We start from the raw sequence: 57404 nt of genomic DNA on the forward strand, positions 1-57404 counted from the left end.
GGTCAAGCGGACGCCGTACGACACCACCGTCCTGGTAAGTCCCCTCGGCGCTGTAGGAGGACGTAGTTGAGCGCTGACCGTTGACCAGCCAACCCATCTCATCGGGCACCGGAGCCAGGAGAATGGCCGCATGACCGTCTTTCGCTGTGCGAACTGTCAGCAGTCTCTAACCAGCGAAGTGCTGCCAGGGGAACCACTGAGAGGTCCCGAGCGGCCGCCGAGCCACGAGGTTGTTCCGCGTCGGGTGGCGCCGGGAACCTTCAAGCTCAAGTGCGGGCACGCTGGCCAAGACGGCCCGAACCTCGTCTGCGTCGGATGCGGCGTCGAAGTCGCGACGAGGGAGTCCGACTGCTGGACCGACAACCTCGTAGCGTTGATCGCCGCCGCAGTAACTGATGGGTCCACGGCCCTGTACGGCTGCGGCCTGGCCGAGCGGGTGTTGTCGGCGGAGACGGGACCGGCTGGTCAGTCGGGTGACTCCTTCTTGGGCTTCGAGCGCCTCCCGGAGTCGGACGTTCTCAAGGGTGATGTACTGAATCTGTGCTGCAGCAAGGGAAAGTGCGGCAGTGAGTTCGCGGTTGCGGCGCCGCAGCCTGGCATTGCGAGCGGTCAGGGTTTCCTGGGCTGATGGCTCATGTACCAGATCGGGGTAGCGCCGGCGGAACGTCGTGTTGCTCATGTGCAGGCTGCGGACGAACGCAAGAACACTCGGTCGGCGGTTGGTATCCCGGCAGGCGGAGAATCTCCTCCGGGATTCCGTTGCTGAGCAGGAACTGCGTGACCTCAGCTCGGTCCACCCGATGGAAGTACGAGTTCAACTCGATGTCGTGGACGAAGCTCGGCGGAGGAGGTACGGAGTGCCGTCGGGAATGCCCAGGTCATCCAGCCATCGCTCCCACTCGGTCGGGCGAAGGCGCAGGTAGCCTGGGGGTTCCACCGACTCGGGCAAATCCCTAGTGGTGAAGAGGGTTGACCAGGTTCCAAGCACTTGCGGGCCGTAGGCCATCGCGGCCAATGACACGGCGCGCAAATGTCAGAACCGTCGGACAGAGTCGATGCCCGGCGGGCGGACAGCAGCTCACGCCAGGGTGACGTGCATGCCGCCCTGGGCCAGGACATCGAGGACCACGCCGAACAGGTCGTAGGGCTGGCCGTCCGGTGTCAGGGCGTGGGACAGGTGCTCGCGTGCTGCCGCGGCTTCGCGCCAGAGCAGGGCTGCGGGGGCGGTGTAGCCGAAGGTGCCGCGCAGGCAGTCGTCGAGGGCGGCCAGACAGCCGCCGAAGTAGCCGCCCGGACCGTTCACCGCCTCGCCGAGGGCCAGGTAGAGGCCCGGTTCGTCGGTGACGTGTCGGCCGTCGAGTTCGTAGGCGTGACCCGCCGGCCGGTCACGGTGGGTGCGTCGGCAGGCCCGCTCTCGGGCGAGGTCGAGCCAGGCTCCGCGGCGCCGGGTGTCGAGGTGGGCCCAGGCACCCTGGGTGTCCGGCGGCCCGGCGAACCACCGATCCCAGATGGGCCGGGCGTATTCGGGAACGGGCGTGAAGAACTCTCCGTCGAGCTCCAGGTCGATCCGATCCGTCCCGTAGGAGGATGGGTGCCAGGCGCTGACTCTGGCCCAGAGCAGGCGTTCGGTGAGCGGCTCGCCCTGATCGTCCTGTATCTCCAGAGCGGCCTGCTCCAGGTCCAGCGCCCGCCGGGTGCCCTTCATGAGTGCCGCCCGCAGCTGATCACCCTGGGCGAGCCCCCGCAGGACGAGCGGGGGCGCAGACTGTTTGGAGGGCAGAACGCGGGCGAATTCTCGGCAGGAGCCCAGCCAGCGGTGCCCGTCGTGCACGCGAACTCGGCCCCTGTGCCCCTCGGGTGGGCCTTCGTAGTCGTCCAGGCCGGCGAGTACGAGACCGTCTGTCCCCAGGGGCTGGCCTACGCTCTCCGCGTCCTCCAGCAGCCAGGGATCGAGCGTCTCGTCGGCCGGCACCAGCCACACTCGGCCGCCGACCCACCCGCGCACTTCTGCCTGTGGAACCCAGCCGAACAGCTCGTAGGTCCCCCGCTGGGGCTCCCCGAACAGCCCTTCCACCTCGGCGCAGAAGCCCCAGGCATGCCCGTGCTCCTCCTCAGCCAGCGTGTACCGCGCGCGCCCGCCATGGCCCTCGTCGTCATGCACGGTGGGAATCATGCCGGGACCAGCTCTCCACGGCGAAGGCATTTCCCGCGTGGTCGGTCGCGATGCCTCAAGTCAGCCGGTCATTGACCACCCGTACACAAGACAGGTAGCCGTAGACCGCCTCCAGCCGCACCCGGCACCACGGTCCCACCCCTCCAGACGCGCATGGCCGCCGTCAGCCTGGCCGAGGTGCCTCCGGAGGAATCGCAGCCTGGACTGGTGCAGGGTCGTGCGGTGGGGGACGGTTCCCCAACCGTGGTCAGCGCTCTCGACGACCTGGAGTTCCGCGTTGCCGTCATAGTGCTCCAGATGGCGGCGCGCGTGCTCCAGGGGCGCGATGTCGTCCTTGTCGCCGTGCAGGATGTGGACCGGGCCGCCGTAGCGGCCGGACCGCCCGGAGACGTCGAGTGTGGCGATGTCCTCGACATGGGCGGCGCTCATCCGGTGACCGTCGGCGTCGAAGTAACCCTTCTCCTCGATCTCGGCCGCGAGGCTGCGTCCCTTGAGGTAGCCCTTGCCGATCTCGGCGGGGGCGACCGCCGTGGGCGACCAGAGGCAGAGGGCGCCGATGCCCGGCTCCTCGGCGGCGACGATGCCGGCGACCACACCTCCCATGCTCATACCGACCAGGCCGATCCGCTCGCCGTCGACGAAGTCGAAGGTACGGACCGTCTGGATCACCGCTCGTGTCTCGGCTGTCTCGCCGGTGATGGTCACGTCGAAGAGGTCGCCGTCGCTCTCGCCGTGGCCCGAGAGGTCGAAGCGGACCGACGCGATGCCGATCTCTTCCAGGAGCCGGGACATGCGCACGAAGTCGGGCAGGTCGAGTCGGTTGGAGGTGAAGCCGTGCACGAACACCGCCGTCGGCCAGCGGGTCCCCGCCGGTCCGTCGGGATGTGCACCGTGGAGCGCAGAGTCAGGCCTGCGTGGGGAAAGTCGTGATGGCGGATCACGCGGCTGCCTTTCGGATCGTGTCGGGTGTGCGAAGGAGCGGGTTCACCCCGGTGCCGGAGCCACGTCGGCACGCCTCCATGTGATCCTCCGCCGTACGGCGCGCACGCTGGGGAGCCGGCTGTGGTGCAGGTACTGGTGCTGGTCCTCGCTTGCGGATGCTCCCACTGCCGTGCGGCGAACGGCTGTTGCCCAACTGACGGCACAGGCTCGACCGTGGACTACTGTCTGCCTTCCGACTGGCTACCGGAAGTGTCGGTCCGGCGGCGGATCCGACCATCATGGACGTGACATCAAGTGACTTACCCCGCTGTGGAGGTGGCGCTTGCGGGGCCTGTCGAGAGTGCCCGGTCGGTGCAGCCTGCGCCCGTGTCCGATGAGCAGAGTGCCACGCGCCACAGCGATGAGTTCTGTGACGGCCTCCGGTCTAAGTGTCGGACCGTTCCATCGCCTGCGCGTAGGAGTCATCTTGAAGCTTCTTCTCACGTCGGCCGGTATTTCCAACGCGACCATCCGGGACGCGCTTGTGCAGATGCTGGGCAGGCCGATCGCCGAGGCCGATGCCCTGTGCATCCCCACCGCGGGGTACGGGCACCCGATGGGTGGCCCGGCCGGGGCCTGGCGTTTCATCAGCGGACAGTCCCGCCTGTCCATGTGTGACCTGGGGTGGAAGTCCTTGGGAGTGCTGGAGCTGACCGCGCTGCCCAGCATCGGTGAAGAGCGTTGGAAGCCGTGGGTCCAGGAGGCGGACGTCCTGCTGGTCAACGGCGGCGATGCGCTGTACCTGGCCCACTGGATGCGGCAGTCCGGGCTGGCGGACTTCCTGCCCTCGCTGCCCGGGAAGGTCTGGGTGGGGCTCAGCGCCGGGAGCATGGTGATGACACCGCGCATCGGGGAGTACTTCGTCGAGTGGAAGGCGCCCACCGGCGACGACAGCGCGCTGGGTGTCGTCGACTTCTCGATCTTCCCGCACGTGGATCACGTCGACCTGCCGGAGAACACCATGGCCGCGGCGGAGAAGTGGGCGAGTGGTCTCCCGAATCCGGCGTACGCGATCGACGACGACACCGCCCTCACGGTGGTCGACGGCGTGCTGGAGGTCGTCTCCGAGGGCACATGGAGACACTTCCCCGCCTGAGCGGGCGACGCCCGGTGTCCGGCCGGCTCCTCACCGCCGGCGCTGCGTTCGGGCCCAAGCGGCTCCGGCGACCGATCACCCGCCGGCGTGCCTCGCCGAGCGACGCGACGAGGGAGACCCAGCCTCTCCGATGTGAAGATCGTCGGTCACCCGCTGATCTCGCGCTGGTTGAGGGCCGGCAGTGCCCGGACGAGTCGGATGACTCAACTTCGTCGAGGCGGACCTTGGTCAGCACGCGCCACGCCCCAGGAACCGTGCAGGGTGTCGGGGGGACCATCGTCGTGGGCGTCGGCAATGAGGCCCGCGGTGACGACTACACCTTCGACGAGTTGATCGATTTCCCTGGCGCGTCCTTGGAGGAACTCTCCGATGAGGGACGACCCCGGGCCGAATTGGTGTCAGTTCCGTTCCATCGGCGTGAGGTCTTGGCAACTCCCCTTTATTCCGGATGACTTCGTTCGGTAATTCCCGAGGGCTGGAGTTGGTCTTCACGGACAGCGGCGAGGTGTCAAGACCTCGGCGCCCGGCATGGAGGATGTCATGCCCGAGATGTACTTTCATGTGCGCTGGCCCGATGGCATGACCCAGCGCTGCTATTCCCCCTCCACGGTAGTCGAGGACTATTTCGTTCCCGGCAGCCACTACGCACTTGTGGAGTTCGTCGAGCGCAGCCGCACCGCACTCGGTATCGCCGGGGAGCGCGTGAAGGAGAAGTTCGGCTTCCTCTGCACCGGCGCCTCCGACCAGCTCGCACAGATCGAACGGACCGCCACCACGTACGCCACCGTCAGCGATGCCAAGGTCACGGTAGAAGCCCTGACCGGCACCGACGGGAGCACGCGGTGAGCTCGGCTCCGGCGATACGGCCGGCCGGCGCCCTCCCCTCCAACCTGACGGGCAGGGGCAGTTCCCCGATCCCGGTGGTCGTGGTCGGCGGCGGTCAGGCGGGGCTGTCGATTAGCTACTGCCTCGGCCGGCGCGGTGTCGAGCACGTCGTCATCGAGGCGAACCGGGTCGGGCACGAGTGGCGCGAGCGCCGGTGGGACTCCTTCTGCCTGGTGACCCCCAACTGGCAGTGCAGGCTGCCCGGTTACCCGTACCAGGGTGACGATCCGGACGGGTTCATGGTCCGTGACGAGATCGTCCGGTACCTGGAGGACTACGTCTCCTTCTTCCGGCCGCCCCTGGCGGAGGGCGTGACGGTCACCCGGCTGCGGCGCTCGCCCCACGGAGTGTTCGAACTCTCCACCACCGCCGGGGACTTCACCGCCGAGCAGGTGGTGGTCGCCACCGGCCCCTACCACACGCCGTCCGTCCCGCCGATGGCCCAACGGCTGCCCGACGGCATCACCCAGGTCCACTCCTCCCGCTACCGCAGCCCCGACCAACTCCCCGAGGGCGCCGTCCTCGTGGTCGGCACCGGCCAGTCCGGCTGCCAGATCGCCGAGGACCTCCACCTCGCCGGGCGCCAGGTGCACCTGGCAGTCGGCAGCGCCCCTCGTGTGGCCCGCTTCTACCGCGGCCGCGACTGCGTGGCCTGGCTCGACGACATGGGCCACTACGACAAGTCCATCGACGAGTTCGACGACGCCGGCGCCGTGCGCATGCGGGTCAACCACTACGTCACCGGACGCGACGGCGGCCGCGATATCGACCTGCGCGCCTTCGCCCGCGACGGCATGCGGCTGTACGGGCGGCTCACCGCGATCACCGGTACGGGCCTGGAGTTCGCCGACGACCTGAAGGTGAACCTCGACCGCGCCGACGCCGTCGCCGAGGGCATCAAGGACGCCATCGACGCCTACATCACCGCGCACGGCATCGACGCCCCGACCGAGCCCCGGTACGTCCCGGTGTGGGAGCCGAACGAGCAGCCGCGCGCACTGGACCTGGAGGCCGCCGGCATCACCTCGGTGATCTGGTCGACCGGCTTCAGGCGCGACCACCGGTGGATCGAGGCCCCCGTCTTCGACGGCCGCGGCTACCCGATGCACTGGCGCGGCGCCACCAGCTCACCCGGCCTGCACTTCCTCGGCCTGCCCTGGCAGTACTCATGGGGCTCGGGCCGCTTCGAGGCGGTCGGCCGGGACGCCGAGTTCCTCGCGGACCACATCGACGCCTCGCGCCGCCTGGCCGACGTGTGCGGCACGCTCACCGGAGCCCCCAGCGAACTCGCCTCCGCCCTCCCGATCGGCTGAGGCGCCACACCATGCGGCTCAGGAACCACACCCCGCGGCTGAGGAACCACACCATGGTCCACGACGCACACCGCCACATCGGCGTCCTGCCCGCCTACCCCTTCTACGGCGGCCCGCCCGTCAACCCGGACACCACCGCCCGCGCCACCGTCAAGCAACTCATCTCCGACCTGGACGCGGAAGGCACCGAACGGGCCCTGGTCATCCCCAACTACGGCGTCCCGGACCCCGCGATCGCCTTCTCCTTCAACGAACTGGCGCTGGAGGCCGCACAGAGCGACGACCGCATCCGTGCCGGACTGTGGGTGTCCCCGCGCCCCGAGGATGCCCAACGCACCGCAGAAGCCCTCCAGTTGGCGGGCGAGCCCGGAGTCAAGGCTCTCAAGCTGAGCTTCCTGCTGGGCGGCCGCCCCACGGACCCCGCCTGCCGCCCCCAACTGGACCGCATCTTCGCCGAGGCCGCCCGGTACAGCCTCGTCGTCCACGTCCACACCTCTCCCGGCGCCGCCTCCGACATCGACGAGGTCGGCCACCTCGTCGACTGGTACGCCGGTCAAGTGCCCGTCCATCTCGTGCACTTCGGCGGCGGGATGAGCGGCCACATCAAGCTCGTCGGCTCCCGGTTCTTCGACTGGATCAGCGCCGGCAAGCGCGTCTACACCGATCTCTCCTGGGCCATCGGCTTCACTCCCCGCTGGCTGGCTCAGGAGATCGAGCGCCGCGGCATCGGCCACGACCGGGTGCTCTTCGCCAGCGACCAGCCGTGGGGCGACTTCACCGGCGAGTACGCCCGCCTCGCCGAAGCCACCGGCGGCGGCGAACTCGGCGACCTGGTCTTCCGGGACACGTTCGCCGCGCTCTACGACTGACCGACACCCCGCTCCCTTCCCGTCCGCACAAGGAGACAGCCATGTCCGAATCCGTCGTCACCGCCGAACTCTCCGACGTCGAGCAGAAGTCCCTCGACGAGATCCCGCACCCCTCGCTCCCCGAGGGCACCAGCATCTACGGCTCCACCAAGGTCTTCCCCGACTACCAGGCCGAGAACGGCGAGACCTACTTCACCCTCGTCCACGGCATCGCCCACGAGTCCTCGGTCTCCTTCGTCGCCGTCCTCCAGGCCACCCGCGCCCTGCGCAAGGGCTTCGAGACCGCCATCTACTTCTACGGCCCCGGCTCGCTCAACTGCCTCGCCACCCGCGGCTTCCCGACCACCGGCAACTCCGCGTTCCCCGGCGAGCACAACATCAACAACCAGCTCAAGACGTTCATCGCCGAGGGCGGCAAGGTCTTCTGCTGCCGCTTCGGCCTCTCCCTGCACGGCGCCCGCGAGGAGGACCTCATCGAAGGCGTCATCCCCACCCACCCCCTGGACGTCCAGGACGCGCTGATCCACTACGCGCGCAAGGGCGCCATCATCAACTCCACCTACCAGCTGTAGGGAGCACGACGTGAGCGTTGGCACCGGTGACAGCGGTACGGCGGTGGATGTGCGGATCATGACCCGCGCCGAACTCGCCCTGCGCGGCGTCGCGTCGGACACGCCCTTGCGGCGTCCGGACGGCGCGGGCCCCAGCGACGACGGACACGTCCTCGTCGACGGTGCCAACGCCGCGCTCCCACGCAACCCCCACAGCCCCTACTCCGTGCGCGACGGCAAGGTGTGGCTCGGCGACGAGAACACCGGAATCTCCCTCACCCCCATCCGGCGACCGCGGTTCTACGACCTGACCACGGCCGACGGCATCCGCTACGAGCAGATCGCCCGCCTGCACGGCTCGGACGTCCTGGCGACCACCGTCGTACAGACCTGCATCCGCTACTCCGAGTCCGACCGCTGCCGCTTCTGCACCATCGAGGAGTCCCTGCGGTCCGGCGCCACCGTGGCCGCCAAGACCCCGGCACAGCTCGCCGAGGTCGCCGAGGCCGCCGTACGGCTCGACGGCGTACGGCAGATGGTGATGACCACCGGCACCACCACCGGACCCGACCGCGGCGCCCGCACCCTCGTCCGGTCCGTGAGGGAAGTCCTCAAGGCTGTGCCCGCCCTGCCGATCCAGGTGCAGTGCGAACCACCCGGCGACCTGGCCTGGATCCGGGCCCTGCACGACGCCGGGGCCACCGCCATCGGCATCCACGTCGAATCGCTCGACGACCAGGTGCGCCGACGTTGGATGCCCGGCAAGTCGACGGTCCCGATGGCCGAGTACGAGGCCGCGTGGGACGAGGCGGTACGCGTCTTCGGACCGAACCGCGTCTCGACCTACCTCCTTGTCGGCCTCGGTGAGGATCCCGACGAACTCGTCGCCGGAGCAGGCAGGTTGATCGAAAGGGGGGTGTACCCGTTCGTCGTCCCATTCCGCCCGATGAGCGGTACCCTCGCCGCCCGCGACGGCGTCGGGGCACCCCGCGCGGAACTCCTGACGTACGTCACCGAGGGCGTCGCCGCGAAACTGCGCGCCGCCGGAATGAGCGGCGCCGACCAGAAGGCCGGCTGTGCGGCCTGCGGGGCGTGCAGTGTGCTCCAGGCAGCGGGTGGCTGAGATGTACCTCGACGGATCTGCACCGGCCCCGGTGGCCGACGAGGTGCCCGACATCCTGGCCCTGCTGGGCGACCGCAACACGCTCGCCCGCCGCCCAGCCTTCCACATCGAGGAGGCGGGCGGCCCGGCGGACATGGCCGCCTACCGGGAGCTGCGCCGCGCCGCCTTCGTCCAGGAGCAAGGACTGTTCGCCCATCACGACCTGGACGACCACGACACAGACCCCCGGACCGTCGTACTGATTGCAAAAGACCAGGAGAACGCCGTGGTCGGCGGGGTGCGCCTCTGCCCCGTCGACGACGGCCCCGACCTCGGCTGGTGGCAGGGCGGCCGCCTGGTCGTCACCCGCCGGGCCCGCGGACCCCACGGCATCGGCGCCGCGCTCGTCCGGGCCGCCTGCGCCCGCGCCGAAGCGGAAGGCGCACTGCGATTCGACGCGACCGTCCAGGCACGCAACGAGGTGCTGTTCCGGCGCCTGGGCTGGCAGCGGGTGCGGGACACGACGGTCGCGGGCGCACCGCACGTCCTGATGCGCTGGCCGATCAGCCGCATCGCCACCCTCGCGGCAGCCACCAAATCCCCCCTCGGACCACTCCTCACCGCGCTGGCCCCACCTCCGGGCTTCGTCGGTGACGACGGCGCCCCCATCCCCGGCACCGACGTCATCGCGGCGTGCGACGCGATCGTGCCGTCCATGGTCGAACGGGACCCCGACTGGGCGGGCTGGTGCGCCGTCCTCGTGAACGCCAACGACCTCGCCGCGATGGGCGCCGCACCGCTCGGCCTGCTGGACGCGGTCGGCGCCCGCGACGCCGCGCACGCCGCCCGGATCCTGGCCGGACTGACCCGCGCAGCACAGGCGTACGACATCCCGGTGCTCGGCGGCCACACCCAACTCGGCGTCCCGGCCGCCCTGTCGGTGACCGCGCTCGGCCGCACGGACCGGCCGGTACCGGGCGGTGGCGGACGCCCCGGACACGCCGTGCGACTCACCGCCGACCTCGGCGGGAGCTGGCGCCCGGGCTACCGGGGCCGCCAGTGGGACTCGACCAGCCACCGTCGTACGGACGAACTGCGCACCATGACCGGCGCGGTGGCCGCCGCGCGGCCCGCCGCAGCCAAGGACGTGTCGATGGCGGGCATCGCCGGAACTCTCGGCATGCTGGCCGAGGCGAGCGGCTGCCGTGCGGTGCTCGACGTGGCCGCCGTGCCCCGGCCGGAGGCCGCGAGCGTGGGGGACTGGTTCACCTGTTTCCCGGGCTTCGCGATGCTCACGGCCGACGAACCCGGCGCACCGCCCCTGCCCGCCGGACCCGCCACGGGTGCGGTGTGCGGGGAGCTCACCGAGGGAGAAGGCGTCGGGCTGCGCTGGCCCGACGGAGAGATCACCGAAGCGGTCATGTCCACCGTGACCGGGATGGGGACCGCATGACCACCCTGCGCATGGCCGCCGTCGCCGCCGAGTTCGGCCGCGACCTGGAGGAGGACTTCCAGATCGCCGAACGGCTGATCAAGGAGGCCCGGGAGGAGGGCGTACGCCTGCTGGCGTTGCCCGAGGCGTGCCTCGGCGGATATCTGCTCAGCCTCGACGACCAGGCCGAACTCGACGAGGGCCCGCCCGCGCTCACCCTCGACGGCCCCGAGATCCGCCGACTGGCTTCCCTGGCCGGGGAGATGACGGTCGTCGCCGGGTACTGCGAAGCGGCCGGGGAAGCCCGCTACAACAGCGTCGTCTGTGTCACCGGTGACGGCGTCCTCGGCAACCACCGCAAGGTCCACCAGCCCCTCAGCGAGGACGCCAGCTACTCCTCCGGGGACCGCTTCCACGCCTTCGACACCCCGGTCGGCCGGATCGGCATGATGATCTGCTACGACAAGGTGTTCCCGGAGTCCGCCCGCGCGCTCGCGCTCGACGGCGCCGAGATCGGGGTGTGTGTCTCCGCCTGGCCCGGATCCCGTACGAACGCGGCCGTCAGCCTCGAACAGGACCGCTGGAAACGCCGCTTCGACCTCTTCGACCGGGCCCGCGCGCTGGAGAACCAGATCGTGTGGCTGTCGGCCAACCAGGCGGGCACATTCGGGTCGCTACGCTTCGTCGGCAGCGCCAAGGTCGTCGACCCCGGCGGCGAGATCCTCGCCGACACGGGCGTCGCCGCCGGCGTCGCCGTCGCCGAACTGGACGTCGCACAGGCACTGGAGACCGCCCGCCGGTCGATGGGACACCTGCGCGACCGGCGGCCCGAGACCTACGACGTACCCACAGGAGCAGTAAGCGCATGAGCACGATCCGGATCGCGGCCGCGGCCGCCCACTTCGGCCGCGACCTGGAGTTCGACCTCGCCCGCACCGGGAAACTCATCGACGACGCACGGCGCGAGGGCGCCGGTCTGCTGGTCCTGCCCGACGCCGCGCTCGGTGGCTACCTCGCCGACCTGCGCCACCCCGACCCCGACGCCCTGCCGCCGGCCCTGAAGCCGGACGACCCGCTGATCCTCCAAGTCGCCCGCTTGGCCGCCGAGATGGTCGTGTGCCTCGGCTACTGCGAGGACGGCGGCGACGAGCGCTACAACGCCGCGGTCTGCGTCAGCGGCGACGGTGTCCTCGGCCGCCACCGCAAGGTCCACCTGCCGGCAGGCGAGGTCGCCGCCTACGCGCCCGGTGACCGCTTCGACGCCTTCGACACCCCCGTCGGCCGCATCGGCATGCTCATCGACTACGACAAGACCTTCCCCGAGTCGGCCCGTTCGCTGGCCCTGGACGGCGCCGAGATCCTCGCCTGCCTCTCCGCCTGGCCCACGTCCCTCACCAACCGCGCCCCGCGCATGGCCCAGGACCGCCAGGCCAAGCTCTTCGACCTGTACGACCAGGCTCGCGCCGCCGAGAACCAGGTCGTTCTCGCCTCCTCAAACCAGACCGGTGCCATGGGCGGCATGCGGTTCCTCGGCCAGTCCAAGGTGGTCGGCCCGGGCGGTGACATCCTCGCCCGCACCTGGTCCAAGGCCGGCCTCGCGGTCGCCGAGATCGACGTCGCCGAGGAGATCGACCGCGCCCGCCGCATCCTGCGCCACCTCGACGAACGCCGGCCCGACGCCTACCGGGAGAACCCGTCGTGAAGATCGCTCTGCTGAGCTACTCCACCAAGCCGCGCGGCGGCGTCGTCCACACCCTCGCCCTCGCCGAGGCGCTCGCCGCGGCCGGGCAGGACGTCACGGTGTGGACGCTGGGCCGCGGCGGCGACGCGGGCTTTTTCCGGCCGGTCGATCCCGCCGTACGGCTGCGGATCGTGCCGTTCCCGGACGGCCCGCCGGAGGAGACGGTCGGCGAACGCATCCTCCGCTCCATCGACGTCCTGGGGACGGCTTTCGCACTCTCCGCGGCGGCTTACGACATCGTCCACGCCCAGGACTGCATCAGCGCCAACGCGGTCGGCGGCCGCTGCATCCGCACGGTCCACCACATCGACCATTTCACCACCCCCGAACTGGCCGCCTGCCACGAGCGGGCCATCGTCGAGCCGTACTCGCACATCTGCGTATCGGCGGCCGTCGCCACGGAACTGGCCGACGGCTGGGGCATCAAGGCAGCGGTCATCCCCAACGGAGTGGCCTACGACCGTTTCGCCACCACCGACCCGGCCGCGCGCTCGAACTGGCGTGCCCGTCTGGGCCGTTACGTCCTCACCGTCGGCGGCATCGAACCCCGCAAGGGCTCCCTGGACCTGCTGGAGGCGTACGCCCTGCTGCGCTCCACACACCCCGACGTACGGCTGGTGATCGCGGGCGGCGAGACCCTCTTCGACTACCGCGACTACCGAGCCCGCTGGGAGGCACGCGCAGCCGAACTCCGCGTCGAACCGGTCGTGTTGGGCCAGGTCGCAGAGGACGAGCTGCCGCCCCTGGTGGCCGCCGCCTCCGCTTTCGCCTTCCCCTCCGTCAAGGAGGGCTTCGGATTGGCCGCGATGGAGGCACTCGCCGCGGGAGTTCCGCTGGTCGTCCGCGATCTGCCCGTACTGCGCGAGGTGTTCGACAGCGCCGCCCGTTTCGCGACCACCCACCAGGACCTGGCCGCTGAGCTCGGCGCCGCGCTCACGGACGACACCCCCGCGCGCCGCGCGAGGGGCCGCCGACTCGCCGCCCGCCACACCTGGGCCACCGCTGCGGAACGCCACTTGGCGTTCTACCACTCTCGGCCGAAGGACCCGAGTATCCCCGGCAGAACCTGACCGGAGGCTTGCGTACGTGGCCGCAACGTCACCGCCCTGAAGGCCGGGGAATGCGACCTGGGTCGGCTGCGCCATCCGGACTTCCTGCTTCACCGCCTTGCGCCGGAACCATTGTCGAAGACAAACGGACTCCTGCGGAGCAGGACAAGAGCCGGGGTTTCGTCCCCGGGGCGGATGTGGGCCTGGGCTGCCTGCCGTCCCTCTCGACCGGGGAGAAGTCCGCGCCCGGATCGCCGGCCGGCGCCCAGACGTACACGTAGTCGCCGGCCGACAGATCGCGCTCGAGCGCGGGCACGAAGTCGCCGTAGGACAGGCCGTGGAGGTGGAGCAGTGGCCGGACGTCGCTGACCTTCGGGGACTTCCGTGTCCAGGGCGGCAGGATCGTCGAGGAGAACCGCTTGCGCTCGCCCGTGGCTGTGTCGATGCGCCTGTCGTTGACGCGCGGGGCTCCGACCTCGACCGCCCGGCGGCCGTGGTGACCCTGTCGGCATCCGCCGGGCACCCTCGCGGACGATCTCGTCGATCACTCGGGAAGGTACGCCCTTCGCATGCCGGCCCGAGGCCGAGCCACAGGCGAGAAGCCTCACTCGAAGAGGTTCGAGTCCTACCTGCGCTTCAAGGACGTTCCCTGACCGCTCCGACCAGTGCGGCCTCGGTACGCCGACTATGAGATCCAGGGCAGGGCGTCACTGAGGATCCGCTGTGACGAGGAGTGGCGGTCGTCATCGCCGTTCGTGGCATCGGCGAACGCCCCCTCCTGGACAAGGCCGGCACTGTCGCGAACAGGGACCGACATGTCAGATCCCGTGGGCTGAGAAGGCGATGAACTGGGTCACCTGGCGTGCGGCGAAGTTGTCGTCGGAGACCAGGACGACGGTGCGGCGGCCACCGGGGAGGCGGGGGCCGAGGGTGATGCCCTCGACGTTGTCGACTCGGGTCGGCCCGGGCACGTCGGACAGGTCGGTCATGAGTGTCTTGCGGACCGGCCGGATCGGCCGCGCGGCCGGGTCGGTGAGGGAGTCACGGTCCAGGACATCGGTGGCGCCGTGGAGGTCGACCAGGTAGACGCGGGCCTTCCAGTTGTTGTCGGCGTAGATCGAGGCGCGCTCCAGGACCAGGAAGCGGTCGTGGCCGAGGGCCACGATGTCGCTGACTCCGTTGGTGTCGGTGCCGCCCGCGGGCGGTGTGGCGAACAGCGGTTCCAGGGGGTACGCGTACTGGGCCAGCGGCTGTCCGGTGCGTGTGTCGTGGACGGTGATGCGGGTGAGCGCGCCATGCTCGGGCGTGGGATCGTCGCCGTCCTGGTAGAGGGGGTCCTCCATGGCGGTGACGATCCGCCGGCCGTCCGGGGTGAAGGTGACTCCTTCCAGGGTCTGGTTCTTGCGGGGGCCGAACTCCTGTGAGTTCATGTGCAGTTGAGGTGGCAGCGGGAGCTGTCCGCGGTAGGCGCCGGTCGCGGTGGCGCGGCGGATCCAGGGGTCGCCGAGGAGAGCGGGGCCGTCGGACGTGACGATGCGCTCGCCTTCGCTCGTCCAGGCGAGGCTGCCGTCGTGCGGGTCGACGGCGATGCCCTCCGGGTCGGGTGCCACGGTGGAGGTGGCGGTCGAGGTGGGCGGGAAGGCGGAGCCGTCCGGGCGGAGCCACGGGTGGGTGCCGGTGAGTTCCACGTCCCCCGGGCCGCCGTCGGCGAAGTCGATGCGAGCGGTGTAGAAGCGGGCCGGGCCGGTCTGCGACCGGTCGTCGCTGATCAGGTAGTACGTGCCCGTCTTCGCGTCGTAGCTGATGGCGGAGAGCCCCCCGACCGTGGTGCCCTGGAAGGCCATGGCACTGGGCAGTTCCCGCTCGCCGAGGAAGTCCAGTCGTACGCCGCTGTCGTGGGCGGCGGCAGCCGGGGTGCCGACGAGGGCGGGGAGGGAAGCGAGGGCGAGGGCGGTGGCGATGATCCGGGCACGGGTGGCGCGGATGCTCATGTGGTCTCCAAGGTGGGCAGGCCGGAGCCAGAGGTGGCAGCAGCCGCGGAACGGGACGCGCGTCGGCGCCGCCAGGCGAAGAACGCCAGCGCGAGCAGAGTGACGACGTACGGGATCGCGGAGACGAGCTGGGAGGGGATGTCGAGGTTGCCGAGCTGGACGGCGAGCGCCTCGGCCGTACCGAAGCCGACGGCGGCGAGGAACACGCCCCAGGGGCGCAGGGCGCCGAGGAAGACGGCGGCCAGGGCGATGTAGCCGCGGCCGGCGGTCATCCCGGTGACGAAGAAGGACACGGCGCCCATGCTCAGGAAGACCCCGGCCGCTCCCGCCAGCGCGCCGCTGAGCGCGAGGGCGCGGAACTGGACCCGGTGGACGTGGATGCCGACCGAGCGTGCCGCCTCGGGGTGCTCGCCGACCGCCCGCAGGTGGAAGCCGAACCGGGCCCGGTACAGCAGCCAGGCGACCGCCGGGGTGGCGGCGAGGGCGGCCCAGGTCAGCACGTTCTGTCCGCTGAGTACCGCGCCCAGGCCGGGAACGTCCTCGATCAGGGGCAGGCGGACGGAGGGCAGGGCGCCGCTGTGCAGTCGGCTGGTGCCGCCCTTGTCGCCGAGGAGCGCGTACACGGTGTACGCGGTCGCGCCCGCCGCCAGCAGGTTGAGGCCGATGCCCGCGATGATGGCGTCCGCGCCGAGGTAGAGGTGCAGCACCCCGAGCAGCAGCGCGAGGAGTGCGCCCGCGGCGATCCCGCACGCGGCTCCGGCCCACACCGAGCCGCTGTACCCGGCGACCAGCGCACCGGTGCAGGCGGCGGTCAGCATGGAGCCTTCCAGGGCGATGTTGGGGACTCCGGCACGCTCTGCCAGCAGCCCGCCGAGGGCGGCGAGGACGTACGGGGTGGACACCCCGAGGATCGCCGCGAGGAATCCGGTGCTGAGCACGGCGTCGAGGACGGGGCCCATCAGCGGGCCTCCCTTCGGGCGAGGTACCGCTTGACGAGTTCGGGCAGCGCCCGGGCGGTCACGAGCAGCACGATGACCGCCTGGATGATGGTCACGGCCTCGGAGCCGACGTCCGTCTGCTGCTCCATCACGTCGCCGCCGACCCGCAGATACGAGTAGAGGAGCGCGGCGGCGACCACACCGATGGGGTTGTTGCGTCCGAGCAGGGCGACGACGATGCCCTCGAAGGCCAGGCCGCCGGCCATGTCGGGCTGCAGCCCGCCGTAGATCCCGAGCGCGAGGTGGGCTCCGGCGAGGCCGGCCAGGGCGCCGCCGATGACGAAGCTCCACTCGATGGTGCGCGGGACATCGAGGCCGCCGTAGCGGGCGAAGTCCGGATTTGAGCCGGTGATGCGGATGCGGTAGCCGAGGGGTGTCCTGGCGAGCAGGAACCAGACGGCCGCCGCCACCGCGAGCATGCCGAAGAGGCCGATGTTCGCCTGGTCCAGGGGGACGCCGAAGAAGTCCGAGAGGAGGGGCAGCACCGAGTCGGGGCGCACCGGGGCGGACTGTACGGCGCTGCTGTCGGGCGCCTTGAGATGGTCGGTCAGGAGATAGTCGAAGACCCGTACGACGACGGCGTTCAGCATCAGCGTGGCCACGATCTCGTTGGCGCCGAGCCGGGCCTTCATGACTCCCGGCACCGCGCCCAGCGCGCCCCCGGCGAGGGCGGCGACGGCGAGCGGTACCAGTACGGCGGCGACGGGCGGCAGGTGGAGGTTGATCGCCACCAGGGCGCTCGCCAGGGCCCCGGCGTACACCTGGCCCTCCGCGCCGAGGCTGATCTGCCGGGCCCGGAAGGGAATCGCGACGGACAGGCCGAGCAGCGCCAGGGTGGTGGCGTCGGCGAGCCAGCGGCCGATCCGGGGAGTGCGCTCCAGCGGGCCGGTGAGCAGGGCGTTGAGCGCGCCGGTGGCGTCCTTGCCGGTGGCCAGGACCACCAGGAAGGCGATGAGGACGGCGACGGCGACGGTCAGCACCGTCATCGTCAGCTCGACGACCACCGTACGGCGTCGGGTGGCCAGGAACTCCCGGCGTCCCTGCGACTGGGGCCGTCCCTGACGTTCTGCTTCCGGTTCCAGGCTCGAGGTCATCGGACACCTGCCGTGATCCGCTCGTCGGGGTGGCGTTCCACGCCGAGCATGTACAGGCCGGTGGCCTCCTCGGTGAGTCCGGCCGGGTCGTCGAAGCGGGCGACGAGTCGGCCGTCCTTGATCACCAGCAACCGGTCGGAGAGCGCGAGCAGTTCACCGAGGTCGGCGGAGACCAGCAGCACCGCCGCGCCCGAGTCCCGGGCCTCGATGAGCCGCTCGTACATGAAGTGCATGGCGCCGATGTCGACGCCCCGGGTGAGCTGCGCGGCGAGCAGCAGGCGGGGCCCGGCGGACAGTTCGCGGGCGACGACGACCTTCTGCAGGTTGCCGCCGGACAGTGCCCCGGCCGCCGTGTCGGGGTGCGGGGCGCGGATCTCGTAGCGGCCGATCAGGTCCTCGGCGAGCGCGCGTACGCGACGGGTGCGCAGGACGCCCCGGCGGGCGACGGGGGGCCGGTCGTGGCGGTCGACGATCAGATTGTCGGCGACGGAGCGGTCCAGGGCCGCCCCGTTGGACAGCCGGTCCTCGGGGACGTGGGCGACGCCGGCCCGGCGGTGGCCCGCCGCGTCGAGGTGGGTGACGTCGGCGTCGTCGACGGTGACCGATCCGGCGGTGGGGCGGCGCAGTCCGGCGAGGAGTTCGACGAGTTCGGTCTGGCCGTTGCCCTCGACTCCCGCGAGGCCGACGATCTCACCGGCCGCGATGTCGAAGGAGACGCCGTGCACCGCGGGGCCGGAGAGTCCGCGCACCCGCAGCACCCTCGCCCCGGGGCGCGCCGGGGGCTTCGGCACGTCGAGGGACATCTCCCGGCCGACCATCATGGACGCCAGCTGCGTAGGCGTCGCGTCCTCGGTGCGTACGGTGCCGATCAGCGACCCGGCGCGCATGACGGTGACGCGGTCGCTGATTTCCCGCACCTCCTTGAGCTTGTGGGAGATGAACAGCACGGTCATTCCGGAGTCCCGGAGCCTGCGGACTGCGGTGAAGAGGTCGGTGGTCTCCTGGGGGGTGAGCACTGCGGTGGGCTCGTCGAGGATCAGGATGCGGGCGCCGCGGTGCAGGGCCTTGAGGATCTCGGCGCGCTGGCGCATCCCCACGGACACCGCGTCGACCCTGGCCTCCGGGTCGACGGCGAGCCCCGCCTCCTCGGCGAGCGCGGCGGTACGTTCGGCGGCGGCCGCGCGGTCGACGCGGCCGGCCCGGCCGGGCTCGACGCCGAGGACCACGTTCTCGGCGATGGTGAACGACGGGACCAGCATGAGGTTCTGGTGGACCATGCCCACACCCAGCGCGATGGCGTCCTGCGGTCCGGCGAACCTGACCCGTCGCCCGTGCACGCCGATGTGCCCGGCCGACGGCTGCTCAAGGCCGTACAGCAATTTCATCAGGGTGGACTTGCCGGCGCCGTTCTGGCCGACGATCGCCCTGATCTCGCCCGCGGGTACCGAGAGGTCGACATCGCTGACGGCGCGGGTGCCGTTGGGGTAGGTCTTGCCCAGGCCCACGGCCTCCAGGGCGACCGGGGCCTGGTCGCGGGCTGCGTCCACGGCCTCGCCGGGTTTCTCCATGGGTTCCACCAGTGTTCCTCGGAGGTCAGAAGGCCGAAGGGACCTTGACGGCACCGGACTTGACCTTCGCGGCCTGCGCCGCGAGTTCGGCGCGCACGGCGGCGGGGACGAGCTTGTCGAAGTTGGCGTTGTCCACGTAGCCCACGCCGTCCTCGGCCAGGCCGACGGCGGCGGGCCTGCCGTAGGCGAGCGTGCCGGCCTTGTTCGCCTTGGCCGCGAGGTAGAGGGCGTTGCCGGCGTTCTTGAGGATGGAGGTGACGACGGTCTGCCGCTGGGCCGGGTCGGTGAGCGTCTTGTACTGGTCGGAGTCGACCCCGAAGGCGTAGCGCTTGGTGGCGACGGCCGACTCGAACACGCCGAGGCCGGAGGATCCGGCGACCGGCCACACCAGTTCGGCACCCTGTCCGTACATCGCCGAGGCGATCTGCTTGCCCTTGGCCGGGTCGCCGAACGGGTTGTCGCCGCCGACGTACTGGACGAGGACGCCGGAGGACGGATTTCCGCCCGCCGCCGCGAAGCCCGCCTTGAAGCCGACGACGAAGTCCTCGATCACCGGAATCTTCACTCCGCCGATCACGCCTACCTTTCCGTTTCCGGCGCTGCCGGGAAGGGACTTGGCGGCGACGAGTTTGTCGGCGAGGAATCCGGCGAGATACGCGGCCTCGTTCTGCTTGAAGGTCACGGAGTAGACGTTCGCGCACTTGTTGGAACAGCCGCTCTTGCCCGTGTAGTCGACGGATCCGTCGAAGAGCCAGAACTTCTTGTCCGGGTATTCGGGGGCCAGTTTGGAGACGAAGCCGACGGTGTCGACGGTGCCTGCGGCGAGCACGTCGTAGTCGTCGCCGGCCGCCGCGTCCTCGAAGCCGGAGGACCATTTGGTGCGGTCGCTGCCCAGCTCGACGACCTTCAGGCTGTAGCCGAGGTCCTTCTCCGTCTTCTTCAGGCCCGCGTACGCGGAGTCGAAGAAGGAACGGTCGCCGAGGTTTCCGTTGATGACGAACTTGATTCTCAGCTTTCCGGATTTCCCGGACTGGGCGGAGTCCGAGTCCGTAGAGGCGCCGCATCCGGCGAGGGCGAGGGAGAGCGCCGCGACGGCCCCCAGAATTCTGATCTTGTCCATTGCCTTGGTTCTCTTCTCTGGCGGGTTCCGGGAGGTGGCATTGGCCGAAAGCTATGCAATGCAAAACGATTTGGCTATGGGTGACCGTGTTAGGAGATTGTTTCCGCGATCAGCGCGGTGGCCGCGACGGTGACGGCGCGGTCGAAGTCGGTCTCACGCTCGGCGGGAGTGAGCGCCTCGGCGTGGCGCACGTGGTCGCTGACCGTCAGCACGGCGAGCGCGTGGCCGCCCTCGGCGGCGGCGGTCGCGTAGAGGCCGGCGGCCTCCATCTCCACGGCCAGCGTGCCGTGGGCCTCCAGCCGTTCGAACAGCGCCGGCCGCTCCAGGTAGAAGTGGTCGGTGGTGAACACCGGCCCGACATGGACCTGCGGTCCGGTTCCGGCGGCCTGTGCGGCGGCGGCGACCAGGCGGAAGGACGCGGTGTGGCTCAGGTGCACTCCGTCGATACGGCGGCTGCCCATCGCCGAGTCCGTGTGGGCGGCCGTGGCCACGACGACGTCCCGCAGCCCCACCGAGGCGGGTATGCCGCCCGCGGTGCCCACCCGGGCGATGCCCCGCACGCCGTAGAAACGGAAGAGCTCGGTGGCGTAGATCGTGACGGACGGCATCCCCATGCCGGAGGCCAGGACCGACAGGGGGACGCCTCGGTACGTTCCCGTGTACCCCTCGATGCCGCGCACGTCGGTGACCAGCCGGGAGTCCAGAAGGATCGTTTCGGCAATACGGCGTGCCCGGCGCGGGTCGCCGGGCATCAGCACGTACGGCGCGAAATCGCCGGGGGCGGCGGAGATGTGCGGGGTGACCATCAGCTGTCCTCCCCGGCCGGGGTCCGTGCCAGCCAGCGGACCAGCCGGTCCCACAGCTCGGGGTAGCCCTTCCAGTCCAGGAACGCGGGCGGGGCCCAGTGCGGTGCCAGGTCGGACGTGAAGGCCGCCGACCTGCCCGTGCCGTAGTCGCCCACGGCCAGCAGCGGGTGGCCCGCGCATTCGACGAGCAGGTCCGCACCGTCCTTCACCGCCACCTCGTTGAGGCCGAGCAGGTCCGGCCAGGTCCCGTCCAGCCCGTCGACCACCTGGTGCCGGGCGACGACCCGCGGCGGGGCCCCGGCCGGGAGCTCCACCCGGTCGTCCCGGTCGTGCAGAGCGACCGGCAACGCCGCCGCCAGCGGGGTACGCCCCCAGCGGGCCTTGGCGTCGATACCGGTGAACGTGAGATAGCCGCCCACCATCAGCAGGCCTCCGCCGCGCTCCACGTAGGCCCGCAGCAGTTCCGTACGGTCCGGAGTGGGCACCGAGCGGGCGAAGGTCTCCGGCGTGAGCTGGAAGCTGTTGGCCCCGACGTCGCTGATCACCACGACGTCGTACGGCTCCAGCCCCTCGGCCGTGGCGGGCAGCCTGCCCGGTATCTCGTGCGCCGGGACGTACGTGACCGTGTGGCCGCGGTCGCGCAGCGCGTCGAGGAAGACCTGGGCGCCCTCGACGTACTCGGAGGTGAAGAAGGAGTCGAACCCCTTCTGGTGGACGGAGTGGGTGAACCAGGACTCACCCACGACGAGGACATGGGGCATTGCGGCACGACCTTCTCTCTGATGTGTGCGGTGGTTTTCGTGTACGGCGGTTTTCGTGTACGGCGGTCAGGGGGCCGGACGCACGGGAGCCGTACTGGCGCGGATCTTCAGCCGGACCGGCAGGATGTGCCGGGACGCGGGGGGCACCTCGTCGCGGTGGACGTAGCTCAGGAGCTGGGCCCCGGCCGTGCGGCCGATGTCGTAGGCGGGCTGGTGGACCGTGGTGAGGCGGGGGTGGACCCGGGAAGCCAGCATGATGTCGTCGAAGCCCGCGACCGAGACGTCCTCGGGGACGCGCAGGCCCGCGTCCTCCAGCGCGGCGACCGCGCCGAGCGCCATCAGGTCGTTCGCGGCGAACACCGCGGTGAAGCGACGCGGTCCGCCGTCCTCCAGGGCGGCGGCGACCAGGTTGTAGCCGGACCGCTCGACGAAGGCGCCCTCGACCTCGGTGACCCCCGCGTCACCGAACGCCTCCCGGAAACCCGCGATCCGCTCCAGGCTGCTCACCAGGTCCACCGGGCCGCTGAGCGCGAGCGTCCGGCGATGGCCCAGCTCCCGCAGGTGCTGCCCGATCAGCCGGCCGCCCGCCCGGTGGTCGGCGGTGACCAGGATGGTCTGCTCCAGCAGTCCGGGGACGACCTCGTCGGCCAGGGCGATGGGGAACCGGCCGAGCAGTGACGCCAGCCGGCCACGGGAGGGCGGCGAGCCGGAGGCGTACACCATGCCGTCGATGAACCGGCCGCGGAGCATCTCCAGATAGCGGTCCTCGCGGTCGGGGTCGAACTCGGTGTTGCACAGGATGACCCCGTAGCCCAGGTCGTGGGCGGCGTCGTCGACACCCTTGGCGAGTTCGGCGAAGAACTGGTTGGTGATGTCGGGCACCAGCAGCCCTATGACGTTCGTCGAGCCGGCCTGCAGGTTGCGGGCCGTCGAGGCCGGCACATAGCCGAGCCGGGCGACGACCGCACGGACCCGCTCGGCCGTCTCCTCCGCGACCGGCCGATGGCCGCTCAGCACGTGCGACACGGTGGTCGGACTGACCCGGGCGGCCGCCGCCACGTCCTTGATCGACGCGGGCCTGCGCATCCGGCGACGATCCGGGTCCTCGTTCTGCTCACGGGTCATAGTGCTGCACCGCTCTGCCGTGCGAGGTGTCAAGCAGCGCGGGCACCCGTGCCTCGACCTCGGCCAGCAGTCCCGGCAGGTCGACCGTCAGCAGCCGGCCGTCCCGGACCACGACCCGCCCGTCCACGACGACCGTGCGCACATCGCTCGCCCGCGCGCTGTAGACCAGGGCCGCCACCGGGTCGTGCACCGGGCGGCAGTGGACTCCGCCCAGGTCGACCAGCACGATGTCACCAGCCCGACCCGGCTCCAGCGCGCCGATCCGGTCCCCGAGTCCGAGCGCCCGGGCCCCGCCGCGGGTGGCCAGCCGGACCGTGTCGGAGACCGTCATCCACGTGGCGTCCCGCTCCGCCTGCTTCTGGGTCAGCGCGACCAGCCGCATCGCCTCCCAGACGTCCAGCGTGTTGTGCCCGGCGGCCCCGTCCGTCCCGGCCCCCACGGCGACACCGGCGTCCAGCAGGCTCCGTACCGGAGTCAGCGGACGCAGCGCGTGCTTCAGATAGACCTTCGGACAACAGGCGACACCGGTACGGTCCCGGTGCGCCGCCAGCGTCGGCAGGTCCTCGGGAACGATGCCGCATCCGTGCGCGATCAGCGCGCCGGCCTCCAGCACCCCGGTCCGCTCCAGCACCCCGATGGGGGTGATACCGCGCCGAGCCAGGCTCGACTCGGTCTGCTCCAGGTGCTCGGCGGCGTGGATATGGATCCGCAGGCCCGACTCCCGGGCCAGCTCCGCGAGCCGGACCAGGTCCGCGTCCTCCACGGTGTACGGCGCGTGCGGGCCCAGCGACGCGGTGAGCCGCCCGCCGCCGGTGCCGTGCAGAGCGGAGGCGGTCTCGGCGCTCTCTTCGAGAGCCGCGCGACCCCGGCTGCTGAAGAAGGTCGGCGCGATGTCGGCCCGGATACCAGTCCGGAGGACGGCGTCGGCGATCCGCTCGGCGTGGAAGTAGTGGTCGGCGAACGTGGTCACCCCGCTGAGCAGCATCTCCGCGCAGGCCAGCTCCGCGCCGAGGCCGATGTCGGCCGGGGTGAGATTGACCTCCATGGGCCATACCCGCTGGTTGAACCAGGCCTCGACACTCACGTCCTCGGCGGCGCCGCGCATCAGTGTCATCGGGCCGTGCGTGTGGGCGTTCACCAGTCCGGGCACGGCGAGCAGCCCCGTGCCGTCCACGGTCTCCGCCCCGGCGGGGTCCGGCCCGGTGCCCGCCGGGCCCAGCCAGGCGATCACACCGTCCTCGACCAGGATGTCCTGGCCGGTCTCCACTCGGCAGGGGCCCCGCTCGGGCACCAGCAGCACCGAGCAGGACGTCACGATCAGTCGGCGCATCATGCGGATCCTTCCGTCCGAACCGGACGTTAAGGATCCAAAACGTTTTGCACAACCCCTGGTCGGGCCGAGACCCTCAGCCGGCGCGCAGCCCCCGGGACGGCCGCCGTGCCGAGAGCGGGCAGAGGCCGCTGCCTTGAGCCGCAGGACTGACGAACCAGAGTTCGCGATGAACGCGGCGTCGCCGTAGCCGGATCCGGGCCCCTCTATTGGTTCCCACCGTGATGTCCAGATGGAATCCGTCGGAACTGGTCTTCTTCTCGTGGCGTGGACGCGGCCGGCCCCGATGTAGGTCCGGATCAGGTCGTATGCGCGCTGTTCTCTGTGACGGTGGCTTCTGCCGAGCCGGACTTCCTGCCTTCCAGGGTGTAGGTATCACGGCGGCAGATGCTTCCGCGCCGCCGGGCGCGGTGGACACGGGGCAGGCGGGTTCTCGCCGCCGCGGTCGGGTGCGCGACGGCCGACGACTGGTGCGGGCGGCCGAGAGCGCGCCGGACGTCAGAAGGTCGGTGATGCCCGGCACCCCACGCATGGCGGACAGGAACGACAGCCGGTCGCTACCACGGGTGTCCGACACCACCGACCACTTGTTGTCGGGGGAGAGGCCGACCGGATCGACGTACTCGGGACCGGCGGTCAGCCGGCGGAGTATGCCGGTGGTCAGGTCGGCCGCGGAGTCGTCGGTGTGGGACGACTCCGCCGGGTAACCGCCGTAGCTGACCTCGCGTCCGTCGCCGGAGAAGCCCCGCAGCTCGCCGACCGAAGGCAGACGGGTTGAACCGCAGTCGGCCGAGGTACGAGAAGTGGTCGAGCCTGCCGCCCGTCACGCTCGTCGAGCTGGAGCCCAGGTGCGTGTCGTCGGGGTTCAGGCGCAGTTCGCGGATGCTTCCGCCGGGCCCCGAGCCGTCCGCGGTGGTGTTCCGGCGGATGGGGTGGATGTGGGCCTGTCGCGGGGTGCATGTCGGGTCGGCCGACTGGTAGGGGCCGCAGTCGATGATGTTCGTACCGGCGAGGACGCGCTGTGCCGTCGCTGAAGGCCCGGGGTAGTCCGTCGTGTCGGAGGGCTCTGGTGCGCTGGCGTCGGGGGTGCAGCGGGAGACGCACTTCCACGCGTCCCCGTTGGAGAGGTCCGGCGGTGGGGCCGCCCCGATCGCCCGTAGCGCCGACCGCGGTGGACGTGGTCGAGGTGAACCAGGCCTTCGCGTTCAGTCAACGGCGGTGTGGAAGCCGGCGAGCCTGGTCCCGCTGCTGGCCCCTGTGTTTGGCGCAGGCGGACTGGCCCGGCCGGTCCCGACCGAGGTATGTGGCAAGAACGCTGCCGTCGGCCTGGAACGGGCGGCCGGCGTGGTGCTGGAGGGGCCTTCCGCTCCGTCGGCCGGAAGTGCACGGCCACCTCCCGGCTCGTCGTCCAGGAACGGGGCGCCGACGAGTTCCTCGTCCTGCCGGCCGAGCGGGTCTCGGCCCTGCGCGGCGGCGGCCCAGTGGCGCCTTGTCGTCACCGGCGGCTCCAGATCTGGTGCGTGCACACCCGCCGCTCGCCGCACCCGGCAGTGCGCGATGCGACGCTGAAGCGTGGTGAGCTGACGGACCTCGAAGAGCCGGTGCAGCCGTGCGGAGGTGCCGACACCGGCAGGCGTTTGAGTGCCGGCACCTTCACTCAGCTGCTCTTTCAGCCTGTGCGTCGCCGAACCGGTCAGCTCACGATGCCGGCCTTCGTGAGCCACTCCTTGGCGATGGTGTCGGCATCCTCCTTGTCGTTGACGAGCTTCTTCATCATGTCCTGCAGGTCGGCGGTGGTGAGCTTGGCCGAAACGGCGTTGAGCGCCGACTTGGCCGTGTCGTTGACCGCGGACTTGTAGACCAGGGGCGTCACGTTCTGCGAGGAGAAGAGGCTCTTCGGGTCCTCCAGGACCACCAGCTTGTCCGCGACGATGGCCGGGTCCGTGGTGTAGATGTTGGCGGCCTGCACCTTGTCCGACTCCAGCAGCTTCAGCAGGGTGCTCTGCGCGCCCGCGTCGAGCGGCTGGAACTTCCCGAACTCGACGCCGTAGATCTTCTTCAGACCGACCCAGCCCTGGGTTCGGGTCTTGAACTCCGAGCCGGCCCCGATCGTCCACTTGCCCGCGACCGACTTGAGGTCGGCGAGCGTCTTGAGGTGGTACTTCTCGGCGGTCTCGGCGGTGACCGTGACCGAGTCCTTGTCCTGGGCCTCGGCGGAGTCGAGGATCTCCACCGAGGACGGAAGCTTCTTCTTCAGCTCGGCGTTGATCTCCTCTGTGCCGGTCGCGGTGCTTGTCTTGTCGACCGCGGTCGCCAGCAGCGCGCCGTTGTACTCCGGGAAGACCTGGATGCCGCCCTTGACGATCTGGTCGTAGTAGACCTCACGGGCTCCGATGTCGAACTTGCGGGTCACCTTCAGGCCCTTGGCCTCCAGGGCCTCGGCGTAGATCTCGGCGAGCAGCTGGTTCTCGGGGAAGTTCGCCGAGCCGACGACGAGGGACTTGCCACCGCCGCTGTCCTTGCTGCTGCCCGTCAGCGGATTGCTGTCGCTGGAGTCGCCGCTGCCGCAGGCGGTCAGGGAGAGTGCGGTGATCAGGCCGAAGGCGGCGCCGCGGTAGATGCCTCGCATGGGTGTTTCCTTTCTCAGTGGCCCTGAAGCCGAAAACTCAGGATCTGGACGCCGAGACCCTGAGGCCCGGCGAGACGATGACGCGCTGCAGCGCGGTGAAGGCGATCTGGACGAGGAGCGCCAGGACGACGACGACCGTGGAGCCGCCGATGACGAGCTCGTAGTCGTTGCGGGAGAGTCCGTCGACGATGAAGCGGCCCAGGCCGCCGAGACCCGGGTAGGCCGCGACGGTCGCGGTGGCCACGACCTGGATGGCGGCGACCCGCAGTCCGAGGAGGATCAGCGGCAGCGCCATCGGCACCTCCACCTTCACCAGGACCTCCCACTCGGTCATGCCGACCCCACGGGCGGCGTCCCGGGTGGCGGGGTCCACGCCCCGGACGCCTTCGAAGGTGTTGATGAGGATCGGCGGGACCGCGAGCGCGGTCAGGGCGACCAGTACGGGCGTGGTGCTGAGCCCGGCCAGCGTGACGACGAGGACGACCAGGCCGAAGGTGGGGATCGCCCGCGCGAGGTTGGCCACGCTGGCCACGGCGAACGCCCCGCGGCCGGTGTGCCCGACCAGCAGCCCGAGCACCAGCCCGATCAGGGCGGCGAACAGCAGCGACACACCGCTGTAGGTGAGGTGTTCAAGCAGCCGCTGGGGGATGCCCTCCGCGCCGTGCCACTGCTTCGAGGACGTCAACCAGTCGCCCACGAGCTGGAGTTGGTTCAGGAGATCGTTCATGACGCCGTCACCTTGCTCCGGGACCACGGGGTGAGCAGTCGCTGCGCCAGGACCAGCAGGGCGTCGGTGGTGAGCGCGAGCAGCATGATCAGGGCGATCGCGGTGACGATCGGGGTGGGGAAGTCGAGTTGGAGGCCGCGGGTGATGTAGTAGCCGAGCCCGCCCTGGCCGATCAGCTGTCCCACGGCGACGAGACTGATGGACGAGACGGCCGCGACGCGTACCCCGGCGATGACGACGGGTACGGCGATGGGCAGTTCGACCTGGACGACCCGGCGGACCGGGCCGAATCCCATCGCGATGGCCGCCTGTCTGACCGGTTCGGGCACCGAGGCCAGCCCGTCCACGACGTTGGGCACCAGGACCGACAACGTGTAGAGCGTCAGCGGGATCATCACGGTGCGTTCCGTCAGCCCGGTGTACTTGACGAAGATCATGAACAGGGCGAGGGACGGGATCGAGTACAGGATGTTGTTCACGGTCAGGACCGGCGGGTACAGCCATCGCCAGCGGTGGCACAGGATGCCGAGGGGGATCGAGATGATCAGCCCGAACAGCACCGGAAGCAGGCCCAGTCGGAGATGGACACCGGTGTAGTCGGCCAGCTCGCCGGCATGATCGCCGATCCAACCCCAGCGGACCAGCGGTTCACCGTCGTTCATGCCTCACCACCGCCCGTCCTGCTTCCGGTGGCCTCCGCCTCGGCGGCGGCGATGACGGCGGACAGCTCGTACGCGTCGACGACTCCGATGACCGCGCCGTCCACGTCCACGCCCACCGCGAGCCGGGAGGGCGACAGGAGTGCCGCGTCGAGGGCGGCCCGCGCCGAGTCGCCGACGAGGCTGAAGGTGTGGCCGAGGGGCGCCAGGGGCGCGTCCGCGAGCGTGCCGCCCTCGGGCAGCTCGGCGGCCGCGACCCAGCCCAGCGGCCGCCGGGCGTCGTCGACGACGAGGACCCACGGCTCGTCCGCCGCCCGGGCCCGCGCCACGGCAGTGGTCGCCGTCAGCACCGGACCGTCGCGCAGCGGCACCTCGCCCGCCTTGACGAAGGACAGCCTGCGGATGCCCCGGTCCTGTCCGACGAAGCCGGCCACGAAGTCGTCGGCGGGGTGGGCGAGCAGCCGCTCGGGCGTGTCGAACTGGGCGAGCTTGCCGCCGGTTCGGAACACCGCGATGTTGTCGCCGAGTTTGATCGCCTCGTCGATGTCGTGGGTGACGAACACGATCGTCTTGTGCAGCTCCTTCTGGAGCCGGATGAACTCCGCCTGCAACTCGGCCCGCACGATCGGGTCGACGGCGCTGAACGGCTCGTCCATCAGCAGCACCGGCGGGTCGGCGCCCAACGCCCGTGCCACTCCGACCCGTTGCTGCTGTCCGCCGGAGAGCTGGTTCGGGTAGCGCTTGGCCATCTCGGCCGGCAGCCCCACCAGTTCCAGCAGCTCGGCCGCGCGCGCCCGGGCCTTCTTCTTGCTCCAGCCGAGCAGCAGCGGAACGGTGGCTATGTTGTCGAGGATGGTGCGGTGCGGGAACAGCCCCGCGTGCTGGATCACGTACCCGATGCCGCGGCGCAGCTCGGGGGCGTGGACGTCCCGGATGTCCTGACCGCGCAGGCTCACCGTCCCCGCCGTCGGCTCCACCATGCGGTTGATCATGCGCAGGGTCGTGGTCTTGCCGCAGCCGGAGGGACCGACCAGGACCGTGATGCCGCCCTCGGCCAACTCCAGGGACAAATCGTCCACGGCTGTGGTCCCGTTTGGATAGTTCTTGCTCACCGCGTCGAACCTGATCAAGGCTGCCCCTTACCCGACTGCATATGGTCATGCAGAGTTATGGGTGACTGAATGGGCAGTCAATGCCCTGCTGTGAACGGCGCGTTACGTTCCTGCGAAATCAGGCCACGCGCGCCCGGAATGGCCCCGTTCTACGCATGATGTGCCATGCAAAGTGCCAGCTCAGACGTAGGGAGACCCGTGAAACCGGTCTGGTTCACATTCCTCAACGGTTCGGACATCGAACAGCTCGAACTGACCGACATCGAGATACTCGACGCCGTCGAGGACGGACTGCGCGCCCAGGGCCTCGGCGAGACGGTCATCGAACCGCGCGTCCATCTCGTGCCCGACCCCGCGTTCAACGGCCACTTCAACGTCCTGCGCGGCTACATCGCCCCGCTCGCGCTGGCCGGGGTCAAGATCGTGGGCGACTACGTCGACAACTACCGGCGGGGTCTGCCCTCCGAGATGGCGCTGCTCAACCTCTTCGACCCCCGCAGCGGCATGCCCGTGGCCCTGCTCGACGCCACCGCGATCACCGAAATGCGCACCGGCGCCCTGACCGCACTCGGGGCACGCCATCTGGCCCGCCCCGACGCCAAGGTGCTCGGGCACATCGGCGCCCGCGCCACCTCGTACTGGAACGTCCGGCTGCTCGACCGGATCTTCGACCTCGACGAGATACGCGTCCACTCGCGCCGCCCCGAGAGCCGCGAGGCCTTCGCCGAGCGGTTGCGGCGGGAGCTCGGCAAGCCCGTGATCGTCACCGAGGACTGGAAGAGCTGCGTGGAGGGCGCGGACATCGTGGTGGAGGCGTCCCGCCTGCAACGCCCGGAGCCACTGCTGAAGACCGAGTGGATCGCCCCCGGCTCACTGGTCGTGCCCTACGGGACGCACAGTGCCGTCGAGTCCGACCTCACGGACATCATGGACAAGATCGTGATGGACGACTGGGGCCAGGCACACGCGGGCCCGTACGGCGCGCTGCGCCGGCACGTGGACTCCGGCAAGCTCAACAAGGACAACCTGCACGGGGAGTTGGGCGAGATCGTCGTCGACAAGAAACCCGGCCGCGAGAGCCCGGAGGAGACCAACCTGTTCTGGCACCGCGGCCTCTCCCTCTCCGACATCGCGCTGGGCGCGGCCATGCTGAGGAAGGCCGAGGAGCGCGGTCTCGGCCAGAAGCTGCGGTTCTCATGACGGGGATCGCCGTAGACGGGAAAACGTTGTCCTACGACGAGGTCGTCGCCGTCGCGTGCCACGGCACTCAAGTCACCCTGGCGGAGGGGGTGTTGCTGCGCCTGGAGCGCGAACGGGCCGTCGTGGACGACGTGGTCGACCGCCAGGTGCCGACGTACGGCCTGACGACAGGGCTGGGTACCCGCTCGTCGTACGCGCTGCCGCGCGACGAACTGGCGCTGTTCAGCGTGCGTACAGTCCGGGGACGCGCCAACGCGGTCGGCGATCCGCTGCCCGCCCCCGTCGTACGCGCCGCCCTCCTCGCCCGCGTCAACGGCCTCGCGGGCGGCGGCAGTGGGGTGCGGCCGGAGATCCCGCGGCTGCTCATCGACATGCTCAACGCGCGGGTGCATCCGGTGATCCCTGAGGTGGGCTCGATCGGCGCCTCCGATCTGTGCCAGATGGCCCATGTCGGTCTGGTGGTCATCGGCGAGGGCACGGCGGAGTTCGGCGGCGAGGTGCTCGACGGCGCCACGGCACTGCGCCGGGCCGGTCTCACCCCGGCCGCGCTGGGCCCGAAGGACGGGCATGTGCTGTGCAGCGCGAGCCCGTTGGCCGCCGGACAGGGTGCGCTCGCCCTGCACGAGGCGGCGGCCGTCCTCACCCTGGCGCAGGCGGTCACGGCACTGACCTACGAAGGCTTCCGGGCGAACACCAGCCCTCTCGACGCCCGGGTGCTGGGCCTGCGTCCCGCTCCCGGTCAGTCCCGCGCGGCAGCCGAACTGCTCGCCCTGCTGGACGGTGGTGAGCTGGGCGATCCCCGGCACGCACGGCGGGTGCAGGACCCCGTGAGCCTGCGCTGCGCCGCCCAGGTGCACGGCGCCGCGTACACGGCACTGGACTTCGCCGAGGCCGCGCTGGACCCCGAACTGAACGGCTGCGGAGACAATCCGGTGGTGCTGCCCGACAGCGGCGACATCCTCTCGTCCGGCAACTTCCACACCCCGGCCCTGGCCCTCGCCTTCGACACCCTCGCGCTGGCCCTGACACAGACCGCGTCGATCTCCGCCGAGCGCATGCGACGGCTGCTCGACCCCGCCGTCAGCGGGCTGCCCGCGAACCTCTCCCCGTACGGCCCGGAGCGCTCGGGCTTCGCCCCGCTGACCAAGACGGCCCAGGCCCTCGTCGCCGAGATCCGCATGCTGTCCGCACCTGTGTCCACCGACCCCCGGCACGGCGCGGACGCCGTCGAGGACGACTCGACCAACGCCGCGCTCGGCGTACGGCGATTCACCACGATGCTCACCCGTCTGTGCCAGCTGCTCGCCGTGGAGGCCGTGGTCGCCGCGCAGGCGGTGGATCTGGCGGCACCGTCGACCCTGGGACGCGGACCGGCGGTCCTGCACAGCGCGATCCGGAAGCTCGTGCCCCGCCTGGACGACGACCGGCCGCACGGGGTGGACGTGGAGACGGTGAGCCGCGACGTCCTGGCTTCGGACGATGTGCGGGGCTCCCTGCGCGCCTTGGCGGGAGGAACGCCATGACCGACGTCGCCGTAGACCAGCGTCTGTGGGCCCCGTCCCTGGTGGTGGCCCTGCGGGCCCGCCGCGAACGGCGTGGAGTGGCTGCCCCCGGCCGAGGCGCAGCCTGCCGGACGCCCACCTGCGCCCCTCTGCTCGATCTCGACGTGCAGCCAGGTGCACGCCGCCTGGGCGGCGTACGCCTTCCGCGTCGCCGATCCGCGGCGGCTGCTCACCGGGAGGGACTGACCGTGCCCAGATCGAGTCCCGCCTCCCGGGCCCTGCGGGCGGCTTCCTCGTATCCGGCGTCCGCGTAGCGGGCCACGCCCAGCGCGGGGTCGGTCCAGAACACCCGGCGGATCTTGCGTTCCGCCAGTTCGCTGCCGTCCGCGACCACGGTGAGGCCGGTGTGGATGCTCCGGCCCACCCCGACACCGCCGCCGTTGCCGACGGACACCCAGGTCGCGCCCTGGGCGGCGTTGAGCATGGCGGCCAGGACGGGCCAGTCGGCGATCGCGTCGCTGCCGTCGAGCATCCCCTCCGTCTCCCGGGACGGCGAGGCGACGGCGGCGGGGTCCATGTGGTCCCGGCCAAGGGCCAGCGGGCCGATCTCACCGCGCCGCACGAGGTCGTTGAGCCGCAGGCCCACCTCGTGCCGCTCGCCCAGGCCGAGCCAGCAGATCCGGGCGGGCAGCCCCTGCGGCGCGACCCTGGCGCGGGCCAGCGTGAACCACCGTTCCAGGGACGGCGACTGCACCACGTCGAGTACGGCGTCCTCACTGCGGCGCAGGTCCTCGGGATCGCCGCTGAGGCAGATCCAGCGGTACGGCCCCACACCGCGCGCGAAGATCGGACGTACGTACTCGGCGACGAATCCGGGGAGTTCGGCGGCCCGGGAAGCTCCGGCCGCAACCGCCTGGGCGCGCAGGTTGTTGCCGTACTCGAAGACGACGGACCCACGCTCGCGCAGCGCCAGCAGGGCGTCCGCGTGCGCGCGCAACGAGGCGTGAACGGCATCGCGGTAGGCGGGATCGGGGACGCGTGCCGGGTCCGGGGCGTACCCGAGGGGCACATAGCCGTGGTCGAGGTCGTGCGCGGCGGTCTGGTCGGTCGCTATGTCGACGGCGACCCGGTCGGCCACCAGCCGGGGCAGGATCTCGGCGATGTTGCCGACGAGCGCGATGGCGGCGGGGTCGGTCGAACCGGTGAGGTCGGCGACGGCCCTCTCGTAGTCGGGGGCGATGCGGTCGACCCAGCCCGCGTCGAGCCTGCGTCGCGCGCGCTCGGGGTCGAGCTCGACGATGAGCCCCCGGCCGCCGAGGTTCGCGATGGCGAGGCCCTGCGCGCCGCCCATGCCGCCGAGCCCGGCGGTAAGCACCCGGCGGCCTGCGAGGGTGCCGCCGAAGTGGCGGCGGGCGATGGCCGCGAATGTCTCGTGGGTGAAGCCGAGGACGCCCTGCGTGCCGATGTAGAACCAGGCGGCGGCCGTCATCTGCCCGTACATGGTGAGCCCGGCGTCCTCCAGGCTCCGGAAGCCGGCCTCGTCCGACCAGGCGGGCACGACCATCGCGGTCGAGATCAGCACGCGCGGCGCGTCCGGGTGGGTCGGCAGCACCGCCACGGGTTTGCCCGACTGCACCATCAGCGTCTCGTCGGGGCCGAGGCGTTCAAGAGCGGCGACGATCGCGTCGTACGCCTCCCAGGAGCGCGCGGCCCGGCCGCGGCCGCCGTAGACGACGAGCCGCGCCGAGTCCTCGGCGACGGCGGGGTCGAGCGTGTTGAGGAAGCAGCGCAGCACGCCCTCCTGCTCCCAGCCACGGCAACGGAGTCCGGCACCGTTGGGCGCCGGAGCACCACGCCGTCCGGCAAGTGACCATTGATTGGATCCATGGATCCAATCTAGTATCCGGGCATGTGCCCGCCCCCGTCGTCCGCCCGAACCCCGAGTGAGAAGCTCGCCGTCGCGAGCCTCGCCGACCAGATCGCCTACCGGCTGCGCGCCGACATCCTCGACGGGAAGCTGCCGTTCGGCGCCCGCCTCCAACACGAGGAACTGGCCGCCCGGTTCGGCGTCAGCCGGATGCCCATCCGGGAGGCGCTGCGTCAGCTCCAGGCCCTCAACCTGGTCGAGCTGGCGCCCAACCGGGGCGCGACGGTGCGCACCCCCTCCCGGGCGGAACTCGTCGAGGTCTACGAACTCCGTGCCGAGATGGAGGCCTTCGCGTGCGCACTCGCCTGCGAGCGCGCCTCCGCGGAGGAACTGGACGAGCTGGAGCGGACGCAGGAGCGGCTCACGGAAGCCGTCGCCGCGGCGGATCGCATCGACGACGCGGAACTGGACGCGGCCGTGACGGGCGCGAACACCGCCTTCCACGACCTGATCCACCGATCCGCCCGCAACGGGCGCCTGACCGAGTCCATCGCAGGGCTCACGCAGGTCTTCCCACGCGACCTGGTCTGGCGCGTCATCGCCCATGACGAGGCGGCTCTGACGACCATGAACGTGCACGAGCACCAGGCCATCGCCGCCGCCCTGCGCGCCCGCACACCGGACGCCGCCCGCAGGGTGATGCGCGACCACGTCCGCGGCGCCGGGGAGATTCTGCTCGCCCACCTCGACGAGCAGAGATTCTGGGGATGAGCCCGATGAGCCCGATGAGCCCGTTGAGCTCGTCCTTCGGCCGTGTGCTGGTCATCGGCGGTGGCGCCATGGCCACCGGCATCGCCGCCCGCCTCGCCGCCGCGGACATCGAGACGGTCGTCCTCGTCCGGCGGCGGGAAGCGGCCACGCAGACCCGGGACGAGATCGGCCGACGGGTGGATCAACTCGTCGGATCCGTACGGCCGGTGACCGTCCTCGTCGGCGACGCGCCTGGGCCGTTCGCGCTGGCGGTGGAGTCGGTCGCCGAGGACCTGGCGGCGAAGCGCGCCGTGCTGGCCCGTGCCGAGGCGCTCGTCGCCGACGACGCAATCGTGGCGACCAACACCTCTTCGCTGCGGCTGGCGGATCTCGCCGAGGACCTGAAACGCCCCGAACTCTTCGCCGGCTGGCACTGGTTCAACCCCGCCGAACTCGTGCCGCTCGTCGAGGTGACGGGCGGACCGCTGACGGCTCCGGACACCTTGGCACGGCTCGCCTCGCTCTCCCGGGCGATCGGCAAGGAGCCGATCACGCTCCGCCGCGACCACCCGGGTTTCGTGGCCAACCGGCTCCAGTACGCGCTGCTGCGCGAGGCGTACGCACTGGTCGAGGAAGGCGTCTGCGGGGTCGAGGATGTCGACCGGGCCGTCGTGGCCGGGCTCGGGGCACGCTGGGCGGCCATCGGCCCGTTCGCTTCGATGGACGCCGCAGGACTGGACGTGCACGAAGCGGTGGCCGAGCAGTTGTTCCCGCAGCTTTCGCGCGCGACGGAGGTGCCGGCACTGCTGCGAGAGGCACGGCGCGAGGGTGCAACCGGTATGAAGGGCGGCCGGGGGCTGCTCGGTGACTACCCGGCCGACGCCGTACGGGAGATCGCGGCGCGGCGGGACGCGATGCTCGCGCTGCTGGCGGAGGCGCGGGCATGACCTCTGTGGCCGCACCCCTGGAAGCCGTTGACCCACTGGACGAGGACGTGCTCGTCCTGGGTGACCGCCCGCTCCTTCCGGCCGATGTCGTGGCGGTGGCCCGCGGCCGCCGCGTCGTCCTCGGCCGTGCCGCCCGCGAACGAATGCGCGCTTCGCGCACCGCACTTGAGGCGGTGCTGGCCCGCGGTGACGCCGTGTACGGTCTCACCACCGGCGTCGGCGCGATCAAGACCGAGGCGATCCCGGCCGACCGGCAGACTGCCTTCCAGCGCCTGCTGCTGCGTGCGCACCGAGTGGGTCACGGGCAGTTCGCGCCCGCGGAGTTCGTGCGGGCCGCCATGGTCGTACGGGCCGCCGGGCTCACCGTCGGCGTCGCGGGCGTACGGGCCGAGGTCGCCGACGCGTTCTGCCGGGCCCTGGACACCAACGTGACGCCCCGGGTCCACCTGCTCGGCTCGATCGGGCAGGCCGACCTGAGCCAACTGGCCGAGATCGGCCTGGCCCTCATCGGCCACGGCGACGACGGAGCGGCGCTGATCGCCAGGGGCTACACGCCGATTGAACTCGGCCCGCGCGAGGCGCACGCCATCGTCAACAGCAACGCGTTCTCGGTCGGCACCGCCTGTCTCGCCCTGGAACGGGCGAACCGGGCCGTCCGGGCCCTGGACGTGTCGGCGGCGCTCTCGCTGGAGGGCCTCACCGGGAACGTCGACGCCGTCCACCCGGCCGTCGCGGGGGTACGCTCGTACACGGGCGCCCACGAGACGATCGGCCGCCTGCGCGCACTGCTGTCGGGCGGTTCCCTGCTGACCGGTGCGACACCGGCCCGCGCCATCCAGGACCCCCTCGCCTTCAAGGTGGTGCCGCAGACCCACGGTGCGGCCCGGCAGGCACTCACCCACTGCGGCAGCGTCGTCGAGACCGAACTCGCCTCCTCCGGCGACAGCCCGATCATGCTCGTCGACGAGGACCGCGCCATCTCGACCGGCAACCACGACATCGCCCCCGTCGCCATCGCGCTCGACTACGCGCGGCTCGGACTCGCGCAGGCCGTCACCATCGCGGGCGAGCGGGTGCAGAAGCTGCTGGATGCGGCCTTCACCGGCCTGCCGACCGGCCTCCGCGCCGACCCCACCGCGCCCGACGACGGCCTGGCGATCGTCGCCAACGGCGCGGCGAGCCTGGCCGGCGAGGCACGCCTGCTCGCACAGCCCGTCACCTTGGAGCAGCCCACCAGCGCCATCGCGGCCGGCATCGAGGACCGGATCACCATGGCGCCCACCGCGGCCCGCCGCCTGCACGACATGGCCGGCCTGGCACTGCGGTTGGCCGCCGTCGAGCTCATGTGCGCCGCCCAGGCGGTCGACCTCCGCGGGCACGCCGGTGACCTGGGCGACGGGACTCGCCGCGCGTATGCGGCGACTCGGCGTTCGATGCCTTTCGTCGGGGCGGGCGAGGCACCGGACGGCGACCTCGACGCGCTCGAGAACTGGCTCGCCGGCGACGACCTCCCCTAGCGGGCCACACAGAAGGTACGGACGACATGAACACGACCGCGATCAACATCCCCGCCCTCGCCGAACTCGGTGCGTCCGAGCGCCCTTTCCGGCCCGAGGAGTGTGCGGACCGGGCCCGCCGCGCGGCGGCCTTCGTCGACACGGCCGCGCTCGACCGCTCCGGCCCCGGCTCGTACGTCCTGCTGTGGCGCACCGAGCACTCCGAAGCATGGCTGAACACCTGGTGGGAATCGCGCGACACCGGCTACCACGACCACCAGGGTTCCTGCGTCGGCGTGCACGTGATCGAGGGCACCGCCTGGCAGGAGGGGCTGCCGGTGGGCGGCCCGCGCCGCGCCCACCGGTACGGCCCTGGCGAGACGTTCTCCTTCCCCGGCTCGGGCGTCCACCGGATGGACCACGATGCCGGCGCCATCACCGTCCACGTCTACTCGCCGCCGCTGCAGGCCATCGGCCATTACGAGATCGTCGACGGCGAACTCCACCGCACCCCGGGACCGCCCGACGAGGGCTCGCCCGCAAGCCCGCGGCTGCTCCAGGCCCTCGACGCGATCGGCCGGTGACCCGGGCCGCGACCAGGGACTTCGAACGCGGCCGTGCCCAGCCGGCCGACATCCTCGGCGGTGGAGTCGACCTGTCGGGCTTTCGCTAGACGAGCCCCTGCCGGAGAGCCTGCTGCCCGACGTGGCGTCGGTGAAGGCCGCCGTGGCCGGGTAGAGATCTTCACGACGTGATCTCGCTGGGCGGTCTCGCGGACCCGCGCCAGCACGATTTCGTCTATCGGCCCGCGACACCGCACGGGTCCGGGCGCGGATCACAGATTCGCCGAACCCCAACTACCGTGCACAGCTGCTTCGTTGACACCGACTGGACGACGTGTTTGCATCGCGTCATGCTTCCTTCGGAGCCTCTGACCCGTCGCCGCGCCGTGGACCTCGTCCGGGTGGCCGCCGCGCTGTGTCGCTTCCCCGGCTGACCGGTTATCTCCCGGGGTTCTCTTCTTCTACGGCCTTGTCACGCATGCGCTGTGGGTCTCCGTCTCCGTAGGCCTGCCGAGGATGTTCCTCGCGCGTCGGTGCCGCGGTCCGCCCGGGCTCCATTCCCCATCCGCCACCCATGACGGGACAGCCATGTCTGCTGCCGGTTCCGCCGCCCACCACGAGATCGCCTACGACCGCCGCAGGCTGCGCCAGTGGCTCGCCGGGGAGGCCAGAGCGGACGGGGTCACGCGGCGTCGGCTGCTGGCGCTGCTGGCCGCGACCGCCGCCGCCACCGCGCTCCCCGTGCCGGCTCCCGCTCGCGCCGCCGACTCGCCGATCGTCAAACCGCTGCCGCCCGAGTGGTTCATTCCGCGGGGCACCAATGCCGAGACCCGCTGGGAGGCGCTGCGTGGAACCGGCCACCACACCCCCAACGCCCTGTTCTTCGTCCGCAACCACACTGCTACGCCCGTCCTGGAGGCCGCCGACTGGCGGCTGAGACTGTGGGGTGACGGGCTGCGCGGCACACCCGGCGAGGACCGGCCGGTGGAGTTCGGGTACGACGATCTGCGCGCCCTGCCTGCCGTCACCCGGACCGCGTTCGTCGAGTGCGCCGGAAACGGCCGTAGCTACTACTCGATCCAGCAGGGCGAGACGGTCACCGGCACCGCGTGGACGCTGGGCGCGGTCGGCGTCGCGCGCTGGCGCGGGGTGCGCCTGGCCGACGTGCTGCGCAAGGCCGGGCTGTCCCCGCACGCGGTGGACGTGCAGCCCCGTGGCCTCGACGCCGAGTACGTCAGCGGCGGCGAGAGCCTGGGCCGGGTGCGGCGCCCGCTGCCGCTGGCCAAGGCGCTGGACGACGTGCTGCTCGCGTACGAGATGAACGGCGAGCCGCTTCCGTACGACCACGGCCACCCGGTGCGGGTGCTCGTGCCCTCGTGGGTGGGGATCGCCTCGATCAAATGGGTCGGCGACATCGAGGTGTCGGCGCAGCCGCTGTACTCGCCGTGGAACACCACCTTCTACCGGCTGTTCGGCCCCGCCTACCCGCCGGAGGGCAGTGCGCCGCTCGCCCGGCAGACGATCAAGAGTGCTTTCGAGCTGGCGAGCGGCGCGACGTTCCCGGCAGGGGAGAGCCAGGTGCTGCACGGCCGGTCGTGGTCGGGTGCGGGCGCCGTCGCGCGGGTCGACGTCAGCACGGACGGTGGGGCGACATGGGGGCGGGCCCGACTGCACGACCGGCCGCGTTCCGGCACGTGGATGCGCTGGTCCGTCCCGTGGACACCTGGTACGCCCGGCCCGACACATCTGCTGGCACGCGCCACGGACATGGCGGGCCGCACCCAGCCGGACACCGCCGTGTTCAACACGCAGGGCTATCTGTTCGACGCGGTGGTGCGCCACCCGGTGACCGTGCTCTGACGCCGGCATGCCTTCCCCGGACGACGGCGATCTTGGCGGCACCGGCGGCTGGAGCGTGGTGGGGCTGGTCGAGGACGACTTCGATGGACGCGTCGTGGAAGGTGCCCACCCGGCTGGTGTCACCGCTGCCGATGACCATGCCGTCCGAGTCGGTGATCAGCACGTTGAACCCGATGACGGCGGAGGTGTCCGCGGCGATCTCCTGGGCGAGCGACGGGCTCAGCACGGTGTTCCTCCCGCCGACGGGCCGGTTCCGCTTTGGACGCACCGTACAGGGGAGGGGGGCGATTTCGGCCACGACTTCATACGGAGTGACCGATGACGGGTGGCCGACCGAGGCCCGTCATCACCTCGCGCTCCAGCGCGAGATGGCCGACGGACGCTAGCCGCTGCCAGACGACGTCGTCACCGGCGAGGAGGCCCGGCTGCTGGACGACGCGCTGTCCCCGCAGGTGCGCGCGGCCTACCTGGTGGAGGGGGAGGGCGTGGTCGACCCCGAGGCCTTCGCACGCGGGCTCGTCGAGGCGCTCGGCGCGCTGGGGGTCAAGGTCCACGAGAACACGGGGGTCACCGGGTTCCGTACGGCGGTGGGCCGGGTCAACGCGGTGTCGACCACCATGGGCGAACTCCCCTGCTCCGGCGTGGTCATCGCGGCCGGCATGCGCTCGGCGGATCTGCTCCGCGCGCTCGGCCGGCCCCTGCCGCTGCAGGCCGGCAAGGGCTACAGCTTCTCCGTCGACCTCGACCCGGCCCCGGCACACCCTGTACTTCGGCGAGCGCCGGGCCGTCGCCTCACCCATCGGCTCGACCACGCGCATCGGCGGCACGATGGAGCTGAGCGGCAACAACAACCGGCTGGACTGGCGCCGTGTGGTCGCCGTCGCCCTGGCCAGCCGGCACTACCTGGGGAAGTGGTTCGACGACCCCGAGGACCTGGTCGGCCTGATCCGCGATCCCTGGGTCGGCGGACGGCCCTTCCTACCGGACGGACTCCCCGTCATCGACAGACTGCCGGGCTACGACAACGCCTTCGCCGCCACCGGCCACGGCATGCTCGGCATCACCCTCGGCCCCGCCACCGGCCACCGACTGACCGAGTACATCCGCACCGGCCGGCGACCGGAGGTCCTGACACCGTTCCGCTTCGACCGGTCAGTGTGATACCTCGCACGGTGAGCCAGCAGTACTGTCGCCGCCTCCCATCCGCTAACATAGAACAATTAGATAGATGAATAGGCTAGTGCTGGCGGAGGAGTGGCCGTGGACTTCGGGCTGACCGACGAGCAGGACCTGTTGCGTGCGACGGCTCGGCAGTTCGTCGCCGACGTGTGCCCGGCCGAGAAGGCCAAGCAGTGGGACGAGGAGGGCGTCGTACCGCCCGAGCTGTTCCGGGGCATGGCCGACCTCGGGTGGTTCTCGCTCCCCTTCGCCGAGGACGAGGGCGGCGACGGTGGCGGACCGCTTGAACTCATCCTCATCGCCGAGGAGCTCGGGCGGGCCAGCTTCGACGTGGCCATGTGCTACATCGGGGTGCTCATCCCCGGCATCACGGTGTTCCGGTGGGGCAGCGAGGCGCAGCGCGACTTCATCCGCGAGCAGGTCATGACGGGCCGCCACCGGCTCGCCGTCGGCCTCAGCGAGCCGGACAGCGGGTCCGACGCCGCGGCACTGCGCACCACCGCCGAGGACCACGGGGACGACTTCCTCGTCCGCGGCCAGAAGGCCTGGTGCACGGGGGGCGGCCTGCCCGACACGACCATCGCCACGTACGTGCGGACCGGGCCCCGCGAACCCAAGCACGGCGGCATCAGTCTGCTGCTCGTCGATCCCGCGACCGAGGGCGTCGAGGTGCGCCGGACGCCGACGCTGGCCCGGCACATCCTGGGCACCAACGAGGTCTTCTTCAACGACGCCCTGGTGCCGAAGGAGAACCTCGTCGGCCCGCGTGACGAGGGCTGGAAGGTGATGCTCTCCAACATCGAGCTGGAGAAGGTGATCATCAGCGGGGGCTATCTGGGCGCCGCGCAGGCCACGCTGGACGAGATGCTCGACTACGCCCGCAACCGGCACGCCTTCGGCCGGCCGATCGGCAACTTCCAGGCCCTCGCCCACGCCATGGCCGACCTCCAGACCGAGATCGACTCCGCCCGGCTGCTCGCCTACCGGGCGGCCTGGCTGCTCGCCCAGGGCAAGCCGTGCACACGGGAAGGGTCGATGGCGAAGCTCAAGGGTTCGGAGACGTACGTGGCGGCCGCCCGGCTGGGGATGCAGGTCTGCGCGGGGCACGGCTTCTCCACGGAGAGCGTGATGAGCTTCCGGTACCGGGAGTCGATCGTGGCCACGATCTCCGGGGGCACGAGTCAGATCCAGCGCAACGGGATAGCCCGCAGCATGGGGCTCAGGTCCTACTGAGCCCCGACTGTTCCTACCGGGCCCCGCCATCCTGGCCGGCCAGCCACTCCTGGTGTCGTGTGAAGTGGCCCCGGTCCCGGGTGACCCAGATGCCCGAGACCCGGGCCAGCACGGCTCGCGTCGGCAGCAGGAGCATCTCGCCGGCGATGTACCAGCGCCTGCCCTCCCGCTTCTCCACCCAGGCCCGGACCTCCAGCGGGCGCTCGACCGGCACCGGCTTCACGAAGCTCACGGTCAGTTCCGCCGTCACGCTCAACACCCGGTGCAGCAGCGGCAGATGGCCGAGGCAGTCGTCCAGTACGGCCGCGGTCCAACCGCCGTGCGCCACGTCGGGCCCACCCTCCTGGTCCCGCGGGCAGGACAGCTCGAACCGCGCCGACCCGTCCTCGTCGAGCCGCTCGTGTTCCACTCCCAGGCGGCACGAACCGGCGACGCGGCACGCCCCGCACAGGGCCACCCCGCCGGGAGTCCGGGGTGGTTCCTGGAAGTCGGCCCCCGCCCAGGGTCCGGTCGGTGGCGTCGTGGACATGGTGTGACTCCTCTTGTTCTCCGACACTTCAAAGCTCGCTGCTTCAGACATCCGCAAGCAGCGGGCGCAGCTTCCCCGCGATGAGTTGAACCTGCCGGGCCACCATCTCCTCCGGCATCCCGGCCAGCGAGGCCCACAGGAACACGCCCTCCACCGGCAACCCTGACACGTACGCCCTGATGGCGTCGGCGACGTCCTGCGGGGTGCCGTACAGGAACTGGCCGAACCCGGTCGAGCTCAGGCCCGTCTCCCGCCACTTCTCGGGGTCGATGGGGCGGGGGAGCGGCTGGTCGGTGCCCTCCACCATGTACCGGCGGTAGCTGTCCCACTGGTACGACAGGTGTCTGCGCACCACCGGCCAGTCGCCCTCGGGATCCTCGGTGACGAACGTGGTGAACGAGCCCTGCATACGGCCCGCTGCCACGTCGTACCCGCTCTCGGCGAGTCCTTCCCGGTACGGCGTCAGCAGCGCCGGGTTGAGCGACAGCAGCCCCGTGCCGAGCCGGCCGGCCCGGCGGGCACCCTGTGGGCCCTGGTAGCCGAGCCAGATCGGCAGCGGTTCCTGGACCGGTCCCGGGGTGACCAGGGACTCGGCCCACAGGCCGCGGATCTCCCGTACCCGCTGATCGGTCGTGGTGTAGCGCTTGGCGAGGTTGGCGCCGTACAGCTTGTACTCGGGCACCCGGTAGCCGGTGCCGAGCCCGAGGTCCAGGCGGCCGTCGCTGATGATGTCCACGAGGGCGGCCTGTTCGGCGATCTCGGGGGCCGCGTGCAGCGGTGCGGGGATGACCGCGGTGCCCAGGCGGACCCGGCGGGTGCGGGCGGCGGCCGCGGCCGCCATGGTGAGCGGCTGGGGGAGGTAGCCGTCCTCGAAGCCGTGGTGCTCGGAGAACCAGACCGAGTCGAGGCCGAGCCGGTCCGCCTCCTCGCACATCTCCAGGGCGAAGCCGTAGACCCGCGACCAACTCTGGCGCCATGGCGGCGGGTTGCGCAGGTCGAAGTAGATGCCCACCTTCACGCCGGGGTGCCTCCTGCCGTGTTGTCCGCCAGCCGGATCGTCGCGTGCGAGACGGCGACTCCGTCCCCGGCCGACAGCAGTCGTACGGGGCGCAGTTCCAGCGCCTCGATCTCGGGGAGGTCCTCGACCATCGCCGAGAGCCTCAGGACGGTCTCCTCAAGGGCGCCGAAGTCCACGCCCCGTTTCTCCAGCAGGGGAGTCGCCCGCAGGGAGCGGACCATCTCGCGGGCGTCGCGGTCGCTGAGGGGGGTGACGCGGTGGGCGACGTCCGCCATGAGGTCGGCGTAGTCCCCGGTGAGGCCGAAGGCGACCACCGGGCCGAAGACCGGGTCGGCGCGGACGGTGAGGAACGCGTCGGGTCCGGGGCCCGGTGCGCTGTCGCGTACGGCGACTCCGTACGAGGCCAGCAGTTCGGCGGCGACCGGCGCGGGGACCGGCCCAGGGGCGCAGGAGGCGATCAAGGCCCTGGCCCGCTCGGTGTCGACTCCCGCGAGGTCGGGCACGACGCCCGCGGGAGTGTTGCGCCAGGTCTGGTAGGCCGCCGCGTGTCCGAGCGAGGTGGCCGCCGCCTCCGGGAAGGTGTACGTCGGTACCACCAGGTCGCCGCGGTGCAGCAGGTCGGCGACGCCCGCACCGCCCAGGAAGCTGGCCAGCACGGGCTTGTCGGGCCGGGCCGCGGCCGCGTCGAGGATCGCCGACGCCACCTCGTCGGGCTTGTCGGCCAGCGGCGGCATGAACAGGACGATCGCCGCGTCGATGCCGTCGTCCGCCAGGGCGGCGTCCAGCGCCTGCCGGTAGTGGGCGGCGGTGGCGGTGGGCGTCAGGTCGATCGGGTTGGAGACGTCGGCGTGGGGCGCGAGGGCCGGACGGAGCGTCTGCCGGGTGCGCTCACCGAGCGCGGGCACGCACAGGTCGCTCGCCGCGCACGCGCCGACCGTCAGGGCAGCCGGGCCGCCCGCGTTGGTGATCACGGCGACCCGGTTGCCGGGCGGGGGAGGCTGGTGGGCGAGCAACAGGGCGACGTCGAACAGCTCTTGGAGACTGCGGGTGCGGATCACACCGGACTGTGCGAACAGCGAGTTCACCGCCGAGTCCGCGTGGCCCGGATGCACCGCGACGATGGGTTTGCGCGGCGCGATCCGGCGGGCGACGCGGGCGAACCGGCGCGGATCGCCGAAGGTCTCGACGTGCAGCAGGATCACCGAGGTCCCCGGGTCCTCCTCCCACCACTGGAGCAGTTCGTCGGTGGAGACGTCGACCGCGTGGCCCACCGACACGAAGCCGGAGAAGCCGAGCCGCAGCCGCCGGGCATAGTCGAGCACCGCGAGCCCGAGCGGCCCGGACTGGCTGGACATCGCCACCCGGCCGGGCGTCGGCAGGGCGGGCGAGAAGGTCGCGGCCAGGCGTGCCGCCGGGGTCGTGTTGAGCACGCCCATGCAGTTCGGGCCCACCAGCCGCATTCCGGAGGCGCGGGCGAAACGCGCCAACTCCAGCTCGCCGGCGCGTCCTTCGGCTCCGGTCTCCCCGAAGCCCGTCGAGACGACGACCACCGCTTTGACACCGACCTCCGCGCACTCCCGTACGACACCGAGCACGGCCTCGGCCCGTACGGCCACCAGCGCCAGGTCCGGCGGCTCGGGCAGGTCCCGGACGCTCGCGTAGGCCCGCGCCCCGGCGATCCGCTCGGCCCGCGGGTTGACGGGGAAGACGCTGCCCGCGAAGCCGCCCCGCACCAGGTTGGCGACGATCTCGTGGCCGATCGTCAGCGGGTCGCGGTTGGCGCCTATGACGGCGACCGAGCGCGGTTCGAGCAGGGGCTTGAGCGAGCGCCGTACGGCCGTCTGCTCACGGCGCTCGGCCCGCACCACAGCCTGGGCCTGCGGGTCGACGGCGATCTCGAAGTGGATGATCTGGCCCGGCGGACCGGCCTGTGTCCGGTAGCCGGAGCCGAGGAACACGTTGATCATCCGCGCGTTGTCGGCGAGGACGTCGGCCTCCAGCACCCGGATGCCCCGGGCCCGCGCGGCGGCGGCGATGTGCTCCAGGAGCAGCCTGCCGAACCCCTCGCTCTGGTGGTCGTCCCGGATGGTGAAGGTGACCTCGGCGTGCTCCGATTCCTCCGGGTCGCGGACGTAGCGCACGAGGCCGGCGATCTTGTCGCCGTCCAGGGCGACGAGCGCCAGCTCGTTGAGGTAGTCCACGTGGGCGCCGTGCCGGATGACGTCGTCGCGGGCGCGGACCACCGGACCGAGGGAGCGGTAGGCCAGGGTGGCCCGGGACAGGGTGCCGACGAAGGCGACCAGGCGGTCGGCGTCCTCCGGCCGGATGGGCCGTACGAAGGTCGACCGCCCGGTCCTGACGAGTCCTGGCCGTTCCAGGTCCTCGGGATACGAGGGGTGCGACGGGGATGGGGGAGTGGTCACCGCAGTGCTGTCGCCGGCGCCGCTCAGACGGCCGCCTCCTGGGGAGTCTGGTCCGGCAGACCGAACAGCTCGTTGAAGGTGCCGCGCGTGACGCGGTCGCGGATGTCGTCGGACACGCCGTCGAACAGGTCGTGCAGCGTGGACTGGGTGTGGCCGTAAGTGCCTTCCAGGTGGGGGTAGTCGTCGCCCCACATCACGTTGCGGTAGCCGGTCGACTCGACGATCTCCACCGAGCTCTTGTCGTGCTGGAAGGAGGCGTACACCTGCTGCCGGATGATCTCGCTGGGCAGCCGGCTCAGCTTCGGCCGGACGAACATGCCGTGCTGGCGGTAGGCCTCGTCCATCCGGTCACCGATCGCCGGCATCCAGCCCGCGCCGCCCTCGGCGATGAGGATCCTCAGGTCCGGGTGCCGGTCCAGCGCCCCGCCCGCGACCATGTGGGACACCACGCGCATGCCCGGGTAGGTCGTCTCCATGTAGTTGACGACCGCGCCGCCGGGTCCGCGGAAGACGACGTTCTGCGCGCCGGTGCCGATGTGGAAGCCGAGCACCAGCCCCGCCCGCTCGACCGCGGTCCACAAGGGCTCCCAGCGGTCCAGGGCGTACTCCTCGCCGGGTCGTGTCGAACACGGCAGGAAGACCGCCTTGAAGCCCAGCTCCGCCACCCGCTCCACCTCGGCGACCGCGTCGTCGATGTCGGCCGTCGAGAGGCAGGCGGTGGTGATGACGCGCTTGTTCTTGCTGAGGATCTCCTCGTGGGCCCAGTCGTTCCAGGCCCGGACCGTCTCCCGGGCGAGTTCCCGGTCGGTGATCGACACGAGCCAGAACCCCATGGAGGGGAAGGCCAGTTGGCTCCAGACGCCCTCCTGGTCGAGGTCCTTGAGCCGGACCTTCAGGTCCCAGGCGCCCGGCGGGCGCATCGCGTCCATGAAGTCGCCGAGCTGGCGGTCGATGCGCTCGCCGTCGATGTAGAGCATCTCGTACTTCTCGCCGCGCTCACTGCGTGGGGCGCGGGCGCCGAGTCGTGCGGGCAGCCTCTCGGTCCACACGTCGGCGGGTTCCATCACATGGGAATCCCCGGAGTTGACCCAGATCTTCGTCATGACACTCCTTCGGGTCAGGGCTGCGCGCATCAATGGATGCAATCAGTTAGCGATTTTAGTTGTATGGAGGGCTGAAGGGAAGGCCGGGCCGTTCAAAGATCAGCTCCGGCGCCGCTCGATCTCGTCCACCAGCTGCGGCAGCACCGCGAACAGGTCCCCGACCACCCCGTGGTCGGCGAGCTCGAAGATCGGTGCGTCGGCGTCCTTGTTGACGGCGACGATGGTCTTGGACGTCTGCATGCCCGCCCGGTGCTGGATCGCGCCGGAGATGCCGGCCGCGAGGTAGAGCTGCGGGGAGACCTGGGTGCCGGTCTGGCCGACCTGGTGGCTGTGCGGGTACCAGCCCGCGTCGACGGCCGCGCGGGACGCCCCGACGGCGGCACCGAGCGCGTCGGCGACCCGTTCGATGAGGGCGAAGTTCTCGGCGCCGTTCACCCCGCGACCACCGGAGACCACGATGTCCGCCTCCGTCAGCTCGGGCCGGTCGCCGCGCTCCCGCGGGGTGCGGGACAGGACTCGGACGGCCTGCGCGGCCGGGCCGAAGGTGATGTCCTGCTTCTCGACGACGGGTTCGGCGGGGGCTGCCTCTGGGGCGGCGGCGTTCGGCTTGACCGTGATCACCGGCACGCCCTGGGTGACGTGTGCGGTGACCTGGTAGGTCGCGGCGAACGCCGACTGCTCGGTGACCGGCCCGTCGGGTCCCGCGGTGACATCGACCGCGTCGGTGATGAGTCCGGAGCCGAGCCGCAGTGCGACCCGCGCGGCGATCTCCTTGCCGTCCGGCCCCGACGGCAGCAGGACCGCGGCCGGGCCGGTGCGCTCGGCGATCTGTGTAAGGGCGTCCACGGCCGGGGTGACGAGGTACTCGTCGACCTCGGGGGCGTCCACGACGTAGATCTTCTGGGCGCCGTACCGGCCGAGAATCTCGGTCGCGATGTCCGCGTCCGGCCCCAGGAAGACGGCCGAGGGTTCGCCCAATCGACGGGCCAGGGTGAGCAGTTCGAGGGTCGGCTTGCGTACGGCACCGTCGACGTGGTCGACGAGGACGAGGATCTCGGCCACGGTGATGCAACTCCTTCAGGCAGGTTTTCAGGACGGGGCGCGGTCAGATGAACTTCTTGGTGGTGAGGAACGCGGCCAGTGCGACGCCGCCCGTCCCCTCGTCGGCGACGATCTCGCCCTTGACGCGCGGCGGGCGCCGGGTCGCGGTGTCCACGGCCGACCGCGCCCCCGCCGCGCCGACCTGTGCGGCCTCGATACCGAGGTCGGCGAGGTCGAGGGTCTCGACGGGCTTCTTCTTCGCGGCCATGATCCCCTTGAAGGAGGGGTAGCGGGCGTCCCCGGAGCGGTCGGTCACCGAGACGACGGCGGGCAGGGCGCCCTGGATCCGCACGGTGGCGCCGTCGCCCTCGCGGCGCCCGGTGACGGTTCCGTCCTCGATCGCCAGCTCTTCGAGGTGGGTGACGGCCGGGACGCCGAGCCGTTCGGCCAGCAGCGCGGGCAGCACGCCCATGGTGCCGTCCGTCGAGGCCATCCCGCACAGCACGAGATCGAAGCCGTGCCGCTCGATGGCCTTGGCCAGCACCAGTGACGTGCCGAACGCGTCGCTGCCCTCGATGTCCTCGTCGCTGACATGGATCGCCGCATCACCGCCCATGGCCAGGGCCTTGCGCAGGGCGTCGCGGGCGTCGTCGGGGCCGACGGTGAGGTAGCTGATCTCGGCGTCGGTGTCCGACTCGGCCAGGCGAAGGGCCTGCTCGACGGCGTACTCGTCGAGTTCGGACAGCAGTGAGTCGACCGACGCCCGGTCGGTGGTGCCGTCCTCGGTGAAGGTGCGGTCCGCCGTGGCGTCGGGGACGTGCTTCACGCAGACAACGATCTTCACGGCAGCCCTCCTGTGGTTGCTCCTGTGGTTGAATGAGTTCTAATAGTTAACTATATAGATCGACGGAACGCGAGTCTCTCGCTCAATCCGTCGAATTGGTTGACTGATTGCGCTGATAGCTGGAAGATCTGGGCACTGAGCCGCAAGGAGGCGCCATGGTCGGTGACAGGGACACCGCTGACAGGTACTTCGAGCCCCAGGTGGAGACCATGCCGCGCCCCGAACTGCGCGCGCGGCAGGAGAAGCACCTCCTGGAGCTCGTCGAGTACGCCTACGCCAACTCGGCCTTCTACCGCGAGCTGTGGGACGAGCACGGGGTCCACCCGCGCGACATCAGGTCCCTGGAGGACTTCCGGGCCCGCATCCCCTTCATCACCAAGGACATGATCCGCGCCTACCGGAGTCGCACCGGGGACGCCTTCGCCGGCCTGCTCTGCGTCCCGGTCGAGGAGCTGACCTCGGTCTCCTCCAGTTCCGGAACCACCGGAGACCCGGAGTTCTTCGCCGAGATCTGGCAGGACGCCCCGCCCCTGGTGACCGCGCAGGTACGGGACCTGTGGGAACTGGGCCTGAGGCCCGGCGACCGGGTCCTGAGCCCGCCCGGAACCTTCCGCAACTTCATGGACGCCGGTTTCCAGGCACTGGGCGCGGTGGTCATCGAGGTCGACACCTGGATGGGCAACATGTCCGAGGTCGTCGAGGCCCTGCGCACCTACCGGCCCGCCTACCTCCAGATGATGTATCCGCAGATGGTGGAGCTGGAGCACCTGGCGGAGAAGACCGACCTGAGGGAGGCCTTCTCCTCCCTCAAGGGTGCCTCCTGCGCCGGCCAGCCCCTCAGCCGGAAGATGCGCCAGCGGATCCGCGACGACTGGGGCATCGACGTCTACGAGTACACCAGCGCCGCCGACACCGGCACCGCCTGGGAGTGCCGCGAGCACGACGGCTTCCACCTCTGGGAGGACACCGTCTTCGCCGAGTGCGTCGAGGTCGAGGAGTACGGCTGGCGCGACGTCCCCGAGAGTGACCTCGGCGAACTGGTCGCCACCGACCTGGACAACCGGGCGGCGCCGCTGATCCGTTACCGCAGCGAGGACCTCGTCCGCCTCTCCCGCGACACCTGTGGCTGCGGCCGCACCCACGCCCGTATGTGGGTGGCCGGGCGGCGCGGCGACGAGACGGTGGTCCAGGGGCGCTCCGTCGTCCTGCGGGATGTGTGGCAGGCGGTCGAGGACCAGCCGGAGACCGTCGCGGGCGTCTTCCAGATCGTCCGGGACCGGCGCGAGGTCGACGAACTGCGGCTGCGCGTCGGCTACGACCCCCATCTCACCGGCGACGTCGACGCCCTGGCCGGACGCCTGAGCGAGGCCGTGCGCGAGCGGACCGGAGTCAAGCCGGTGCTCGACATGCGCACCGAGGAGGACCTGTTGAAGACCATGACCAGCGTCGCCAAGTTCCCCCGGGTGGTGAAGACCTGATGGCCCGCGCCGACACCCTGGCCCGTGCCAGGACGCTCGACCACCCCGAACTCGCCTACCTCCTGCGCTTTCCGACCGCCGACGGCATACGGGACCTGGAGCTGACCTGGGCGGAACTCGCCCGCGACACCGAGTGGGTCACCGCACGGCTGCGCGAACACGGCCTCGCCGCCGGGCAGCGGGCCCTGCTGACCGCCTCCGGCTTCGAGGGCTTCTGGGGCCGCGCGGTGATCGGCGCCCTGCGCACGCTGAAGGTGCCGTACGGTATCGCCGAGGCGATGGGCTGGGACCACCGCCGCACCGCCGTCTTCCATCGCGAACTGACCCCGCACGCCGTGATCGGCCTCTCGGCGGAGACGCTGGAGGGACTCGCAGGCTCGGTCGACATCGGCGAGATGTTCCGGTCCACGCCCGTGGTGCTGGCCCGGCCCGCCGCCGTACCCGTCCTGCGCGCAGTGGGGGTGACCGCCTCCGTGATCTCGGCGCTGGGACCGGCTCTCGTGCTGGAGTGTCCCGAGCGGAGCGGCGCCCATGTCAACGCCGCCGAATGGCGGTTCGGCGAGCGGGACGGACAACTGACCGTGGCCGCGGGGGAGGAGCGCACCGCGTCCCTGCCCGAGACCCCGCTCGGCATCACCGGACGCGTCGTCGTGGGCCGGTGCGGCTGCGGCAGCGACAGCCCGCGAGTCCTGCTCGCCGAGGCCAACTGACCTTTCCGATGGAGGAATTGAGCATGTCTGAAGGAGTGGTCGAAGGCCGGATCGCGGTCGTCACCGGCGCCGGCAACGGGATCGGCCGGGCGCACGCCCTGGCGTTCGCCGCGCACGGGGCGAAGGTCGTGGTCAACGACCTGGGCGGCGGGCGCGACGGCGCGGGCGCCTCGGCCGGGCCCGCGCAGAGCGTGGTCGACGAGATCGTCGCGGCCGGCGGCGAGGCGGTCGCCAACACGGACGACATCTCCACCTGGGAGGGCGCCGGCCGGCTCGTCCAGCAGGCCGTGGACACCTACGGCGGTTTGGACATTCTGGTCAACAACGCCGGCATCCTGCGCGACCGGATGATCGTGTCGATGACCGAGCGGGACTGGGACAGCGTGATCGCCGTCCACCTCAAGGGCAGCTTCGCCACCCTGCACCACGCGGCCGCGTACTGGCGCGAGCGCGCCAAGTCCGGTCACGACAACGACGCGCGGGTGATCAACACGACCTCCCCGTCCGGCATCTTCGGCAACCCCGGCCAGTCCAACTACGGCTCCGCGAAGGCCGGCATCGGCAGCCTCACCCTCATCGCCGCCGCCGAACTCGCCCGCTACGGCGTGACGGTGAACGCCATCGCGCCCACCGCGCTGACCCGGCTCACCGACGACATCGAGATGATGAAGCAGGCCGCCGAGCGTCAGGACCTGACCCCCGAGGCCATCTCGCCGCTCGTGGTGTGGCTGGGCTCGGCCGCCTCGCGCGAGGTCACCGGCCGGGTGTTCGCCGTCGTCGGCAACCGCATCACGGTCCTGGAGGGCTGGGTCAACGGCCCCGCCGCGGGCGCCGACAGCCGCTGGACACCGGAGGAGCTGTCCTCCGTCGTCCCGAACCTGGTGGCCAAGGCGGCTCCCAACGCCGACGTCCTGGGCAACCGGAACGGAGCCTGACATGACGACGACACAACGCCCCGTCGCCGAGGGCCTGTTCACCTGGCCGCCCGCCGCCGCGCCCCTGCGGCTGATCGGTTCCGAGTGCCGGGTGTGCGGCCTGGTGAGCTTCCCGGCCGCCGCGACCTGTGTCCGGTGCGCGAGTGACGAGTCGAAGGAACGGCTCCTGGCGGACCGCGGCACGCTGTGGACGTACACGACGCAGGACTTCCGCCCGCCGTCACCGCCGTACGACGGCCCCGAGACGTTCGAGCCGTACTCCGTCGGATACGTCGAGCTTCCCGGCGAGCTGCTGGTCGAGGCGCGGCTGACCGAACCCGACCCGGAGAAGCTGCGGATCGGGCAGGCGATGCGGCTGACGGTGGTGCCCTACGCCGTGCGGGACGACGGCACGGAGGTCGTGACGTTCGCGTTCGCCCCGGTCGAGGAGTCCACGGAGATCGGGGAATCCACGGAGGCCGAGGGGTCCACGGAGATCGAGGAGGAGGCGTCATGACCGAGGCCGTCATCATCGGGGTGGGCCTGCACCCCTTCGGCCGCTTCCCCGGCAAGCCCGCGCTCGACATGGGCGCGGACGCGGTCCGGCTGGCCCTGGCCGACGCGGGGGTGAACTGGCCGCAGATCCAGGGCGGTTACATCGGCAGCTACGAGGTCGCCAACCCGGACGCGATCGTCGGCCGGCTCGGCCTGACCGGCGTACCCCTGCGCGGTGTCTTCAACGGCTGCGCGACGGCCGGTACGGCGGTGGCGCTGGCCGCCCGCGCGATCGAGACCGGCGAGCACGACCTGACCATCGCCATCGGCCTGGACAAGCACCCGCGCGGCGCGTTCGCCGCCGACCCGTCCGTGGCCGGCATCCCCTCCTGGTACGGGCAGACCGGCCTCTTCCTCACCACCCACTTCTTCGGCATGAAGATCAACCGCTATATGCACGAGCACGGCATCTCCCACGAGACGCTCGCCCGCGTGGCCTCCAAGAACTTCCGCAACGCGGCCGGCAACGAGAAAGCCTGGCGCCGTACGCCCCTCACGCCCGAGGAGGTCCTGGCCTCCCCGGTCCTCAACTACCCCCTGCGCCAGTTCATGTACTGCGGCCCCAACGAGGGCGCGGCGGCGATCGTCATGTGCCGGGCCGACCAGGCCCACAAGTACACCGGGAAGCCGGTACGGGTCCGCTCCACCGCCCTGCGCAGCCGCAGGCTCGGCGCGTTCGAGGTGCAGAGCCCGTCCTTCCCGGTCGGGGAGCCCGTGGACAGCCCGAGCGTGGACGCCTCACGGGACGCGTACGAACGCGCGGGCATCGGCCCCGAGGACGTCGACGTCGCCCAGCTCCAGGACACCGACGCCGGGTCGGAGATCATCCACATGGCGGAGAACGGCCTCTGCAAGGACGGGGAACAGGAACGCCTCATCGCCGAGGGCGCCACCGAGATCGGCGGCCGGCTCCCGGTCAACACCGACGGCGGACTGCTCGGCAACGGGGAACCGATCGGCGCGTCGGGGCTGCGCCAGATCCACGAGATCGTCCTCCAGTTGCGCGGTACGGCGGGCACCCGCCAGATCCCCGGGACACCGCGCGTCGGATACACCCACCTGTACGGCGCGCCCGGCGCGTCGGCGGTGACGATCCTTTCGACCTGAACCTCTCGACCTGAACCTATCGAGTTTCTCGACTCTCTCGACCTGAACCTCTTTCTGACCGCGGAGCGCACGCGATGGAATCCGACGACATGCAGGACTTCGCCGCCGAGGCACGCCGCTTCCTCGACGCCCACGTGGCGAAGGCCCCCGACCGCACCGCCGTCGTCTGGGGCGAGGGCGACGACTCGATGGCGTACTTCAGCAGCCTCCCGCCCGACGAGGAGAAGGAGTTCGTGCAACGGGCCCGGGCATGGCAGCGGATCCGCTACGAGAACGGCTTCGGCTGGATCACCGGACCGGTGGAGTACGGCGGCCGGGGCCTGACCCCCGTGCACGACCTGCTCTACGACGCCGTCGAGTCGGAGTACGACGTCGCCGACACCGGTGTGCTCAGTGTGATCGGCCTGGGCATGATCGGGCCGACGATCCTGGCCCACGCCCAGCCCCACATCAAGGATCGCTGGCTGCCGGCGATGTACCGCGGGGACGCCATCGCCTGCCAGCTGTTCAGCGAGCCCGGCGCCGGATCCGACCTGGCGAGCGTGGCGACCCGGGCCGTCCGCGAGGGCGACGACTGGGTGCTGAACGGCCAGAAGGTGTGGACGTCGGTCGCCCAGCACAGCCAGATCGGCCTCGCCCTCACCCGTACGAACCCGGACGCGCCCAAGCACCGCGGCATCACGGCCTTCCTGGTCCCCATGGACACCCCGGGCGTCGAGGTCCGGCCGCTGCGGCAGATGACCGGCGGCGCGGACTTCAACGAAGTCTTCCTAACCGACGTACGCATTCCTGACGACCACCGCCTGGGCGACGTCGACGGCGGCTGGACGGTCGCCCTGACCACCCTGATGAACGAGCGCGCGACCGTCGGCAGCGAGGGAGTCGGCCCGGTGGCCGCCGCCCTGTCCCCGGACCACCTCTCGGCGCTCATGCGGGCCACCTGGACCTGGGACGACCGCGCCCTGCGCGCCCGCCTCGCTGAACTCCTGGTGGACGTCCTGGCCACCGAGCACCTCAACGCCCGCGCCCTGCGCAAGCTGCGCGCCGGCGTGGCGCCGGGCCCCGAGATGTCCGTCTCGAAGCTGATGTACGGCCAGAACCTGACCCGGGCGGCACACTTCGTGTCCGATGTGCTCGGCCCCCGGATCATCGCCGACACCGGCCAGTGGGGCACGTACGCCTGGACCGAACTCCTGCTCGCCACCCCGGCGTTGCGCATCCTCGGCGGCACCGAGGAGATCATGAAGAACATCCTCGCGGAACGGGTCCTGGGCCTGCCCAAGGAACCGGTGACCGCCGCTGCCAAGGAGGTGCGGCCGTGACCGCCGACGAGAGCGAACTGCGCGAACTGCGGGCATCGGTACGGGAGTTCATGGAGGCCAAGTCGCCGGAGGACGCCGTGCGCAAGCTCATGGAGAGCGAGCCGCGCTTCGACCCGGCGGTGTGGTCCCAGGCGGCCGACCAACTGCGCCTGCCGGGCCTGGCGATCCCGGAGGAGTTCGGCGGCGACGGCTTCGGGCTTGTCGAACTCGGCGTCGTCCTGGAGGAGATGGGCCGCGCGCTGTTCTGCGCTCCCTTCTTCGCCACCGTCCTCCTGGCTGCCCAGGCCCTGTTGGCCTCGGGGGACAAAGAGGCCTGTGCGCGCCTCCTCCCCGGCATCGCCTCCGGACGCACCACGGCCACCCTCGCCGTCGCGGAGGACTACGGCTCCTGGGACCCCGCTATGGTCTCGGCGCGGGCCGTGCCGGACGGCGACGGGGGCTGGACGGTCCGCGGCCGCAAGTGCTTCGTCGTCGACGGTACGACGGCCGACCTGATCCTCGTCGTCGCCCGTACCGTGGCCGGCCCCACGCTCTTCGCGGTGGAGCGGGAAGCCGTAGGACTCACGGCGGAACCGATGGAGACGCTGGACGCCACCCGGGCCATGGCCCGGCTGACCCTGGACGCCGTGCCCGCGATGCTCGTCGGGGCGCAGGGGGCGGGCGGGCGCATCATGGCCAAGGTCCTCGACATCGCCTCGGTCGGGCTGGCCGCCGAGCAGGCGGGCGGGGCACGGCGGTGCCTGGAGACGAGCGCGGACTACGCCCGCGTCCGTCATCAGTTCGGCCGACCGATCGGGTCCTTCCAGGCGGTCAAGCACAAGTGCGCCGACATGCTCGTCCAGGTCGAACTCGCCGAAGCCGCCTCCCGTGAGGCGGCCCGGCTCGCCGACGAGGACTCCCCGGACTTCCCCGTGGCCGCGGCCGTGGCCCACGCCGGCTGCTCACGGGCGTACATGGTCACCGCCATGGAGAACATCCAGGTCCACGGCGGCATCGGCTTCACCTGGGAGCACCTGGCCCATCTGTACTTCCGGCGGGCCAAGTCGTCGCAGCTGCTGTTCGGGGGCCCGGCGGTGTATTACGAGCGGCTGCTGGACCGGCTCGGGATCTGAGCTTGCTCTTCGTGGTCATAGGAGAGTGACCGACCCGGTTCGTGAAGAGCACGGCGATCACGAGCACGCCCAAGGAGAACCCGCCGAGCCAGAGGATCGGAACCCAGTCCATGGGGGGTGGTGTCACGGTGTGCTCGTCAGCCCTGACCGACGCCACCCCCGGTGGAAAGGCGACCGGGACTTCGACGAGCAAGGCTCACCAGGGCGGCAACCGTCGCCCGACAAGCGCCGCACATGCGAACTCGGCTCGAAGCGCATGGTCACACGCTCATACGTCACGCCGGGCGCCGCATCACGCTTCACCGGGCCGAAACCGAGTCGTGGCCGAGCTGAGCGCCGTCGAGGGCACGTCATGCTGACGGCGGAACGCCAGCGTGGGTGCGGCGCGATGTAATACGCGAGGAGGCTCCGGGGATGACCAACCCCCGGAGCCTCTGCCTTGTGAACGGCTCAGCCCCGCGCCGCCTCGCCCAGCAGCGCCTTCGCGATGATGACCTGCTGGATCTGGCTGGTGCCCTCGTAGATGCGGAACAGGCGGGCGTCGCGGTAGAAGCGTTCGACGGCGACTCCGCGCATGTAGCCCGCACCGCCGTGGACCTGTACCGCGCGGTCCGCGACCCGCCACACCATCTCGCTGGCGAAGTACTTCGTGCAGGACGGGCCGATCTTGGTGTCCGTGCCGGCGTCGAAGGCGCGGGCGGCCTCCAGGACGGTGGCGCGGCCCGCGTAGTAGTCGGTCTGCGCGTCGGCGATCAGGCCCTGGACGAGCTGGAAGGAGCCGATGGGCTTTCCGGATTGCTTGCGGGTGCTCGCGTAGGCGACTGACTCGTCGACCAGACGCTCGGCCATGCCGACCATCAGCGCGGAGATGTGGACCCGCCCGTGCGCGATACAGCCCATCGCGGTGCCGAAGCCCCGGTTGAGGCCCTCCTCGCCGCCGACGAGCGCGGAGGCAGGCACCCGGACGTCGTCGAAGAACACGTCCGCTGTCCAGGCACCGAACTGGCCCATCTTGTGGTCCTTGGGAGCCACGGTGAGGCCCGGCGTGTCGGCCGGGACCAGGAAGGTGGAGATGCCGCGGGTGCGCGGGGCGTCGGGGTCGGTGCGGGCGAAGACCATGAAGACGTCGGCGAGCGGGGCGTTGGTGATGTAGCGCTTGGCGCCGTTGATCACCCACTCGTCGCCGTCGAGGTGTGCCTTCGTGGTGAGTGTCGAGGGATCGGAACCGGCTTCCGGCTCGGTGAGCGCGAACGACGCCAGAACGTCACCCGAGGCGATCCTCGGCAGCCAGTGCGCCTTCTGTTCCTCCGTACCGCCGACCATGAGGACATGACCCGCGATGCCGTTGTTTGTGCCGAACATCGAGCGCAGGGACGGGGTCGTGTAGCCCAGCTCGAACATCAACTGGGCTTCCTCGTACATCGACAGCCCTAGCCCGCCGTACTCCTCGGGCAACGCGAAGCCGAACAGGCCCATCTTCTTGGCCGCCTCGCGGATGTCCGCGGGCATCTCGTCCTTCTCGTCGATCTCCGCCTCGAG

50 protein-coding genes and 3 pseudogenes (1 of these 53 running past the window's edge) are annotated in these 57404 nt (G+C 71.0%); 27 read left to right on the forward strand and 26 right to left on the reverse strand.

From position 1 onward, the window contains the following. Positions 1 to 130: 130 nt before the first annotated feature. Positions 131 to 628, forward strand: coding sequence for a hypothetical protein (locus ABZ896_RS21645; RefSeq protein ID WP_360931311.1), 498 nt, complete (start codon positions 131 to 133; stop codon positions 626 to 628). 450 nt (positions 629 to 1078) lie between these two features. Here the strand turns inward: ABZ896_RS21645 and ABZ896_RS21650 are convergent, their stop codons facing one another. Both ABZ896_RS21650 and ABZ896_RS21655 read right to left on the reverse strand, forming a co-directional pair. Beyond that, positions 1079 to 2173, reverse strand: a complete 1095-nt coding sequence (locus ABZ896_RS21650) for a barstar family protein (RefSeq protein ID WP_360931314.1) — start codon at positions 2171 to 2173, stop codon at positions 1079 to 1081. A gap of 60 nt (positions 2174 to 2233) precedes the next feature. Next, entirely contained in the window at positions 2234 to 3013 is a 780-nt protein-coding gene (locus ABZ896_RS21655) for an alpha/beta fold hydrolase (protein WP_360931317.1), read from the reverse strand. Positions 3014 to 3581: 568 nt separating this feature from the next. Here ABZ896_RS21655 and ABZ896_RS21660 point away from each other — a divergent pair. The 10 genes from ABZ896_RS21660 to ABZ896_RS21705 all read left to right on the forward strand — a co-directional run bounded on the left by ABZ896_RS21660 (position 3582) and on the right by ABZ896_RS21705 (position 13213). Then, a complete protein-coding gene (locus ABZ896_RS21660; protein ID WP_360931320.1) occupies positions 3582 to 4250 on the forward strand; it encodes a Type 1 glutamine amidotransferase-like domain-containing protein in 669 nt (222 codons plus the stop codon). 540 nt (positions 4251 to 4790) lie between these two features. Beyond that, positions 4791 to 5096 (forward strand): MSMEG_0570 family nitrogen starvation response protein, encoded by a 306-nt coding sequence (locus tag ABZ896_RS21665; protein ID WP_360931323.1) that lies wholly within the window; start codon positions 4791 to 4793, stop codon positions 5094 to 5096. Further along, entirely contained in the window at positions 5093 to 6448 is a 1356-nt protein-coding gene (locus ABZ896_RS21670) for an MSMEG_0569 family flavin-dependent oxidoreductase (protein ID WP_360931326.1), read from the forward strand. Before ABZ896_RS21665 ends, ABZ896_RS21670 begins: the two co-directional genes overlap by 4 nt. 53 nt (positions 6449 to 6501) lie before the next feature. After that, positions 6502 to 7317, forward strand: coding sequence for an amidohydrolase family protein (locus ABZ896_RS21675; protein WP_360931329.1), 816 nt, complete (start codon positions 6502 to 6504; stop codon positions 7315 to 7317). A gap of 41 nt (positions 7318 to 7358) precedes the next feature. Continuing rightward, positions 7359 to 7889 carry an MSMEG_0572/Sll0783 family nitrogen starvation response protein gene (locus ABZ896_RS21680; protein ID WP_360931332.1) on the forward strand — a complete coding sequence of 177 codons (531 nt, stop codon included), beginning with the start codon at positions 7359 to 7361 and terminating at the stop codon, positions 7887 to 7889. 10 nt (positions 7890 to 7899) lie between these two features. After that, complete coding sequence (locus tag ABZ896_RS21685) at positions 7900 to 8991, forward strand: MSMEG_0568 family radical SAM protein (RefSeq protein WP_360931335.1); 1092 nt, start codon at positions 7900 to 7902, stop codon at positions 8989 to 8991. 1 nt (position 8992) lies between these two features. Beyond that, positions 8993 to 10423, forward strand: a complete 1431-nt coding sequence (locus ABZ896_RS21690) for an MSMEG_0567/sll0787 family protein (protein ID WP_360931338.1) — start codon at positions 8993 to 8995, stop codon at positions 10421 to 10423. Then, positions 10420 to 11271, forward strand: a complete 852-nt coding sequence (locus ABZ896_RS21695) for a carbon-nitrogen hydrolase family protein (RefSeq protein WP_360931341.1) — start codon at positions 10420 to 10422, stop codon at positions 11269 to 11271. The genes ABZ896_RS21690 and ABZ896_RS21695 overlap by 4 nt, the downstream gene beginning before the upstream one ends. Further along, complete coding sequence (locus tag ABZ896_RS21700) at positions 11268 to 12104, forward strand: carbon-nitrogen hydrolase family protein (RefSeq protein WP_360931344.1); 837 nt, start codon at positions 11268 to 11270, stop codon at positions 12102 to 12104. The genes ABZ896_RS21695 and ABZ896_RS21700 overlap by 4 nt, the downstream gene beginning before the upstream one ends. Next, entirely contained in the window at positions 12101 to 13213 is a 1113-nt protein-coding gene (locus tag ABZ896_RS21705; RefSeq protein WP_360931347.1) for an MSMEG_0565 family glycosyltransferase, read from the forward strand. Before ABZ896_RS21700 ends, ABZ896_RS21705 begins: the two co-directional genes overlap by 4 nt. 280 nt (positions 13214 to 13493) lie before the next feature. Here the strand turns inward: ABZ896_RS21705 and ABZ896_RS21710 are convergent. From ABZ896_RS21710 to ABZ896_RS21780, 15 genes and pseudogenes are all read right to left on the reverse strand, one after another. Next, positions 13494 to 13728 (reverse strand): annotated as a pseudogene (locus ABZ896_RS21710) (IS256 family transposase); the annotation flags it as partial. Between the two features lie 282 nt (positions 13729 to 14010). Continuing rightward, the gene (locus ABZ896_RS21715) at positions 14011 to 15183 is read right to left on the reverse strand and encodes an esterase-like activity of phytase family protein (protein WP_360931350.1); all 1173 of its coding nucleotides are present in this window, start codon (positions 15181 to 15183) and stop codon (positions 14011 to 14013) included. Then, positions 15180 to 16142 (reverse strand): ABC transporter permease, encoded by a 963-nt coding sequence (locus ABZ896_RS21720; protein ID WP_360931353.1) that lies wholly within the window; start codon positions 16140 to 16142, stop codon positions 15180 to 15182. The genes ABZ896_RS21715 and ABZ896_RS21720 overlap by 4 nt, the downstream gene beginning before the upstream one ends. Beyond that, positions 16142 to 17275 carry an ABC transporter permease gene (locus ABZ896_RS21725; protein ID WP_360931356.1) on the reverse strand — a complete coding sequence of 378 codons (1134 nt, stop codon included), beginning with the start codon at positions 17273 to 17275 and terminating at the stop codon, positions 16142 to 16144. The genes ABZ896_RS21720 and ABZ896_RS21725 overlap by 1 nt, the downstream gene beginning before the upstream one ends. Beyond that, a complete protein-coding gene (locus tag ABZ896_RS21730; RefSeq protein WP_360931462.1) occupies positions 17272 to 18843 on the reverse strand; it encodes an ABC transporter ATP-binding protein in 1572 nt (523 codons plus the stop codon). Before ABZ896_RS21730 ends, ABZ896_RS21725 begins: the two co-directional genes overlap by 4 nt. Positions 18844 to 18868: 25 nt before the next feature. After that, the gene (locus ABZ896_RS21735; RefSeq protein ID WP_360931359.1) at positions 18869 to 19963 is read right to left on the reverse strand and encodes a BMP family ABC transporter substrate-binding protein; all 1095 of its coding nucleotides are present in this window, start codon (positions 19961 to 19963) and stop codon (positions 18869 to 18871) included. Positions 19964 to 20052: 89 nt separating this feature from the next. Next, on the reverse strand, positions 20053 to 20769 hold the full coding sequence (gene deoD / locus ABZ896_RS21740; RefSeq protein WP_360931362.1) for a purine-nucleoside phosphorylase: 717 nt from the start codon (positions 20767 to 20769) through the stop codon (positions 20053 to 20055). Beyond that, a complete protein-coding gene (locus tag ABZ896_RS21745) occupies positions 20769 to 21530 on the reverse strand; it encodes a glutamine amidotransferase (RefSeq protein WP_360931365.1) in 762 nt (253 codons plus the stop codon). The genes deoD and ABZ896_RS21745 overlap by 1 nt, the downstream gene beginning before the upstream one ends. A 66-nt stretch (positions 21531 to 21596) precedes the next feature. Then, entirely contained in the window at positions 21597 to 22655 is a 1059-nt protein-coding gene (locus ABZ896_RS21750; protein ID WP_360931368.1) for a LacI family DNA-binding transcriptional regulator, read from the reverse strand. After that, the gene (locus ABZ896_RS21755) at positions 22645 to 23988 is read right to left on the reverse strand and encodes an amidohydrolase (protein WP_360931371.1); all 1344 of its coding nucleotides are present in this window, start codon (positions 23986 to 23988) and stop codon (positions 22645 to 22647) included. The genes ABZ896_RS21750 and ABZ896_RS21755 overlap by 11 nt, the downstream gene beginning before the upstream one ends. Positions 23989 to 25514: 1526 nt before the next feature. Then, a pseudogene (locus tag ABZ896_RS21760) lies at positions 25515 to 25646 on the reverse strand (MurR/RpiR family transcriptional regulator); the annotation flags it as partial. Positions 25647 to 25678: 32 nt separating this feature from the next. Continuing rightward, a complete protein-coding gene (locus tag ABZ896_RS21765) occupies positions 25679 to 26614 on the reverse strand; it encodes an ABC transporter substrate-binding protein (RefSeq protein WP_360931375.1) in 936 nt (311 codons plus the stop codon). Positions 26615 to 26651: 37 nt separating this feature from the next. Continuing rightward, positions 26652 to 27341, reverse strand: a complete 690-nt coding sequence (locus ABZ896_RS21770; protein ID WP_360931377.1) for an ABC transporter permease — start codon at positions 27339 to 27341, stop codon at positions 26652 to 26654. Continuing rightward, a complete protein-coding gene (locus tag ABZ896_RS21775) occupies positions 27338 to 28003 on the reverse strand; it encodes an ABC transporter permease (protein ID WP_360931380.1) in 666 nt (221 codons plus the stop codon). The genes ABZ896_RS21770 and ABZ896_RS21775 overlap by 4 nt, the downstream gene beginning before the upstream one ends. Continuing rightward, positions 28000 to 29130 carry an ATP-binding cassette domain-containing protein gene (locus ABZ896_RS21780; RefSeq protein WP_360931383.1) on the reverse strand — a complete coding sequence of 377 codons (1131 nt, stop codon included), beginning with the start codon at positions 29128 to 29130 and terminating at the stop codon, positions 28000 to 28002. The genes ABZ896_RS21775 and ABZ896_RS21780 overlap by 4 nt, the downstream gene beginning before the upstream one ends. A 180-nt stretch (positions 29131 to 29310) precedes the next feature. On the opposite strand from ABZ896_RS21780, the gene ABZ896_RS21785 reads away from it, so the two are divergent. Further along, entirely contained in the window at positions 29311 to 30312 is a 1002-nt protein-coding gene (locus ABZ896_RS21785; RefSeq protein WP_360931386.1) for an ornithine cyclodeaminase family protein, read from the forward strand. Continuing rightward, entirely contained in the window at positions 30309 to 31835 is a 1527-nt protein-coding gene (locus ABZ896_RS21790) for an aromatic amino acid ammonia-lyase (protein WP_360931389.1), read from the forward strand. Before ABZ896_RS21785 ends, ABZ896_RS21790 begins: the two co-directional genes overlap by 4 nt. Before the next feature lie 208 nt (positions 31836 to 32043). Here ABZ896_RS21790 and hutU read toward each other — a convergent pair whose 3' ends face one another. Next, complete coding sequence (gene hutU, locus ABZ896_RS21795; RefSeq protein ID WP_360931465.1) at positions 32044 to 33705, reverse strand: urocanate hydratase; 1662 nt, start codon at positions 33703 to 33705, stop codon at positions 32044 to 32046. Between the two features lie 18 nt (positions 33706 to 33723). On the opposite strand from hutU, the gene ABZ896_RS21800 reads away from it, so the two are divergent. The 5 genes from ABZ896_RS21800 (at position 33724) to ABZ896_RS21820 (ending at position 39297) form a co-directional block, all read left to right on the forward strand. Beyond that, complete coding sequence (locus ABZ896_RS21800) at positions 33724 to 34452, forward strand: GntR family transcriptional regulator (protein ID WP_360931392.1); 729 nt, start codon at positions 33724 to 33726, stop codon at positions 34450 to 34452. Positions 34453 to 34457: 5 nt separating this feature from the next. Then, positions 34458 to 35378 carry a 3-hydroxyacyl-CoA dehydrogenase NAD-binding domain-containing protein gene (locus ABZ896_RS21805; protein ID WP_360931395.1) on the forward strand — a complete coding sequence of 307 codons (921 nt, stop codon included), beginning with the start codon at positions 34458 to 34460 and terminating at the stop codon, positions 35376 to 35378. Continuing rightward, a complete protein-coding gene (locus tag ABZ896_RS21810; RefSeq protein ID WP_360931398.1) occupies positions 35375 to 36895 on the forward strand; it encodes an aromatic amino acid ammonia-lyase in 1521 nt (506 codons plus the stop codon). Before ABZ896_RS21805 ends, ABZ896_RS21810 begins: the two co-directional genes overlap by 4 nt. Before the next feature lie 26 nt (positions 36896 to 36921). Further along, a complete protein-coding gene (locus ABZ896_RS21815; protein ID WP_360931402.1) occupies positions 36922 to 37458 on the forward strand; it encodes a hypothetical protein in 537 nt (178 codons plus the stop codon). Between the two features lie 567 nt (positions 37459 to 38025). Further along, entirely contained in the window at positions 38026 to 39297 is a 1272-nt protein-coding gene (locus tag ABZ896_RS21820) for a sulfite oxidase (protein WP_360931405.1), read from the forward strand. Here the strand turns inward: ABZ896_RS21820 and ABZ896_RS21825 are convergent. After that, entirely contained in the window at positions 39239 to 39523 is a 285-nt protein-coding gene (locus tag ABZ896_RS21825) for a sugar diacid recognition domain-containing protein (RefSeq protein WP_360931408.1), read from the reverse strand. The genes ABZ896_RS21820 and ABZ896_RS21825 overlap by 59 nt on opposite strands. Positions 39524 to 39749: 226 nt before the next feature. On the opposite strand from ABZ896_RS21825, the pseudogene ABZ896_RS21830 reads away from it, so the two are divergent. Further along, positions 39750 to 40458: pseudogene (locus ABZ896_RS21830) on the forward strand (FAD-binding oxidoreductase). A 99-nt stretch (positions 40459 to 40557) separates the two neighbouring features. Beyond that, positions 40558 to 41709 carry an acyl-CoA dehydrogenase family protein gene (locus ABZ896_RS21835; RefSeq protein ID WP_360931411.1) on the forward strand — a complete coding sequence of 384 codons (1152 nt, stop codon included), beginning with the start codon at positions 40558 to 40560 and terminating at the stop codon, positions 41707 to 41709. A 13-nt stretch (positions 41710 to 41722) separates the two neighbouring features. Here the strand turns inward: ABZ896_RS21835 and ABZ896_RS21840 are convergent, their stop codons facing one another. From ABZ896_RS21840 to ABZ896_RS21865, 6 genes are all read right to left on the reverse strand, one after another. Further along, complete coding sequence (locus ABZ896_RS21840) at positions 41723 to 42238, reverse strand: PaaI family thioesterase (RefSeq protein WP_360931414.1); 516 nt, start codon at positions 42236 to 42238, stop codon at positions 41723 to 41725. A 43-nt stretch (positions 42239 to 42281) separates the two neighbouring features. Further along, positions 42282 to 43256, reverse strand: coding sequence for an LLM class flavin-dependent oxidoreductase (locus tag ABZ896_RS21845; protein WP_360931417.1), 975 nt, complete (start codon positions 43254 to 43256; stop codon positions 42282 to 42284). Beyond that, the gene (locus tag ABZ896_RS21850; protein WP_360931420.1) at positions 43253 to 45679 is read right to left on the reverse strand and encodes a GNAT family N-acetyltransferase; all 2427 of its coding nucleotides are present in this window, start codon (positions 45677 to 45679) and stop codon (positions 43253 to 43255) included. The genes ABZ896_RS21845 and ABZ896_RS21850 overlap by 4 nt, the downstream gene beginning before the upstream one ends. Positions 45680 to 45702: 23 nt before the next feature. Next, entirely contained in the window at positions 45703 to 46782 is a 1080-nt protein-coding gene (locus tag ABZ896_RS21855; RefSeq protein WP_360931423.1) for an amidohydrolase family protein, read from the reverse strand. A gap of 99 nt (positions 46783 to 46881) precedes the next feature. Continuing rightward, on the reverse strand, positions 46882 to 47844 hold the full coding sequence (locus ABZ896_RS21860; RefSeq protein WP_360931426.1) for an electron transfer flavoprotein subunit alpha/FixB family protein: 963 nt from the start codon (positions 47842 to 47844) through the stop codon (positions 46882 to 46884). A gap of 43 nt (positions 47845 to 47887) precedes the next feature. After that, positions 47888 to 48649 (reverse strand): electron transfer flavoprotein subunit beta/FixA family protein, encoded by a 762-nt coding sequence (locus ABZ896_RS21865; protein ID WP_360931468.1) that lies wholly within the window; start codon positions 48647 to 48649, stop codon positions 47888 to 47890. Positions 48650 to 48822: 173 nt separating this feature from the next. On the opposite strand from ABZ896_RS21865, the gene ABZ896_RS21870 reads away from it, so the two are divergent. The 7 genes from ABZ896_RS21870 to ABZ896_RS21900 all read left to right on the forward strand — a co-directional run bounded on the left by ABZ896_RS21870 (position 48823) and on the right by ABZ896_RS21900 (position 55865). Then, entirely contained in the window at positions 48823 to 50145 is a 1323-nt protein-coding gene (locus tag ABZ896_RS21870; protein ID WP_360931429.1) for a phenylacetate--CoA ligase family protein, read from the forward strand. After that, a complete protein-coding gene (locus ABZ896_RS21875; RefSeq protein ID WP_360931432.1) occupies positions 50145 to 50855 on the forward strand; it encodes a hypothetical protein in 711 nt (236 codons plus the stop codon). The genes ABZ896_RS21870 and ABZ896_RS21875 overlap by 1 nt, the downstream gene beginning before the upstream one ends. A gap of 23 nt (positions 50856 to 50878) precedes the next feature. Then, complete coding sequence (locus tag ABZ896_RS21880; protein ID WP_360931435.1) at positions 50879 to 51790, forward strand: SDR family oxidoreductase; 912 nt, start codon at positions 50879 to 50881, stop codon at positions 51788 to 51790. 1 nt (position 51791) lies between these two features. Beyond that, complete coding sequence (locus ABZ896_RS21885) at positions 51792 to 52286, forward strand: OB-fold domain-containing protein (RefSeq protein WP_360931438.1); 495 nt, start codon at positions 51792 to 51794, stop codon at positions 52284 to 52286. Then, positions 52283 to 53431, forward strand: a complete 1149-nt coding sequence (locus tag ABZ896_RS21890) for a thiolase family protein (RefSeq protein WP_360931441.1) — start codon at positions 52283 to 52285, stop codon at positions 53429 to 53431. The genes ABZ896_RS21885 and ABZ896_RS21890 overlap by 4 nt, the downstream gene beginning before the upstream one ends. A gap of 74 nt (positions 53432 to 53505) precedes the next feature. After that, complete coding sequence (locus tag ABZ896_RS21895; protein WP_360931444.1) at positions 53506 to 54753, forward strand: acyl-CoA dehydrogenase family protein; 1248 nt, start codon at positions 53506 to 53508, stop codon at positions 54751 to 54753. Then, the gene (locus tag ABZ896_RS21900; protein ID WP_360931447.1) at positions 54750 to 55865 is read left to right on the forward strand and encodes an acyl-CoA dehydrogenase family protein; all 1116 of its coding nucleotides are present in this window, start codon (positions 54750 to 54752) and stop codon (positions 55863 to 55865) included. The genes ABZ896_RS21895 and ABZ896_RS21900 overlap by 4 nt, the downstream gene beginning before the upstream one ends. 450 nt (positions 55866 to 56315) lie before the next feature. Here the strand turns inward: ABZ896_RS21900 and ABZ896_RS21905 are convergent, their stop codons facing one another. After that, positions 56316 to 57404 carry the 3' portion of an acyl-CoA dehydrogenase family protein gene (locus ABZ896_RS21905; protein ID WP_360931450.1) on the reverse strand. 69 nt of this gene lie beyond the right edge of the window, so the window shows 1089 of its 1158 coding nt (coding positions 70–1158); its start codon lies beyond the right edge, outside the window; the stop codon is at positions 56316 to 56318.

Source organism: Streptomyces sp. NPDC047072 (assembly GCF_040643855.1).
Lineage (GTDB): Bacteria > Actinomycetota > Actinomycetes > Streptomycetales > Streptomycetaceae > Streptomyces.

Coding starts and splice junctions, on each gene's coding strand:
- ABZ896_RS21645 (WP_360931311.1), top strand. CDS start 131: ATGACCGTCTTTCGCTGTGCGAACTGTCAGCAGTCTCTAACCAGCGAA.
- ABZ896_RS21650 (WP_360931314.1), bottom strand. CDS start 2,173: ATGATTCCCACCGTGCATGACGACGAGGGCCATGGCGGGCGCGCGCGG.
- ABZ896_RS21665 (WP_360931323.1), top strand. CDS start 4,791: ATGCCCGAGATGTACTTTCATGTGCGCTGGCCCGATGGCATGACCCAG.
- ABZ896_RS21675 (WP_360931329.1), top strand. CDS start 6,502: ATGGTCCACGACGCACACCGCCACATCGGCGTCCTGCCCGCCTACCCC.
- ABZ896_RS21680 (WP_360931332.1), top strand. CDS start 7,359: ATGTCCGAATCCGTCGTCACCGCCGAACTCTCCGACGTCGAGCAGAAG.
- ABZ896_RS21690 (WP_360931338.1), top strand. CDS start 8,993: ATGTACCTCGACGGATCTGCACCGGCCCCGGTGGCCGACGAGGTGCCC.
- ABZ896_RS21695 (WP_360931341.1), top strand. CDS start 10,420: ATGACCACCCTGCGCATGGCCGCCGTCGCCGCCGAGTTCGGCCGCGAC.
- ABZ896_RS21700 (WP_360931344.1), top strand. CDS start 11,268: ATGAGCACGATCCGGATCGCGGCCGCGGCCGCCCACTTCGGCCGCGAC.
- ABZ896_RS21715 (WP_360931350.1), bottom strand. CDS start 15,183: ATGAGCATCCGCGCCACCCGTGCCCGGATCATCGCCACCGCCCTCGCC.
- ABZ896_RS21720 (WP_360931353.1), bottom strand. CDS start 16,142: ATGGGCCCCGTCCTCGACGCCGTGCTCAGCACCGGATTCCTCGCGGCG.
- ABZ896_RS21725 (WP_360931356.1), bottom strand. CDS start 17,275: ATGACCTCGAGCCTGGAACCGGAAGCAGAACGTCAGGGACGGCCCCAG.
- ABZ896_RS21730 (WP_360931462.1), bottom strand. CDS start 18,843: ATGGAGAAACCCGGCGAGGCCGTGGACGCAGCCCGCGACCAGGCCCCG.
- ABZ896_RS21735 (WP_360931359.1), bottom strand. CDS start 19,963: ATGGACAAGATCAGAATTCTGGGGGCCGTCGCGGCGCTCTCCCTCGCC.
- deoD (WP_360931362.1), bottom strand. CDS start 20,769: ATGGTCACCCCGCACATCTCCGCCGCCCCCGGCGATTTCGCGCCGTAC.
- ABZ896_RS21745 (WP_360931365.1), bottom strand. CDS start 21,530: ATGCCCCATGTCCTCGTCGTGGGTGAGTCCTGGTTCACCCACTCCGTC.
- ABZ896_RS21750 (WP_360931368.1), bottom strand. CDS start 22,655: ATGACCCGTGAGCAGAACGAGGACCCGGATCGTCGCCGGATGCGCAGG.
- ABZ896_RS21755 (WP_360931371.1), bottom strand. CDS start 23,988: ATGATGCGCCGACTGATCGTGACGTCCTGCTCGGTGCTGCTGGTGCCC.
- ABZ896_RS21765 (WP_360931375.1), bottom strand. CDS start 26,614: ATGCGAGGCATCTACCGCGGCGCCGCCTTCGGCCTGATCACCGCACTC.
- ABZ896_RS21770 (WP_360931377.1), bottom strand. CDS start 27,341: ATGAACGATCTCCTGAACCAACTCCAGCTCGTGGGCGACTGGTTGACG.
- ABZ896_RS21775 (WP_360931380.1), bottom strand. CDS start 28,003: ATGAACGACGGTGAACCGCTGGTCCGCTGGGGTTGGATCGGCGATCAT.
- ABZ896_RS21790 (WP_360931389.1), top strand. CDS start 30,309: ATGACGGGGATCGCCGTAGACGGGAAAACGTTGTCCTACGACGAGGTC.
- ABZ896_RS21800 (WP_360931392.1), top strand. CDS start 33,724: ATGTGCCCGCCCCCGTCGTCCGCCCGAACCCCGAGTGAGAAGCTCGCC.
- ABZ896_RS21805 (WP_360931395.1), top strand. CDS start 34,458: ATGAGCCCGATGAGCCCGTTGAGCTCGTCCTTCGGCCGTGTGCTGGTC.
- ABZ896_RS21810 (WP_360931398.1), top strand. CDS start 35,375: ATGACCTCTGTGGCCGCACCCCTGGAAGCCGTTGACCCACTGGACGAG.
- ABZ896_RS21815 (WP_360931402.1), top strand. CDS start 36,922: ATGAACACGACCGCGATCAACATCCCCGCCCTCGCCGAACTCGGTGCG.
- ABZ896_RS21820 (WP_360931405.1), top strand. CDS start 38,026: ATGTCTGCTGCCGGTTCCGCCGCCCACCACGAGATCGCCTACGACCGC.
- ABZ896_RS21840 (WP_360931414.1), bottom strand. CDS start 42,238: ATGTCCACGACGCCACCGACCGGACCCTGGGCGGGGGCCGACTTCCAG.
- ABZ896_RS21855 (WP_360931423.1), bottom strand. CDS start 46,782: ATGACGAAGATCTGGGTCAACTCCGGGGATTCCCATGTGATGGAACCC.
- ABZ896_RS21870 (WP_360931429.1), top strand. CDS start 48,823: ATGGTCGGTGACAGGGACACCGCTGACAGGTACTTCGAGCCCCAGGTG.
- ABZ896_RS21875 (WP_360931432.1), top strand. CDS start 50,145: ATGGCCCGCGCCGACACCCTGGCCCGTGCCAGGACGCTCGACCACCCC.
- ABZ896_RS21880 (WP_360931435.1), top strand. CDS start 50,879: ATGTCTGAAGGAGTGGTCGAAGGCCGGATCGCGGTCGTCACCGGCGCC.
- ABZ896_RS21885 (WP_360931438.1), top strand. CDS start 51,792: ATGACGACGACACAACGCCCCGTCGCCGAGGGCCTGTTCACCTGGCCG.
- ABZ896_RS21890 (WP_360931441.1), top strand. CDS start 52,283: ATGACCGAGGCCGTCATCATCGGGGTGGGCCTGCACCCCTTCGGCCGC.
- ABZ896_RS21895 (WP_360931444.1), top strand. CDS start 53,506: ATGGAATCCGACGACATGCAGGACTTCGCCGCCGAGGCACGCCGCTTC.